Origin of the sequence: Ewingella sp. CoE-038-23 (assembly GCF_040419245.1) — a bacterium.
GTDB lineage: Bacteria > Pseudomonadota > Gammaproteobacteria > Enterobacterales > Enterobacteriaceae > Ewingella > Ewingella allii.
Genome location: NZ_JAZHOH010000001.1, coordinates 745,655 through 801,254 on the forward strand (window position 1 = coordinate 745,655; position 55,600 = coordinate 801,254).

Genomic DNA, 55,600 nt, shown 5'->3' on the forward strand with positions numbered 1-55,600 from the left:
ATCTCTACGAGGGTTTGATCTTTGATATGGATGGAACCATATTGGATACAGAACCTACGCACCGTCAGGCTTGGCATCAGGTATTGTCGAAATACGCCATGCGTTATGACTTCGAGCAGATGATTGCTCTGAATGGCTCTCCGACGTGGCGAATCGCGAAATTCATCATTGATGACAATCAGGTCGATATGGATCCACATCACTTAGCTGCCGAGAAAACCGTAGCAGTGCGAGAGATGTTGCTCGATACCGTCCAGCCTCTGCCTCTGATCGAGGTGGTGAAGTCTTATCATGGCCGACGCCCTATGGCGGTAGGAACCGGCAGTGAGCACGACATGGCGGACGCTCTCCTGCGCCACCTTGGCCTGCGCCACTGCTTTGATGCCATCGTCGGTGCTAACGATGTTCAGAACCATAAGCCTGCCCCAGACACCTTCTTGTTGTGTGCCCAATTGATTGGCGTGCCGCCAGAGAAGTGTGTGGTGTTCGAAGATGCAGATTTTGGTATTGAGGCGGCGAAACGCGCCAACATGGCCGTCGTGGATGTCCGCAAACTTTGAGCAGTACGCTAGCACTGATTTCGTTATTCAGTAGCAGCTTCCTCAGCGCAACGCTGTTGCCGGGGAACTCAGAGATTTTGTTAGTTGGCCTGCTGACAGCAGGCAGTGCGTCACCACTTTTATTAGTGCTCGCTGCATCTTTTGGCAATACCTTAGGGGGTATTACCAATATCATAATCGGCCGATTACTGCCTAAACTTAAACCTCAGCGAGGTTTAGACACTGCGCTGGGGTGGTTGAACCGTTTTGGCCCAGCCGCGCTGCTGCTCAGTTGGTTGCCGGTGGTGGGCGATGTTTTATGTGTGTTAGCTGGCTGGTTGCGTATGCCTTGGGGACCCGTGGTGTTTTTCCTGTTGATAGGGAAAACAGTGCGTTATGTGGTGTTAACTGCCATAACGTTACAGGGGCTCTCTTGGTGGAATTAGATTGAGATCGCTTATCATAATGGTTACATCTATGCAGATTCAGTATGCTTGCAAATTAATGTCTTCAAATAGCGGGAGGTCAATTTGATCCCGGATGTATCTCAGGCGCTTTCCTGGTTGGAAGCCCATCCTCACGCAGTAAAAGGAATTCGCCGCGGCGTTGAGCGCGAAACACTTCGCGTCAATGCCGATGGCTCGCTGGCGACCACTGGACACCCGGAATCTTTAGGCTCTGCGCTGAAGCATGATTGGATCACCACTGACTTCGCTGAATCTTTGCTGGAGTTCATTACTCCGGTTGATGGTGATATCGATCACCTGCTGACTTTCCTGCGCGACATTCATCGCCACGTGGCTCGTGAGCTGGGTGAAGAGAGAATGTGGCCATTCAGTATGCCTTGTTTCGTGGAAGCGGAGCAGGACATCGAGCTGGCGCAATATGGCTCCTCGAACATCGGCCGCTTGAAAACGCTCTATCGCGAAGGTTTGAAGAATCGTTATGGTGCCTTGATGCAGATTATTTCTGGCATCCACTATAATTTTTCTTTGCCGATTGAGTTCTGGCAGGCGCGCTTAGGGATTGCTGACGCGGAAAGCGGTAAAAACGAAATTTCTGCGGCTTACTTTAAGTTGATCCGTAACTACTATCGCTTTGGTTGGGTGATCCCTTATCTGTTTGGTGCTTCACCGGCTATCTGTTCTTCGTTCATCAAAGGACGTGAGACGGATTTACCGTTCGAGTACACCGAATCAGGGATGTGCTACTTGCCGTACGCCACGTCGCTGCGATTGAGCGATTTGGGCTACACCAATAAAAACCAGAGCAATTTAGGTATCACCTTTAACGATCTTGAGACTTATGTACAAGGCGTTAAAAAGGCCATTCGTACGCCATCGGCTGAATATGCCGCTATGGGCGTGAAAAAGGATGGCAAATATCTGCAGCTCAATACCAATGTGTTACAGATTGAGAACGAGCTTTATGCTCCGATTCGCCCAAAACGCGTTACGCGCTCAGGGGAAACGCCTTCAGATGCTCTGATGCGCAGTGGGATTGAGTACATTGAGGTGCGTTCGCTGGACGTCAATCCATTCTCGCCGATCGGCATCGACGCCTCTCAGGCGCGTTTCCTCGATCTGTTTTTGATATGGTGTGCTTTGGCCGATGCGCCAGAGATGGACAGTGACGAGCTGTTTTGTACTCGTCAAAACTGGAATCGCGTCATTCTGGAAGGACGCAAGCCGGGGCAAACTATTGGTATGGGTTGTCACGATGAGCGTAAACCGCTCGCCGAAGTAGGCAAGGCCCTGTTTGCTGACCTGCGTCGCGTGGCCGAAGTTTTGGATAGCCAGAATGGCAACCAAGAGTACCAGGACGTGTGCAGTGAATTGGTGGTAGGGTTTGATGACCCGGATCAGACTTACTCGGCGCGCATACTGCGCGAGATTAAGGCCGCTGGAAAAAGCAGTCTTGGTCTGGAGTGGGCGGATAAGTATCGCCAAATGCTGCTGCAGGAACCTTTAGAAATTCTAACACCTGAAGCGCTCGCGGCTGAATGTGCTGCATCTTGGCAGAGACAGCGTGACCTTGAGGCAAATGATAAACTAAGCTTTGAAGAGTATCTGGCTGCGTTAGCGGCTGGCTAAAAAAGAAAAGGCCACAATCAATGTGGCCAAACAAACATCTCTGTTTACAGGGATGATGATAACAAATGCGCGTCTTTCAAATATTCAGACCCGCATTATGGGAAAAGGTTTCCTGAGTTCGATAAAAAACATTTTTTTCTTTAGGAGAGGTGACGATATGCCACTGTTGGATAGCTTTACCGTAGACCATACCCGTATGGCAGCACCTGCCGTTCGCGTCGCGAAAACCATGAAAACTCCACACGGAGACACCATTACAGTATTCGACCTGCGCTTCTGCCGTCCGAATATCGAAGTGATGCCTGAGCGTGGTATCCACACACTGGAACACCTGTTCGCAGGCTTCATGCGTAACCATCTCAATGGTAACGGTGTTGAAATCATTGATATTTCACCAATGGGCTGCCGCACAGGGTTCTATATGAGCCTGATTGGCGTACCGAGTGAGCAGTTGGTTGCTGATTCATGGAAAGCCGCGATGAAAGATGTGCTGAAAGTCACTGATCAGCGCAAAATCCCTGAGCTGAACGAGTATCAGTGCGGGACTTACGAGATGCATTCTCTGAAAGAAGCGCAAGAAATTGCTCAGCACATTGTGGACAGTGAAGTGGGTGTTAACCACAACGATGATCTGGCTTTGCCGAAAGAGAAGCTGACTGAACTCCACATCTAGTTTGGTGTAGAACTTCAGAGCACAAAAAAAAGACGCGATTTCGCGTCTTTTTTTTGCAGCTGATTCAACGATTTAGTGCCGATTCACCGAGGTTTGCAGTGACTGCATCGGTCGCACCTGAACTTGTTTAATCATATTGTCCTGCACCGCCAGAATCTCCACCTCGTAATTCTCAATGCGTAGGTGAGCGCCCACTTTCGGAATTTCTTCCAGCACTTCAAGCAGCATGCCGTTCATGGTGCGCGGGCCATCTTCCGGCAATGTCCAGTTGAAGGCTTTATTCAATTCACGCACGTTGGCACTGCCTTCAATCACGACTGAGCCATCGCTCTGCGGCGTGACTTCTTCCGCGAGGGTAGGTGACATCGAGGTAGTAAAGTCGCCGACAATCTCTTCAAGGATGTCTTCCACCGTCACCAGGCCCTGAATATCGCCATATTCGTCGACCACGATGCCCACTTTCTTCTTGTTTCGCTGGAATTTCACTAACTGAATGTTGAGCGGCGTACCTTCTGGAATGAAGTAGATTTCATCTGCGGCGCGCAGTAGGTTCTCTTTGGTGAACTCTTTTTTCTCGGTCATCAGACGATAGGCTTCGCGCAGGCGCAGCATGCCAATGGCGTCATCCAGAGAGTTGCGATACAGCACGATGCGCCCGTGCGGGGAGTGCGTCAGCTGGCGAATGATTGACTTCCAGTCGTCATTGATGTCGATACCCACTATCTCATTGCGCGGCACCATGATGTCGTCCACGGTGACTTTTTCCAGATCCAACACCGAAAGCAGCATGTCCTGATTGCGACGAGAAATTTGCGAGCGGGACTCATTCACGATGGTGCGCAGCTCTTCTTTACTCACCGCGTCACTGATCCCCACGTTGGTTTTTACCCCAAACATGCGCATCAGCAGGCGTGACAGGCTGTTGAGGATCCACACCAGCGGCATCATAATGGTTTGCAGCGGGCGCAGCAGCAGGCTGCTTGGGAAGGCGATACGCTCAGGATTCAGCGCGGCAAAAGTCTTCGGCAATACTTCGGCAAACAGCAGAACCACAAAGGTCAGAATACCGGTCGCAATCGCCACGCCGGCGTCGCCATATAGGCGGATACCCACAATTGTTGCCAGTGCAGAAGCAAGGATATTGACCAGGTTGTTGCCGATAAGCACCAGGCTGATCAGTTGGTCCGGGCGCTTAAGAAGTTTTTCCACACGGCGGGCACCGCGATTGCCCTGCTTGGCAAGGTGGCGTAACCGATAGCGGTTGAGAGTCATCATGCCGGTCTCGGAGGCAGAAAAATAAGCCGAAACCACTACCATAATGATCAGCGTGATAATGAGGGTAGTTGTCGAGACGTGCTCCAACGGGAGATTCCTTCTTTATGAGATAGATGGCGATCAATCCGCCAATGTTTATTAGTGAGTCATGAACTGCTGAATCATGCGGCTGCCAAAATAGGCCAGCGTCAGCAATACTGCTCCTACCATGCTAAACCACACCACGCGACGACCGCGCCAACCTTCATGATAGTGCCCCCACAGCAAAACGATATAGACAAACCATGCGAGAATCGACAATACCGCCTTGTCGATATTTTCCCGGCTGAACAAATTGTCCATATAAAGCAGGCCGGTGCATAACGTCAGGGTCAGCAAAATCACCCCAACTTGGGTGATGTGGAACAGCTTACGCTCAATGGTCATCAGCGGCGGCATATCCGCGGTGAATGACAGCCGCTTGTTCTTCAGCTGATAGTCCAGCCACGCCAGTTGCAGGGCATAGAGCGCCGCAATAATTAAAGTGGCGTAAGAGAATAGGGCCAGGCCGATATGCACCAGCAGCCCTTTGCTCTCCTCCAAATGAGTAATGAATTCGCCCGGCAGGAAGGTCACAAAGGCCAGATTGATCAGCGCAAAGCTGTAAACAATGGGTAAAATAAACCAGCCACGGTTGCGCGAAGCGACGATGGTCATTACCGTACAGATGATCAGACTGATGACCGAGCCGATATTGACCAAGCTTAGGTTCTGACCCGTACTGACATCGAAGATGCGTTGCTGGAGCGCCACCGCGTGGCAAACCAGCGCGACGATCACCGAAATCAATGCTAAACGCCGATATGCACTTTTGTTCCTGATAATACTAGGAACGATCAGGGCAAGGCTGAGCAGATAGGCCAACATGGCGACAAGTGCAAAAACTGACATAGCGTTCGTTAGCATCAAAAATGAATGAGACTGACAGTATAACGTTACGCACGTCACGCTCCAACCTATCTGAGACGCCAAAGCAGAGATCGTCAACGCTTCGTGTTATAATCCCGCAATTGTGTCGCTAAGGCGGCCTGTCATTACGTTGAGCAAGAGACGATGTTTGAGAATTTAAGCGATCGATTGTCGCGCACACTGCGCAATATCAGCGGCCGTGGGCGGCTGACCGAAGAGAACATTAAAGAAACGCTGCGTGAAGTTCGCATGGCGCTGCTTGAGGCGGACGTTGCTCTGCCAGTGGTGCGCGACTTCATTAACCGGGTGAAAGAGAGCGCCGTTGGCCATGAAGTCAACAAGAGCCTCACGCCAGGGCAGGAATTCGTCAAGATCGTCCAGAAAGAGCTGGAAACAGCCATGGGCGAGGCTAACGCCGAGCTGAACCTCGCCGCGCAGCCGCCGGCCGTGGTGCTGATGGCGGGTCTGCAAGGTGCGGGTAAAACCACCAGTGTCGGTAAACTGGCGAAATTCCTTAAAGAGAAGAAAAAGAAAAAAGTGCTGGTTGTCTCTGCCGACGTTTACCGTCCGGCGGCGATCAAGCAGTTGGAAACGCTGGCTGAACAAGTCGGTGTGGATTTCTTTGCGTCTGATGCGCAAGAGAAGCCGGTTGATATCGTTAACCGCGCGCTGCAGCAAGCTAAACTCAAATTCTATGATGTCCTGATTGTCGATACCGCCGGCCGTTTACACGTCGATGAAGCGATGATGGAAGAGATCAAACAGGTTCACGCCGCTATTAAGCCGGTTGAAACCCTGTTTGTGGTCGACGCCATGACCGGTCAGGATGCGGCGAACACCGCCAAAGCCTTTAACGAAGCTCTGCCATTAACCGGCGTGATCCTGACGAAAGTCGATGGTGATGCCCGTGGCGGTGCCGCGCTGTCTATTCGCCACATCACCGGCAAGCCGATTAAATTCCTCGGTATGGGTGAGAAAACCGACGCGCTCGAGCCTTTCCACCCGGATCGCGTGGCTTCCCGCATTCTGGGAATGGGCGACGTTCTGTCGCTTATCGAAGATATTGAGAGCAAAGTTGACCGCGCACAGGCTGAGAAGCTGGCGAGCAAGCTGAAGAAGGGCGATGGCTTTGATTTGACCGACTTCCTCGATCAACTCAAGCAAATGCGCAACATGGGCGGCATGGCCAACATGATGAGCAAACTGCCGGGCGTGGGTCAGCTGCCGGACAACGTGAAGTCGCAGATGGACGATAAAGTGCTGGTTCGCATGGAAGCTATCATCAACTCGATGACGCTGAAAGAGCGCGCCAAGCCTGAAATTATCAAAGGTTCCCGTAAGCGCCGTATCGCGCTGGGTTCCGGTATGCAGGTTCAAGACGTAAACCGCTTACTCAAACAATTCGACGACATGCAACGCATGATGAAGAAGATGAAGAAAGGCGGCATGGCCAAAATGATGCGTGGCATGAAGGGTATGATGCCACCGGGTTTCCCAGGCCGTTAATCAACATAACTGGCTAGCTTTTTAGCCAGTTACCTCACTCAAGCAAATAGCGTCGGGGTTAATCTACGCTTTCGATTGCTTTTTGCGCCAAAATGAGTAAAATTTTCGGGCTTTTTATATTGCAACCAGACCCCGTTCCCCGATGGGGTCTGGTTGTTTTATTAACTAAAGAGGATGTTATGGTAACAATTCGTTTAGCACGTGGCGGCGCAAAAAAGCGTCCGTTTTATCAAGTAGTAGTGACCGACAGCCGCAACGCTCGTGATGGTCGTTTCATCGAGCGCGTAGGTTTCTTCAACCCATTGGCTTCTGGCCAGGCTGAAGCACTGCGTCTGGACCTGGATCGTATTGCCCACTGGCAAGAACTGGGTGCAACCGTTTCTGATCGCGTTCACGCGCTGATCAAAGACGCTAAGAAAGCGGCTTAATCTGTCGCGGTGGTAACAATGAGCAAACAACTCAATCCAGTGACGCCCGCTGAGCCGATAGTTCTCGGCAAAATGGGGTCAACGTACGGCATTCGCGGTTGGCTCAGAGTGTTTTCATCCACCGAAGACGCCGAAAGCATCTTCGAATACCAACCGTGGTTTATCCAACGGGGTGGTCAGTGGCAAGTTATCGAGCTGGAAGGCTGGAAACGCCACACTCAGGATCTGATTATCAAAGTCAAAGGCGTTGATGATCGCGATGCCGCGAATCTTCTGACTAATTGCGAAATTATCGTCGATTCAAAGCAACTTCCACCACTGGAAGAGGGTGACTATTACTGGAAAGACCTTTTTGGTTGCCAGGTAGTGACAACTTCCGGTTACGAGCTGGGCAAAGTCATCGATATGATGGAAACCGGTTCTAACGATGTGATGGTTGTAAAAGCAAACCTGAAGGATGCATTCGGAATCAAGGAGCGGTTGATTCCGTTCCTCGATGGGCAGGTTATCAAGAAAGTCGATCTCACTACTCAAAGTATTGAAGTAGATTGGGATCCTGGTTTTTGACCTCCGTAGCTTTTACTGACGTATTTTGTACCGAAGTAGCTAAAGGCAGGTTGGGTGGACAATCGTTTGAAGGGAGTGGGCTATGTGGATCGGTATAATTAGCCTGTTTCCTGAGATGTTCCGCGCAATTACCGATTACGGGGTAACTGGCCGGGCAGTAAAGAATGGCCTGTTGAGCGTAAATTGCTGGAGTCCTCGTGACTTCGCATACGATCGACATCGTACCGTGGATGAGCGGCCTTACGGCGGCGGTCCCGGAATGCTGATGATGGTGCAACCCTTGCGGGAAGCGATCCACGCAGCTAAAGCGGCGGCAGGCGAAGGTGTGAAAGTGATTTATCTTTCACCTCAGGGTCGCAAACTGGATCAAACCGGTGTTTGCGAACTGGCGGCCCACCAGAAAATTATTCTGGTTTGTGGGCGCTATGAAGGGATTGATGAGCGCGTGATCAAAACCGAAATTGACGAAGAATGGTCAATTGGCGATTACGTTCTCAGTGGTGGAGAAATACCGGCAATGACGCTGATTGATTCAGTCTCCCGCTTTATACCGGGCGTCTTGGGTCGTCAGGCCTCAGCAGAGGAAGATTCTTTTGCGGATGGTTTGCTGGATTGCCCTCACTACACCCGCCCTGAAGTGTTAGAAGGTATGGAGGTACCGCCAGTTCTGCTGTCGGGAAATCATGCTGATATACGTCGCTGGCGCCTGAAACAGTCGCTGGGTCGAACCTGGCTTAGAAGACCTGAACTTCTAGAAAACCTAGCTCTGACTGACGAGCAAGAGGTGTTGCTGAGAGAGTTCCAAAAGGAACATCGACTCAGTCAACAAGACTATGAAGGGAACGCTCAAGCTTAGCGCTGAGCCCTCCCGATATATCAGTTTACCTAGGGTAAGAGACATATTATGAGCAATATCATTAAACAAATCGAACAAGAGCAGATGAAGCAAGACGTACCTTCATTCCGTCCGGGTGATTCCGTGGAAGTTAAGGTATGGGTCGTTGAAGGTTCTAAAAAGCGTCTGCAGGCATTCGAGGGCGTGGTTATCGCTATCCGTAACCGCGGTCTGCACTCTGCATTCACTGTTCGCAAAATTTCTAACGGCGAAGGTGTTGAGCGTGTATTCCAAACTCACTCCCCAGTAATCGACAGCATTGCTGTTAAACGTCGTGGTGCCGTTCGTAAAGCTAAACTGTACTACCTGCGTGAGCGTACTGGTAAGTCAGCTCGTATCAAAGAGCGTCTTAACTAAGGTATCGCTAACGCGACATCTAATAGTTAATATAGAACAAGGGGTTAGCCATCGGCTAACCCCTTTTTTTTGTGCTCAGTGACTACAAATTGGCTACACAAAAAAGCCTGCGGGGTAGCAGGCAAAGGGAGGAGCAAAAAATAGAGGGTGTTGTCGATACTGAAGAAGCTTAGACTGCGCGCATTCCAGCTTGCAAATTCACACCCGGCTTGGAAATAACCCGAGCCACGGATTCGTGAGTCGCAAAGGTGCAGCTGCATTCAATATTCTGGCACTGATGATAACGTTCTTTGGTAGATTCACTGAGATAGCGGCTCGAGCGGGTATGAGCGACTTTTCCGCATAGTGGGCAATGCATCATAAAAACCTCCAGCGTTTGGGTAAGCGTTGTAGTGATTATGAAACATGAATCTCGCAAAAGCAAGTTTATATTATATTGAAGTTGCTTGGTAAGTAATATCCTCTACATATACCTTCAATTTCAAGGTGGTGACGAACCCCTGTCCAGCAACATCATGAACCACGGAATCGATGATCCAGCGCTGCTGGTCAATCACGTCTTTAAAACCACTGACAGTCACGGGAGTTTGCGCGAACAGATCAGCCCTGCCTAAGGCCAAAGTTATGTCGAAGGTGGCAGCGTCATATTGGATCTGCTTAAAAATCGCATCAGCCGCGCGAGTAGCAGACTCCTCATCGGGATAAATTTTATTCAGCTCCAGTACTTTCTTATTGGAGCCAGAGATGTAACTCTCCTCCTTGGCGCTTCCCGCAGCACTTGGCGATGCCGGTGTTTTAGCATTAGGATGCGACACCTTAGCACTGCTATTTGCCTTCTCGGTTCGCTGCACGCCGACCTTATTGGATTGCCCCTTTTTCACATCATGCCATTTGGCTTTTACGCCGCTGTAGGCCAGCACGTCGGATAATTTAAATGAATGCGTGTCACCGTCCGAACGTTCAATTGTCATCCATGGGATAGCTTTACCCGAACCCGTGATGCCATACCCCGGCTTGATAAAGATAATTTGGCCGTACTTTACCGTAGCCTGAGCGCCATACATTTGCGCCAGCCGCATAAGGAAGAAGGCATCGGTTTCGCCAGTCTGGTCAATATGGGCAATCTTTATCGCCGCCATTTCCGGCAATAAGTTTGCCGGAGGCAGCTTATTACGGCGAGATATCAGATTAACGATCGCACCCAGAGTGGTGTCATCGTAAGAATAACTTCCCTGAGTGTTCATTGATTCACGCAAGTCGGCACTTCTTGCAGTGACGTCGAGAGTGTCCGGTGCTCCTTTGTGTATCACGGTATCTACCACAAAACGGCCACAGCCAATCAGGTTTTGACCCGCCCAGCCCAGACTTAGGCTCAAAACGGTGCCGCGCTCGGGCATTTGGAATGCGCCATCACTATCATCAAAAGTGATATTTAGCATATCAGCGGCAAAACCGCTGTTGTCGGTCATTTGCAATGACATCACGCGCTCGCTGACGTTTCTTTCTAAAGCTTTATCTTCTACGCTCAGCATAAAGTCAGGCATGATTTTCGCCCCAGCGGGCAATTGTAGTTGGGTTATCATAGGCTTACTCCATTAGGAAAGAGTTGTTTTACGGTGTTACTCGCCTTGTTATACAACCCCTTTGCCTGCTCCTGTAGATCACCGAACATGGCCGCATAGGACTCATCGACGCGTTTAAGCGTCAGTTCAAAGCTGATATTACGCGCCCGGCCATCGGTGTTTAGCTGTGAGTTGGTGTGATTAAAGCTTTGAACCACAAACATGCCATAGATGGTGCCGCTACCTTCAATTAGCGGCCAAGCTCGCCCCGAGTCCGCCATACTTTCAAACACTTGCAGGTAGGTTTGGCCTCCGGTGACTTCCGGCAAGAGCTGACCGGTGAGGGTGATAGTTTCGGTACCCAAGCCAAGGTATTGAGTGATCGGGCGTTGTCCAACGCGCTTATTTTCCACCCAGCCGTAGCCGACGTCTCTTTTCAAAGTCTGATAGGGTAAGGTTCTGAGTTTGAAGACAAATAAACCTAGCGTCATCATCATGAGTACATACCTCCATAGCCAAACTGGCCTAGCCGGTCGTTGGTTTTATTCCATTCGCGCTGATTGATGGCGTCGTTGAACCAACCAGTAAATTGGTCTTTATCAGCACCGTTAGTTGTGTTGTAACTTAAGTTAAATGTGGTGGAACGGTTGTCAGTTAATGAGTTTGAGCTATTCGTTCTCGCGGGTTGATACAGGTTGAGGGCACCGCCGCTAGGAGGCGCGCTGTCGCCAAATAACGGTGCATTTGGCTCAGCAGATGCACTGCCTGATGACCCCTTGTCATCGGACTTATTCCAACCAAATAATGAATCTATTCCCTTACGGACCCAGTTAAATACAGCCCCCATCTGTGAGAAGGCCTCGTTTAAATCTAAAAACAATTGTGCAATGGCAGCCCCCACTTTCTTGCCAACATCTCCTACACCATTCAGTGTTTCTTGGGTAAATTCGATGGGCTTAAACAGGTCGGTTATCCAGCCCAAGGCGGTTTTGAAGGGAGCGAAAGCATCACTGACCGGACCCATAGCGGCAGTAAAACCTTCAATAACACCGCCAACAAAGGCTTTGATCGGCTCCCATAGCTGCGCTACCACAATGGCGATACCGGCAATAATGGCGATAAGCGCCACGACCGGGCCGCCAACTGCAGCAAAGGCTCCGGCCATAATGCCGCCCGCGCCGCTAAACACCGTCCCCAGCAACCCGGCACCCGCCATCAGCATATTTACGCCACTCAGCACCGGCGCGATAACGCCGCCTAAGAAGCCCAGTCCGCTAATCAAGCCGGTGACGCCTAAAGCCAGACCGAGCAGGGCGTTCACCATCTGTGGGTTATCGGTTATCCAGGTGTTGAGGGTGTTCAGCCAGCCGGTGGCGGTCTGGGTTAGCTGGCGCAATGCGTCGCTTTGGCCTGCAAACAGGTTGATGCGGATGGTGTCCCAGCTGGCGAACAACTTGGTGATATCGCCATCCAGATTGTCGCCTTTGACCGTGACGGCCATTTGCTCTGCTGGCGTTGCGCCGTTCAGCGCCACCGGAGTCTGAGCCAACACCTGATCGGCACTCATGCCGCCTTTAGCCAGCTCTTTTTGCTTCGCCACGACGTCGGAAGGCGCATGGCCAGAAGCCGCCATCGACAAACTCTGTTGGCGCAGCGCCGCCGTGCGCGAATCGCCATTATTGAGATGCAGCATGGCTTGCACCTCAGAAAGCCCCGCCTCTAAATCGGCACCGGGCTTGAGCAGGTTTTTTACCAGCTCGAGTTTGGGTTGTGCGAAAGCCTTGGCTGAAGCACTCGCGTTTTTAAGTTGAGAAACACTCTGTTGGCGATTTTTATATTTTTGCCCAATCAGATTACCTTTGAGCTCCAGCGATTGCTGACGACTGGCAGCCGTCGTCTGGATCTGATCTTGAACACGCAGTTTCTCCGCCGGAATATCATCGGTGTTAATCCCTTTGGCGCGCAGCGATTCAGTTTGCTTGCTGACCGATTTACTCAAAATCTCATGCTTTTTAAACTGTTTAGCGCTGATACTCCGGGCTTCTTGCAGAATCTGCTGCTGCACGGCAGAGTGGTTTTCTGGCGTAGACAGATGAATATCCGCCTCCAGTGAGACAACGCGAGCCTTAGCGCTGTCTAGCCGTTGGCGGCTCAGCTGCATTTTGTCCTGTGTCGACTCCAGCTTATTGATCGCTTTACTCTGCTGGTTGAACGAAATTAACTCCTTACTTGCCTCGCGAATGTCACTGGTGACCATGCTGAACAAGGTCATTGGAGGCGGGGTCCTAAGGCGCGCCCACACGTCGGCACTGGCCTGCGCTAATGACAACATTTCTTGCCTGATCCGCCCCAGCGTCTCGGGCATTTGCTCAAGATTACTCATCAGTTTTTACTCCGCTGCGTTGCAACGCCTTATATCGCCAGTTCATCAGTTCGGTTAGCGACATGCCGTCCATTTCGGACGGCGGCCAATGAAAAATCACCGCGATATCTGCCATGAGATCATCCACGGTCAGGCGGGGGGATATCTCTACCCGTCCTGTTTCGGCGATAAAAAACCGATCACCTTGCCTGCCAGCGCAATCAGGTCCGGCAACTCCAGGCGTGAGCACTCTTCTTTGGTCAGGTTCGGGTAGGTGATGCGGGGAAGAATGGTGATCAATGCGTCAACGTCGGCGTTCGCCAGCGCCGCCAGGCCGATACCGCGCAGGCTACCCGCATTGGGTTTGGTCACCTGAATTTCACTAATTTCTACGTCGCCGCGCTTTAGCGGGACATCAAGAATGACGGTGTTGTCGTGGTTTTCAACTGTGCTCATGAGATTTCCTCGATACGATATTGGAGACTAATGCAAAAGAAGCCGGCAATTGCTGCCGGCTAGAGAGCAGGGGGGATTACAGGCCGAGCGCCGAGCGATGCTCTGCCAGACGATCAACGCCGTTGACGATTTCAACCATGTTGACGGTGTCGACTTCAATCAGCTCTTTGCCATCAATGGTCAGCTTGAAGTAAGTACACTGGGTCGAAATCTTGGTTTCGGTGTCTTCGCCTTGCTTGTATTCGCCGAAGTCGAACTCTTTGTGGCGGCCGCGCATCACCACTTCGACTGCGGAGATATCGCCAGTGTCGTCACGCTGGAAGGAGCCAGCAAAGCGCAGCGGGATATCCGCCGTGCTGCCCCACTGCTGCAACACCAGTTCGTCCATGCCGCCGATGGTCCATTCCAGCGCCAGCGCGTCGTCGTCCAGGCCGAAGTCCACGGAGACCGAGCCGCTCATGCCGCCGCCACGGTAGTTTTCCAGCTTGCGAGTCAGTTTTGGCAGAGTCAGCGAGGAGACCACGCCGAGGTAGCTGTTCCCGTCATTGAACAGGTTCAGGTATTTCAGTTTCTTAGGGAGTGCCATGAGTCAAATTCTCCTTAGCTGTTCACGGAGGCGGCAAAGTTCACCAGATATTTATCGGTGATGCGTTGGCGCAGGGTCAGATCTTCAAGTGGTGGAACCGGCGTGTAGTCGTAATCGATGTACAGCTTGCCCGCTTTCAGCGTCTCAGGCGTGTTGGCCGATTCGTCATACCAGCAGTTGCCATCAATGATGTAACCCGCGGATTTCATCTCGCGCATTTTGGCTTTGATGCCGTCAATCATGTCGCGGATCAGGGACGGCGTGAGTGGCTTATCGACCGCCCACATGTGCGCTTCGGCCATGGTGTCAGCCAGAACTTGTGCTGTGCGGGTGTAGTTTTCAAAGGCGAAAAGTGGGTCGTCGCTACAGGTGCGGTTGCCCCAAAAACGGAAGCCATCTTTGCGTACCAGCGTGGTGACGCTGGCTTCGTTCAGCAGGTCTGCGTCGGTGCCGGTAGCTTGCAAGTCCCAGAACACGCTGGCGGACAGGCCGGTTACGCCGTTGACGCCGACGTTAGACAGGGTTTTATGCCAGCCAGTTTCCTGGTCGATTTTGGCACGGAGGCCCAGCGCCCGCGCTGAAGCATAGGCAATATCAGACTGGCTGGTTGTGGTGTTCCAGTTAACGAAATCAGGCCAGATCAGCATCAGCTCGCGCTGGCTGAAGTTCTCGCGATACTTAATGGCGTCAGAAATGGTTTTCGCACCATAAACGCTGACATAGCCGAAAGCGCGCAGCTGTTGGCAAACTGCCGCCAGCGCCGTTGCGACGGCTTGGTTGTCATGTCCCGGTACGCCAAGAATGCGCGGTTTAACGCCCAGCTCAGCCTGTGCAGAAAGCAGGGCTTTCATGCCGGTGTAACGACCGTTGGCATCAGAACCGCCGATGATATTGGTGGTCGTCGCTGCCTCATCTTCGCCTTCGGCAACGCGCACAACCACCGTCACCGGCTTACATTGGTCAGCGATTGCCAACAACGCCGGGCCGAGCGTACCGGTTTTACCCGCCTTGCCGCTGGCAGCCAGCACGTCAGTGATCAACACCGGAGTGTTGAGTGGGAACAGGGTTTTGTCCGCGTCTTCGGCAGTACAAACTAAGCCGATAACAGCGGTTGAAACAGTAGAAATAACGCGTGTACCGTCGTTGATTTCAACAACACGTACGCCGTGGTGATAATCAGCCATCGGGTTGACTCTCTCTTTTGTGGGTGGTGAAGCAAGGATGCCGACAAAGAGAGAAGCCTGCACTCGATGGCAGGCGTGGGGGGAATGGCACAACAGGGCGGGGGTTATTTAACTTCGATTGGTTAAAAAGATTTCTTGATTCATATTTATAATGCTTTATATATAGTTCAAAAAAAATAACATCTAGTGGTTATTTTAGGAGGGTGTCAGTGTTGAACGTTTTAATAAGCGTGCTGCTCGGGTTTATTTAGTGATGCGGGGTGTTTTTCTTTTGGTTTACTGAGTTTTTTTATGCGATTTCTTTTAAAGGAAAAGGGGGAGATATTAAATTTTAACATCCATAATATGTCGCCCCTTGAAATTTATTTTTACTCTGGTTTCTTAGGCCATGTGATGTCTGAATCTACGGGAATTTCAATGTTCTCTAATGCATCAAGGTAATCTAACCAAAGGTTGTATTTTTTAAATTCATCGTCCTTCAGTCTACCTAATGCTACTTTCCCAGGCCATTGTTTATTATTAATAAACGAGTTGGCTTCGGAGATTTTAGAGTTTTTTTTCTCTTCATTTATAGAAATTATCTCATTCCTAGTTAGTGGTGGTCGTGGTACCCATATTGGAAAACCATTTTCATCTGCACCAGGTATACTTTTATTTTGGGGTGAATTAATGAATTCATTGTAAATTTCATCCGTTACCCTTACTCCGTCCTCAGGCCATGATCCAGAGCTAACATAATCATCCTTTAAAATAACGGGATAAAAAGCCATTGTTTTTGCGCTAAAAATATATTGCATTTTTAATCTCCAATTGCGATCCAGCTAATAGGTGTTTGTACTCGATATAGAGTTCCTCCGTTGGTTGTTGCCCACGCGGCTACTACGAAATTAATTCTATCCGAAGGCTTCATCATGACGATGTTAGCATTATTTACGTCTACAGCTGAACCAGTGGCTTGGTAAACGTTATTAGGGAAGGGAATCGGAAACGGTAGAGATACTAGGCTGTTTGAACTAGTTGCCGCCTCTCCCCATTGTATAATTAACCCACTAGGAAGTCGTTGGTATCCGTTGGGGAATAAACTTGAGCCAAACAATGGTGAATATTTAAGAGTGCCATTCCCATAGATCTCCCAATTTGGGCTCGTGCTGCCCTCACTGACAATAGTTAATGTTTCTTGTGTTGTTAGAGTTATTGTTGTTGTTCTATTTCCCTCAGGTCCATTAGAAAAATAATTACCCTGTTGAGTCTGAAGAACCACTGGGGAACCATTCCCGCCGAAGCAGTAAATGGTGATTAGTTTACCGGCTGGAAGAGTATTCATAGTTGGCAACTTTATAGTCTGACCATTTGCCTCAATGACGATGACGCTGCCAAAATCACTGGCAGAAATGCTAGTTTTGTTTCCAAATCCACTCACACCCGAATACTCAAAACCTCGCTCCTTTAAACCAAGGTTTGAAAGAACCGCTGAAACGGCATCTGGGCCAAGGGTTTTGATTTCTGCCAGAGATTTACTGATCTGCAAATACTGATTATGCGGATTGGCTGCCGCGACGTGTTTGGCTAATTGATCATCGGTATAGGCTTTAACCTCGATGACCTTATCGTCGACGTATTTGCGGGTAGCCAGCACCACTGACGGATCGATTTTCAGGGTGACCGCGTCGGTGCTGCTGACAACGATGATCATGCGCACGGTTTGGGTTCGCCCGCTGCCTTCTTGCAACTGAGGCTTATATGTCTCTGGGCAATTGGCGATGGCGATCAGCGTATTGTCTTGGTCGAATAAGCCGATTTCGCGGATCCAGAAACCGCCCTGATCCTCAGGGATAATCTGCTCGGCGATGATCTGGTTGGTATTCGCCGGGTCAACGCTTAGCGAATTCAACGACGCTCGGCGCTTTTCGCCAATCAGCTTAGTTTGAGCAGGATAGGGCGTTGGCAATACGCCGCCGCCGTCGCCCACCGCCATTTGGGTAAGGCTCAATTGCGTACCGAGCGCGGTCGCATTAGCCAGTTTGGCTGCGCCCTGATTGGTCAGCAGGGCAAAAAATTTAGCTGTCATAGTTTACTCTCAGGTTGTCGATTAAATGGATTGCTGAACCGGTGATTGCAGCGCCGGACGCGGTAATGGTTTCAGGGAAATAGGGGTAAACCGTCAGCTCTTCGCCGTCGTAACTCGCGGCAGCTATCAGGCAATCGCCGCTGACATCGAGATTGATTGACAACCCAATCAGATGGCGGCTACAAGGCTTGGCGTCGGCAATCAGGCGCTCAAGCTCTTGGTACATCTCTTCGGTGATACCGGTTTCCAGCACGCCAACGTCCAGACGAAACGTGCCAGGTGCGTCTTGGGTTTGCCACCACTCTATGACGCGGATCAGATAGCCCAGCGGCTCGACCACCCGACGCAACGCGCCGGTGGTGCCTTTGTGTTTATGAATAAACCAGGCGGCGCGCACCGCCGCGCGTTTCGCTGATTCAGACCATTTCTCATCCCATCTGTCGACCGAAAACGCCCACGCCAGATAGGGCAGCAGAGGCAGCGGGCAGGTATCCGGGTTCCACAACAGGCGCAGCGGGACCGGCAGACGGGCTATGTGTGAGAGTGCCTCGGCTGCCGCGATTTCAAGTTGCGTTGAGCCGGAAGGCAGCAGGCGATCATTCATCAGACCCTCCGACCGACAGGCTGTAGGCCGTGCACAGCGAGGCCTGAGTTTTATCCAGCACGATATCCGCCAGCGGCGATTGCAGCTCTACACGCTGAACACCTTCAACGTGCAGCGCGGCATAAATAGCCGACAGGCGAATGTCACGACCTAGCCGCCCTTGGGTGTTGATGTACTTTTTGAGCTGTGCTTCAGAGGCCGCGCGCACGGGTTCGATTTCAGGGGCGGGCAGCACGTAGAGCACCGCGTCAATCTGGTAAGGCACAATCTCGGCGGCCTGCACGGTGACCCGGTCTGCGACGGGGCGAACGTCTTCGTCATTCAGCGCTTTATCCACCGCGGCCAATAAATCTGGTGTGGCTTTGCCATCGTTATCACGCGACAAAATGGTGATCGTGACTTCGGCAGGAGATGGACTGATGGCTGACGCGTCTGCCACGCGGCCATCGGCACTGCGAGCATGAAACTCATAAGCACCACTCGGCCCCGCCACGCTCAACCCTTCGAAAGCTTGTGGGATGCGCATGCGCAGGTCACTGTCGCTTTCCATCACGGCGTCAGTGGGGGGAATGGTGCTGCTGTCGGCCGGTTTGAGCACCAGACGCTGCACGCCATTATTGGCCGCCAACTGGTCCAAATCGCTGCCGGTGGCGTAGGCCACCATCACGGCGCGCGCGGCTTCGTTAATCCGCTGGCGCAGGATCACTTCGCGGTAGGCGTTCTCCTGCAACAGCTTGACCAACGGCTCGGATTCCAGCGACAGGGTGCGGCTGATAGCCTCCTGTTGCTCGGGCGGATAGAGCGAAATCAGCGTGGATTTACGTTCTGCAAATAAGCTTTCATAGTCCAGTTGCTCCACCACATTGGGGGCGGGTAACTGGCTTAAATCGATAGTCGCCATAGTCTCAGCTCACAGGAATGCTCAGGGAAAATTCGGTGTCCGTATCGCTACGGCTGCCGGTCATGTCGACCACCATCTTGCCGTTATAGTCGGCATTGAAAGTGATGGAGGTCAGCGAAACTCGCGGCTCCCACTGCAACAGCGCGGTGTAGCAAACTGCCATGATTTGCAGGCGCAGCGCGTCGTTTTGCGGTTGGTCGATGAGTTCGGAAAGCAATGAGCCGTACTCGCGGCGCATCACGCGTGACCCAATCGGGGTCTGTAAAATGTCGCTCACTGACTGGCGAATATGGTCGAGATCTTCGATTGCCAGTCCCGTGTCGCGAGCCATGCCGAGATATTTAGCTTCACTCATTGCGGTCCTCCGGTTTGGCCGCCGCCGGTCTGAACGCCGCCGTGGCGGTGGGTGTGTAAGGCGATGCCGTTGGACGTCAGGCTACCGCCGCTGTGGCTGATATCGCCGGTCATGCTGCCGCCCTGTTGCACCTCGAGTGAGCCGGTGGTGAGCTTGTGGGTGCAGACCACTTCCGGGCTGTCGAGGGTGATGCGGGTGCTGGCGTGGCATTCAATCTGCGGCGCGGTGACTGTCACTTTCTCCGCCGCGCTCAGGGTGGCGGTTTTCACGCCGATCACGGTCAGAGCGCTGGTTGCCGGTTCATACTCGATAACCGCGCCGTCCGGGAAACTGAGGTGAACCGCGTCGGCAGAGGCCGAAGGGGCCGGGTTGGCGTCGGAGAAAATCGCAGGCAGCACGAAAGCCGTGTTCAGCTCGCCGCCCATCGACAGCAGCAGCACCTGCTCCCCCACCGAGGGCGCCCACCAACTGCGGCTCTTGCCCGCGCGGCTGGTCAGCCACGGTAGCCATGCTGTGGTGTTATCGCCGCTGGCGACGCGGCAGCGCGCATTCTCGAGGTCGACCGCGCTGACATTGCCGATGCGAATCAGGTTGTTGATCAGCCGCATCATGTCGTTGATTTGTGTGTATGTGTTCATGGGATTAAGGATGCCGTTTAACGAGGGAAGTCGACAATCGGAGACCGTCCGGCGGGCCGTGGCACAACGAGCGGTAGCCGAAAAGGTTACTCAGCCCATTGGCTGATCAGCTCGCCATTGAGGTAAACCTGGCGCGGTCGCGCGTTGTTTTCCGGCAGCGGCGGCTCGGGCAAGTGGGTGATGGTGCGCACGCCGTCGGCGTCCTTCACCTGCACGCGCTCGGTGAGTTGCAGCGTCAGGGTTAATGTGTCGGCCAGCTGGGTGAAGGTGAAATCCGTCAGCCGCCGCGCGCTGCTGCTCATCACTTCCGGCTGGTTGACGGTCAGCCAGTCCAGCACCTCGACCACGATAGGATCGGCAAGGGATTCGCTGAGGTCCGCCGTGGTGACGGCCAGCGTTAAGGGGTAGTGATATTCAAAGGAGAGGGAGGGCGCCGGCGTGGCCACCACGCTCCCCGGACCTGCGGTCACTTTTAAGATTTCTGGATGGGCGTTCAGCTCGGGGATTTGCTCAATGAGCCGCTGTTGAAGTTGCTTGGGTTTTAACACGATAAGTCTCCTGACACTGTTTAATGGCGTCGACCTGTAGGCCGCATGAGAGCAGCGCGGCTTCAAGTTGACGGACGTCGGCGCTCAAATCGCCGTTATTTTTGGGATGGCTGGCGGGTACCTGGCAGGCGCTGACTGGCGGACAGCCAATGTAAATAATCTGTGGCGGAGCTGAAGGCGGGGCGCTGGTGCAGCTGGCTAACAGCAGCGGGCAGAGCACTATCAGCCCAGGTTTTAACCAAGGGATCATCATTGCGGCTCCTTTGAAAGCGTTGTTCTCGTTGCCAAACCAGGCCGTTGGCCTGCGCTAACGCATCGCGCAGCGTGGCCTCAGCCTGTTCACGGGTTTGCATCTGCTGGTTGAGTTCAGCGATCAGCTGGTCGCGCTGGCTGAGCTGCTGGGCCAGCGCGTCGCGGCTTTGGGTCAGTTCGTGCTTGTCGCGCTGCAATCCGTGGCTGTAAACAATCATCCCCAGCAGCGCCAGACCCAACACGAAAAGGGCGATAAACAGTACGCGCATATCAGGCTCCTTTCAGGCACAAAGCCCGTTCTGCGGCTCTGCGGCGTTCAAGCCCGGCGGTGCGCACGCCATTAACAAACACCCAGCGCGGCAGCTGCTCGCAGGCATCGCGCCACTGATGTTTTTTGATGAAAAACGCCAGCGTCGAGTTGCACGAGGCGCGCACGCCCACATTGAAGGTAAACGCCACCACGGCGTCATACACCGGCTGCGGCATCTCCACCGGCATGCAGGCTTGCAGGCCTTTTTCGACATTTTTGATATCCGCCAGCAGGTTTTCGGCGGCCTGATGCTCGGTTATCTGCCCGGTGGGCGCCACGCCCGCCGTGTGACCAATACCGCTGGTCCAGACCCCGGCGCTGCATTGGTAAGGCGATAACTGGCAGCCTTCGAAATCGGCAATCAGCTTCAGCCCCTCGACCGAGGTAGAGATAGACAAGTAGCCCGGCAGCAGAAACATCAGCCCGAGAACCACGGCGGCGCTGCATTTTTTAAGAATTGAGGCGTTCATATTTCTCCTTACTCAGCCCGCTTCGGGCCAGCAGCAGATAGCTTTTTCGACGGTAGTACCAGTTGACTAAAAAGGTACCGATGCCGACGCCGGAGCCGACCAGAAAGGCGATATCCTCCAGCGACAGCCCACCCAGCCAGGCCATGAACGTCGCGATGAGGTAAGCGCAGGCCGAAGCCACGCGTTCGGCGGTTAGTCCCATAATCTGATGGACTCTTTGACTGACTTCTCCACCTGATCCGGCATCTCGACCGGGGTGCCGTGGGGCAGGATGGGGCCAAAATCCGCAATGCCTTTGTTCAGGCTGTAGACTTTTTCCACCATTGAGGCGGTGCGGCCATAAACGCGCCAGCACATCGAATCAACGGTATCCCCTTGTTGTGCATAAAGTTTCATGATGGTTTTCCGGTTTTGTGTGGATGAGCTGGGAGGAGTAGTTAGTGTCTGGAATGTGGCTTACGGGCGCAACGAGACGCGGTTGTGAACCTAATGGCACAACAGAGAGTGGGGCGAGGGGCAAACGTTTTTTAAGGAGAGTGGAGCAACAGGAGGAGACGCGAAACAACAGGGTGAAAGCAGGCGCGCTTAGCCAACTTTCGGCGAACCGAAACAAGGTGGCGTAAGCGCCTGACTCTTTGCGTTATGGATTTTTGCGACCGAGATCGTCATCCACGTTGCACAGCAAGGTTTCATTATGGTTATCAGGCAGGGCCTGACTCGCCAGTTCTGAAATCAACGACATGACAATAAGGAACTCTTGCGAATTGCATTGCGCCGTCTGCGAGATGTCGGCAATGACCTGAATACGCGAGAGTATTAATTGTTGTTTATTTAGGTTTTCCACCGTGCGGCCCTTCATTCACTGTGTTTATATACAGTATTATTTAATTAAAGGATCACGTCAATACTGTGTGTCTTTGAAATGCACTAATTGATTGATTTAGTGTTATTTCTTTGCGCCGATACTCATTTTTCATCTTAAAAGAATCCCAGCCATTAACCGGCGTTTTTGACGGCTTCCCAGTGGTTTGCTGCTCCTTTAATACATAAGCATTTCCACAGTTAATGACAGAACTCCAAGGCATAGGAATATCTTTATCGGTGGAAACTCTTTCACTATTTGGCTCACGGCGAACCACCCGCCAGCGGCTGAAACGTGTCTGGTAGCAATGATCTTCACCCAGATGCGGAGCATAGATGCCGACCACCTCTTTCTGCTCTTCGGCGTAGCGATTGAAACGCCCGCGGGGTTGGCGGGCAACGCGCACCGTTTGCTGGTGGCGCGGAACATTGGTGCCGCCCTGCGAGTGAATGTAGCCCGCGTAGTCGCCGCAGTCGGCGGCGTGGCGCACCTCTTCCACTCGGCGGTCAAAGCTGTTTTCCAGACTGACGCCGCGAATACGCCGACACTCGCGGTAAGTACCCACCGAGGGCAGGCCGATGGGGTGAAATTGCGGGATGCGCCAAGTGGACGCCCAGGCGGTGACGGCGGCGGCGCTCTCTTTCAGCGGCTTGCCGGAGTCGAAATCCACTTCGCCATCCAGCGCGTAGCCGTCGATATTTTTCGAGATGTATTTAGCGATGTAAGCCGCCGCGCCGCCGCGATTCAGCGGCTTACAGTCGAAACGGTTTTTAGCTGCGCCCGGCTCGTCGCCCTCTTCCTGCAAGGCGTAGCGGCGCATAATGTCGATGGCGGTTTGTTGCTGGCTTGGCGCGGTAAACAGCATCAGGTGCCAGTGCGGCGTGCCGTCGTGGTGCGGCTCTACCACCCGGACGCCGTAGATTTTGATGTTTTTATCTTTGAACGCCGTGCGGACTTTCGCCCACACGGCGACCAGATAGCGTTGAGCATCTTTCGGCGAAAAAGCCTGCTCATCCCAGCGGCCGTTGAAATTCACATGGCCGTTGAACATGCGGGTAGGGTGGTATTTCGACGGCGTGGTCAGGGTGATAAACAGGCCGCGATCGCCCTGATCGCTGGCGACCTGCTCGACTCCGGCAATTAGCGTCATCAGCTCCATCCGGCGAATGGCCGGGTTAGCAATGCTCGACATAACCGTCTCCAGCATATTGATGCGCTCGCCGGTCTGCTCGTTCTGCAAATCGTTTTGCTTGAGATAATTAATCATCGAAAGGCGTCGCGAGCGCACCTCGCGCTGGGCGTTTTTGCTGACATAGGCCGAGACGCGGCGGTTGACATAACCTCCGGCAATCATCAACGCCTCGCGCCAGCGCGCCTGTTGAGCAAGGAGCTGGCTTCGCCACCAGTCGGCATTCACCAGCCGCGACAAGCTGGCGATGGCGGCGTGAGCATCCAGCTTGCCCTCAGTGAAGCGCGACCAGTGCAAAGGCGTGACGTTTAAGGCACGCGCCATACCAGCCACTATCGAGTAGAGCTGGTTTTGCGTGGCATCGCTGAGCAAATCCTCCGGAGAGCTTGTCAGCGCAAGCTGGCGGTCGCACAGGTGTTCATAAGCTTCGTGGCAGTGCGCAGCTACTCGCCATGCCAGACTTTTCAGCTGTTTTTCATTTAAATCGGGCAGGCGGTTATAGGTCTCTTCTTCGGCCAGAAAGCGCAGCGAAACTTGCCGTTTGAGTTGATTCTTCCCCATGACTTTCTGCACCCTTGGCCATAGCCGCTGGGCAAATGTCTGCTTGAGAAAGGCATTTGCCTTCTGCCTGCCTTCATCATCTAACAGGTGCTGGTAGCGCTGTTGCAATGGAAAGCGCAGGCAGGCGGGCAGGGCGAGAAGCTGGCTCAGCGCCGCCTGGGCTTGGCTATCTACCTGATAGATTGGCGCGGAAACTTCGCGCGTTATCGCCTTACGCGGCGCATTCCACCACCACTGGCCGACAAAGGGCGCGGCGGCGGGTGGGGGAAAACGCGGCGGTGGCGTCGGGGCGAAACGCCCGCGATGAAGGTGATGCATAGGGCAGATGTCCAATTAAGGGTGTCGAAAATGCCGGGCATTCTTCTCAGCAATTTCCTGGCAATGTATACAGCGCTGCACGCCGATAATTAATCGTCGTCGCGGCTCAGGTATCTCTTCGGCGCAATCCTCACAAAAGAAGGCAGAAGCTTGGCGTACCGCCGTTTTCGCCTGCGCAATCTGGGCATCGAGCACTTTGGCCTGCCACTCTTGCGCATCGTCTATCCAATCGGGCATGGTGTTTTCCTTATAAATCGTCAGCCGCCAGACTCCGGTTTTAGCTAATGGGAGGCCCGACGGGTTACACGTCATTGTTGAGTTAAGGGTGGAGAGCGAGTTTCTAGGCTTACCTGAAGAGATTATTCAGCCTGCTGCCGAACTGCTTAATCGCCAGCACGGCGTCAATCACGGACTGTTTTTCACCGGGAGAGAGCTCTTCAAAGGTCATGTTGACGTGCCTGACCTTCAATCCCGCGAGGAAACACAGGGTTCTTTTCCACTCTTCCGGCGCGTTATCAAATAGCGTCTGCATCTGATTACCCGTGGTGTGGAAATGCCGTTTTTTAATCATTTCAAGGTGATGTAATCCTTGTTCACGCTGGGTTTTGCTGCCCATAAACATGGTTTCCTCCCAGTTTTCACGGTTTGGAAGTTGAGAATGAATAGATAATGATCGCCTTGGCGCGAAATTTGTTATCATTACGCGTCCAATTTCAGGCTATAGATGAAATTTAAACTTGATTTTGCAAGTCGTCAAGATGGTTTTTTAAGTTTGAGAGGTTTTTGCGAGATGCGGCTGGATGAACTCGAAGGTGGTAAAGCCGTGCTGGGACGGATGCTACAGGCATACGGTTTCAGCATGCAAAAAGAGCTGGGTGACTTGTATGGTCTCTCCTCAGGTACCATAAGTACTTGGGTAAGAAGAGATTACTTCCCCGGCGATGTGGTAGTGGCTTGCGCTATCGATACCGGCGTTTCTTTGCGTTGGCTGGCGACGGGCAAGGGCGATATGCATGACAATCAGCCGAATGCTCAACAGTCGGGCGACGCCATCACTAAACTTGCAAAATTGAGATTGCGCGGCGGCGCGTTGGAAGACGAGGGCCTGTGGGCGGTTGATAGCTCGCTGGTGGACGCTTCCGTGGAAAAGCCGACCTATCTGGTTAAAGGCAATCACTCTTGGATCATCGATTTAGGCAGCGCCAATATCGGCAATGGCCGCTGGCTGCTTGATATCGATGGCGATGTTGACGTGTATGACGTGGCGCGTTTGCCCGGAAACCGTTTAAAAATCACCAGTCAGGCCACCACCTTCGACTGTAATGTCGACGATGTGAAAGCCTTAGGCCAAGTGTTCATCACCCTCGAACGTAACCTTTAAGACGGCTTCCAGCCAACCCGCCTCGCAGTGTTATCGCATTCAGGGTGGGGCATCTCACTCCGTCAGTGTCGCCTTCATGGCGACGATGGCGGGTGGCATCTCGGCCTCATTCCCTCTATTTTCTCCCGCGTTATTTTATTTTCAGAGCCGTGCCTCATGTCCTCCCATGCTTGTGCGAAATTTCTTCAATTTATGTGGCTTTCAGTCTGTTTGCTTATTGTGTGGAAATTAAAACGGACATCAATGACCGCGATAACTGATAAATGGAAACTTATGTTTACGTAATGGTTGGTTGGTGGTTGTATTGGTAATTAAAAGTTTACATCGGTGGTTTGAAAGTTTTTCGCGCTGTGTTATCGTCACTGCATGCTGATATTCAGCAATCTACTTATCTGACCGTGGACAGCCATCATGCAAAAAGACGCACTTAACAACGTACATATCAGCGCAGAACAGATCCTTATTACTCCAGAAGAGCTGAAACTTCGTTTCCCTCTGGGCATTAACGATGAAACCAACATCGCCGAAGCGCGTAAGACCATTGCCGATATCGTGCATGGCCGTGATCCGCGCCTGCTGGTGGTCTGCGGGCCTTGCTCTATTCACGACGTGGATGCCGCGCTGGATTACGCGCGTCATCTGAAAACGTTGGCGGCTGAGCTGAGCGATCGTCTGTACATTGTTATGCGCGTCTATTTTGAAAAACCGCGTACCACCGTGGGCTGGAAAGGTTTGATCAACGATCCACACATGGACGGCACTTTTGATGTTGAAGCCGGTCTGCACATTGCCCGTGACCTGCTGCTGCAACTGGTCGGTATTGGCCTGCCGCTGGCAACCGAAGCATTGGATCCGAACAGCCCGCAGTACCTCGGCGACCTGTTCAGCTGGTCGGCCATCGGCGCGCGTACCACGGAATCTCAGACGCACCGCGAAATGGCGTCCGGCCTTTCCATGCCAGTTGGCTTTAAAAATGGTACTGACGGCAGCTTAGGCACCGCCATCAACGCTATGCGTGCGGCTGAAATGGCGCACCGCTTTGTCGGTATCAACCAGGCTGGTCAGGTTTGCTTGTTGCAGACTCAGGGCAACCCGGATGGTCACGTGATTCTGCGCGGCGGCAAAACCCCGAACTACAGCAGCGAAGATGTAAAAGCCTGTGAAAAACAGATGCAGGACGCGGGACTCCGCCCTTCCTTGATGATAGATTGCAGCCACGGCAACTCGAATAAAGACTACCGTCGCCAGACGATTGTGGCGCAGTCGGTCATTGATCAAATCAAAGCGGGTAATCGCTCTATCACCGGTTTAATGCTGGAAAGTAATCTGCACGAAGGCAACCAGTCTTCCGAGCAGCCGCGTTCAGAGATGAAATACGGTGTGTCCGTGACTGACGCCTGCATTAACTGGGAAACCACTGAAACATTGCTGCGTACTATGCATCAGGAATTGGGCGAGTCGCTGGCGGCACGAATCGCAGGAGAATAATGGTTTTATGGTGGCTGAACTTAACGCATTGCGCGATCAGATTGATGAAGTCGACAAGGCTTTATTAGATTTACTGTCTCGTCGTCTCCATCTGGTGGCTGAAGTTGGCGAAGTGAAAAGCCGCTACGGCTTGCCGATTTATGTTCCCGAGCGTGAAGCGGCGATGCTCGCTTCGCGCCGTCAGGAGGCGCAGAATCTGGGCGTTCCCCCTGATTTGATTGAAGACGTGCTGCGTCGCGTGATGCGTGAATCCTATTCTAGCGAGAATGATAAAGGCTTTAAAACGCTGAATCCCGAGCTGCGCCCAATCGTGATTGTTGGCGGTAAAGGCCAGATGGGGCGCCTGTTCACTCGCATGCTCGAGCTGTCTGGCTACCAGGTGAAAGTGCTGGAGCAGGAAGATTGGCCGCGTGCCGAAAGCCTGTTGGCTGATGCCGGAATGGTGATTGTCAGCGTGCCAATTCATTCGACAGAAGAGGTGATTGGTCGCTTACCAAAACTGCCTGCGGACTGCATTCTGGTTGATTTGGCGTCCGTCAAAAATCGCCCGCTGCAAGCCATGCTGGCGGCGCACGAAGGCCCGGTGTTAGGTCTGCACCCAATGTTCGGCCCTGATGTTGGAAGCCTCGCCAAGCAGGTCGTGGTGTACTGCGACGGCCGTGAGCCGCAGGCTTACCAGTGGCTGCTTGAGCAGTTGCAGGTGTGGGGCGCGCGGTTGCATAAAATCAGCGCCGTCGAGCATGACCAGAACATGGCATTTATTCAGGCGCTGCGCCATTTCGCCACTTTCGCCTACGGCATGCATTTGTCGGAAGAGAATGTGCAGATTGAACAGTTACTGTCGCTCTCTTCGCCAATTTACCGTCTCGAACTGGCGATGGTTGGCCGACTGTTTGCGCAGGACCCGCAACTTTATGCGGACATTATTATGTCTTCAGAAAGCAATCTGGCGCTGATCAAACGCTACTACCAGCGTTTTGGTGACGCCTTAGCTCTGCTGGAGAACGGCGATAAGCAGGCCTTCATCGACAAGTTTAAGCAGGTTGAGAACTGGTTTGGTGACTACGCGCCGCGATTCCTCAAAGAGAGTGGGGCGCTGCTGCGTCAGGCGAACGACATTCGCCGCTAAGCGCTGATTTCTGAGATAAGGAATTGAATTAAAAAGGCCATCCGTGGAAACGAGATGGCCTTTTTGCTTTCTGTTAATCGCTTTCTATTGATAGAGACTTTTCTCGCAACAGAAAGTTAATTTGGATTTACCGCCACCACGTTTTCGCTTGGATAGCAGCCCAGCACTTTCAATGAACGGGTGATCTTGCCCAGCCCGAGCAAGGCTGCCTGCATCTCCGCCGAGCGCAAGTTGGCCTGCACGTCGATATAAAACATCTCTTCCCACGGGTTACCGTAGATTGGGCGCGACTCCAGCTTGGTCATGATAATACCGTGCTCACGCAGCACCAGCAGGGCTTCCACCAAGGCACCGGCCTGCTGGCCTGTCGCCATGATAAAGGTAGTTTTAGCCGGGACCTGCTCCGTCACCTCAATGGCTTTACGCGCCAGCACGATGAAGCGAGTGATGTTCTGCTGCTGGTTGGCCAGATTATGCTCCAACACCTGCAAGCCGTAGAGCGCGCCACCGGCTTCACTGCCTAGAGCCGCCACGTGCGGAGAGTTAGCTGCCGCCACTTTTTCCATCGCCGCCGCGGTGCTTTCGCAATACTCAATCTTCCAGTGCGGGAAACGATTGATGAACTGGCTGCACTGCTGGAACGGCTGCGGGTGGCTGTAAACGGTCTGGATTTGCGACAGGTCGGTATCCGCCGCCACTAACACGCAGTGGTCAATATTGTTGGTCAGCTCGCCAACAATCGACAGGCTGGTGTGCTGCAAAATGTCATACACGTCGTTGATAGATCCGGAGCTGGTGTTCTCAATCGGCAGCACGGCGTAGTCGGCCTGGCCGGTTTCAACCTGAGTGAAGATGTCCTGGAACTTAAGGCAGCCGCATTCGATGAATTGCTCGAAATGGCGGGCGGCGTATTGACGGGCCGCGAGGTGCGAATAAGAGCCTTTCGGGCCGAGGAATGCGACGCGGGCGGAGTCAGAGGTGGTCTGATTCAGGTGCTGTTGCAGCAGAGCTTGCTGGGTTAGCACCGAGTCTTCAATAATTAGCTGATAAACGCGAGTGATGTAATGGCCATCCAGCCCCTGCTTTTTACCTTCCAGAATCAACGCGTTAATCAACTCTTTCTCGCGCTCTTTATCACGGATAGGGCGGTGAGAATGCATTTTGGACTGTGCGACTTCTACCGCGAGATGGCGTCTTTCTGCCAGTAAAGCTAGTAATTTTAGATCCAGCGCGCTGATGCGTTCACGTAGAGCCAGCAATGGATTCTCGGTCATTATTTCACCCTTTTTATGTGCTTTCTTTCTATCGAATTTGCCAAACTATGAGCATAAAAAAAGCCCCCTTTTCAGGAGGCTTCGTTGTTCGTCTTCGCATTCATTCTTTCACGACGAAACGCCTCCCAATCAGGGGAAGGTAAAAAAGAATGCGAAGAAAAACAGTTTGGTGTTCATGCGTAGCGTTTTCTCTTAATGAAGATGGCTCTAAAGTAACCGCTGGCTTTTCACTGTGTCAATACAATTTGTTTTGCAGAGTGATTTGTCTTGAAGAGGGGAAACTGGGTTGAGGCCATAAAAAACGCGCTCCGGGGAGCGCGCTGATTATGTTGCGGGAGCCTGAAGATCACTCTGGTTCTTCTTGCGGCTCGAGGTTTATCTCTTTCACGCAGCTTTCTGCGCGGCGGGCCTCGCCCTTGTGTTGTGCCTTGTTCAGCTGACGTTCAAGTTTGGAAATCAAATCATTGACTGCAGCATACATATCATCGTGGGTGGCACTGGCTACCAGCGGGCCATTGGCCGTGGTAATGGTCGCGTCGGCGACGAATCCCTGAGGTTCTTTTGAAAGAACAATGTGTGGGTTAATTAATTGAGTTTGCCATTTTTCCAGTTTTTTTAGACGGTCTTCGACGTGCTCCCGAATTGCTGGGGTGATGTCCATTTGTTTACTGGTAATGTTCAGTGTCATATAACTTACCTCTCTGTCTTTCCGTCTAGGATAGGTTCAGCATACCTGCCTTTGCGACAAAATACGTGATAAAGATCACACTTTTTTGTCACTTTTTGTCAAGGCGGACAAAACTGTGAGCTGAGGTAATTAACTGCCGGATAGGGGTTGTGACTTTCGATGAGATGACGCATTATCGATAGGATCGATTGAAAAGAAATTCCGCGAATTCCTGCCTTTCTGCTTTAAAAAACATCAAGTTAGCGCGCATAAAAAACGGCAGCCGAAGCTACCGTTTTTTGGGACTGTGATGCCAGTTACGAAATTAAGATGCGCTGTTAGTCGCAATCACTTTCGCCACTTTGTCCGCTTGACCATTCAACTGCAACTGACGATAAGCATTTTCCATTTCTGGAAGTGCGTCGCGCGTTGCTTTGGTATCCGGATAATCCTTCAGCATTTGCTCAACACGATTAACAACGGCGACGTACGCACCGCGTTTAGTGTAGTATTGCACGACTGACAGCTCATATTTGGCTAGACGATCTTTCAGGAACACCAGACGCTTATTAGCATCTGTTGCGTACTGACTGTTCGGGTAGCTATGAATCAGCTGGCTGAAATCACGGAATGCGGCACGAGCATGTTGTGGATCGCGGTCTGAGCGATCAACACCAAAGAAGCCTTGTAACGCACTGTCATCAAGCGCCATATCCGTCAGACCACGCATATACATGACGTAATCAATATTTGGATGGGTCGGGTTCAGACGCATAAAGCGATCAATTGATGCCTGAGCCAATGGTAAATCAGCAGACTTGTAGTAAGCGTAAATCAGATCCAACTGCACTTGCTGCGAATAAGGACCAAATGGATAGCGGTTATCCAACGCTTCTAATTGAGCAATTGCGCCTTTAAAGTTACCGTCCTGCAGTTTTTCTTGGGCAGTAGCATAAAGTACGTTTGGTGGGTTATCGGGAACCGTTTCTTTGGAACCGGAGCAACCGACCAGCGCCAGGCTCAACGTGGCTGCTGCCACCAGATATTTCACACGCGTCATGACGTTTTGATTATCCTCAGGTGTTATTCTGGGAGACTGTCCGTTAAGCTCCCGACAAAGACCAGCTACAATAGCACATTATTTTAAACGGCATCGCCGTGAAAACCCAAGGTTACCCAAGAGCAGCATATGGCACAACAAGTACAACTCACGGCGACCGTGGCCGAATCGCAACTCGGTCAACGTTTAGATCAGGCTTTGGCCGAATTGTTCCCTGATTATTCACGATCTCGCATAAAAGATTGGATTTTGGAAGATCGGGTCCTGGTCAATGGCAAGAAAGTCTCCAAACCAAAAGAAAAAGTGTTGGGTGGCGAGGCTATCGCAATCGACGCGCAAATTGAAGAAGAAGCGCGCTGGTTGCCACAAGATATCGCACTCAACATCGTCTATGAAGATAACGATATTTTGGTTATCAATAAACCCCGAGATCTGGTTGTGCATCCCGGCGCGGGCAATCCAGACGGCACGGTATTGAATGCGTTACTGCATCACTATCCGGAAATCATGGACGTGCCGCGCTGTGGCATCGTGCACCGTCTGGACAAAGACACTACCGGCCTGATGGTGGTGGCGAAAACCGTTCCTGCACAAACTCACTTGGTTGACGCGCTGCAAAGACGTGAAATCACCCGTGAATATGAAGCCGTTGCCATCGGTACGATGACAGCTGGCGGCACGGTAGATGAGCCTATTTCACGCCACTCCACCAAGCGCACGCACATGGCCGTTCACCCTATGGGTAAACCTGCCACCACGCATTACCGCATCATGGAGCATTTCCGTGCTCATACGCGTCTGCGTCTGCGTCTGGAAACGGGCCGTACTCACCAGATCCGTGTGCACATGTCGCATATCAACCACCCGCTGGTGGGCGATCAGCTTTACGGTGGCCGTCCGCGTCCACCGAAAGGTGCGTCAGAAGAGTTTATCTCCATTCTGCGCGGTTTTGATCGTCAGGCTCTGCACGCCACCATGCTGCGCCTGTTCCACCCAGTGACCGGTATCCAGATGGAATGGCATGCGCCACTACCACAAGATATGGTCGATTTGATCAATGCACTCAAGGCTGATACCGAAGAGTTCAAGGATCAGATGAACTGGTAATGCGCGATTTGATTCTGCCCCAATGGCCGCAGCCTGCATCGGTGCGGTCTTGTGTCACAACGCGTCATGGAGGCGTTAGCCTGCCTCCTTACGACTCTTTAAATTTGGGCCTTCACGTCGGTGATGATCCCAAGTCAGTCCTTACTAACCGCCAGCGCCTGATCGAATTTGCCGAACTTCCCACCGCCCCGCACTGGATGGAGCAGGTACATGGCACGCAGGTTATTCGCCTCACCCAAAACACTTCCCAAGAAATCACTTTAGTTGCCGACGCGGTTTATACCCAAGAGCCGGGCGTCGTTTGCTGTGTAATGACGGCGGACTGCCTGCCGGTGCTGTTCACCACCAAGTCGGGTGATGAAGTGGCGGCGGCTCACGCCGGTTGGAGAGGACTGTGTGCGGGAATTCTCGAAAATACCCTGGCTGAGTTTGCTGCCGAGCCAACTGACATTATGGCTTGGCTCGGACCTGCAATTGGGCCGCAGCAGTTTGAAGTTGGGGGAGAAGTTCGCGACGCTTTCATGGCAATCGATCCTCTAGCCGCTCAGGCTTTTGTGCCTAAAGGGCAAAAATTCTTGGCTGATATCTACCAACTGGCCCGTTTGCGTTTACGCGCGAGCGGCGTGACTGACATCTATGGTGGAGAGTTCTGTACTGTAAGCGACAGCACAAAATTTTACTCTTACCGCAGAGAGGTTACGACTGGCCGGCTGGCAAGTTTAATTTGGCTGATATAACCTATTGAATCAAGACGATCCACGGACGCCTAACGTTGTACTCAATTTATACTGGCAAGATAACCTTGAAAACGTGAGGGTTGACCTCATCTAATCTCCAGTAGCAATTTTGTTCAGTATTGGAGGTGTTATGCGTCTGGATCGTCTTACTAGTAAATTCCAGCTTGCCCTCGCCGACGCCCAGTCTCTCGCACTTGGGCGCGACAACCAGTTTATCGAACCTGTTCACCTGATGAGCGCTCTGCTTACTCAGGAAGGCGGGACCGTTCGTCCGTTACTTACCGCTGCCGGGATTGATACCCCGAAATTGCGCACGGACGTCGAACAGGCTCTGGGGCGACTGCCGCAAGTTGAAGGTACCGGTGGTGATGTTCAACCATCCAGTGAACTGGTACGCGTTTTAAATCTTTGTGACAAGTTAGCGCAGCAACGCGCAGATAAATTCATTTCATCCGAACTCTTTGTACTGGCCGTTCTTAAAGATCGCGGTAGCTTGACCGATCTGTTGAAAGCCAGCGGGGCAACGGTTGAAAAAATCAGTACAGCAATAGATCAAATGAGAGGTGGTGACAAAGTGGATGATCAGGGTGCTGAAGACCAGCGTCAGGCTTTGAAAAAATACACTATTGATCTGACCGAGCGCGCGGAGCTTGGCAAACTCGACCCGGTTATTGGGCGTGATGAAGAGATTCGCCGCACCATTCAGGTATTGCAGCGTCGTACCAAAAACAACCCCGTTCTGATTGGTGAGCCGGGTGTAGGTAAGACCGCCATTGCCGAAGGCCTGGCCCAGCGCATCATTAATGGTGAAGTGCCGGAAGGCCTGAAAAACAAACGCGTGCTTTCTTTAGATATGGGCGCGCTGGTGGCCGGTGCGAAATATCGCGGTGAATTCGAAGAGCGTCTGAAAGGCGTGCTGAGCGATTTGGCCAAGCAGGAAGGTAATGTCATCTTATTCATTGATGAATTACACACCATGGTTGGCGCGGGTAAAGCTGACGGCGCGATGGATGCCGGTAATATGCTCAAACCTGCGTTGGCGCGCGGTGAACTTCACTGTGTTGGTGCCACTACGCTCAATGAGTATCGCCAGTTTATTGAGAAAGACGCCGCACTGGAACGTCGTTTCCAGAAAGTGTTTGTGGCCGAGCCATCTGTAGAAGACACCGTCGCCATCTTGCGTGGCTTAAAAGAGCGCTACGAGCTGCACCACCACGTGCAGATCACTGACCCGGCCATTGTGGCGGCCGCGACCCTGTCGCATCGCTACATTTCGGATCGTCAGTTGCCCGATAAAGCCATTGACCTGATTGACGAGGCGGCTTCCAGCATTCGTATGCAGATGGACTCCAAGCCAGAGGCCCTTGACCGTCTGGAGCGCCGTATCATCCAGCTGAAACTGGAACAGCAGGCGCTGAAGAAAGAGTCAGATGACGCCAGCGTTAAGCGTCTGGAGATGCTTAATACCGAGCTTGATCATAAAGAGCGCGAATTCTCCGAGCTTAATGAAGAGTGGAAAGCCGAGAAAGCTTCGCTGACCGGGACTCAGAACATCAAGTCCGAGCTTGAACAAGCCAAGATAACGCTCGAACAAGCGCGCCGCGTCGGCGACTTGGGCCGCATGTCTGAATTGCAGTACGGCAAAATTCCAGAATTGGAAAAACAGCTGGCTGCTGCCACTCAGGCCGAAGGCAAAACCATGAAGCTGCTGCGTAACCGCGTAACGGATGTTGAGATTGCCGATGTGTTGGCGCGCTGGACCGGGATTCCGGTGGCCAGAATGCTGGAAAGCGAGCGTGAAAAACTGCTGCGCATGGAAGATGAGTTGCACCAGCGCGTGATTGGCCAGAATGAAGCTGTAGAAGCTGTTTCCAACGCCATTCGCCGTAGCCGTGCAGGGCTTTCCGACCCGAATCGCCCAATTGGCTCATTCCTGTTCCTTGGGCCAACGGGTGTCGGTAAAACCGAGCTTTGCAAAGCCTTAGCGACTTTCCTGTTCAACAGTGACGACGCTATGGTGCGTATCGACATGTCCGAGTTTATGGAGAAACACTCCGTATCGCGGCTGGTGGGTGCACCTCCAGGCTATGTCGGTTATGAAGAAGGTGGCTATTTAACAGAAGCGGTTCGCCGCCGTCCTTACTCCGTCATTTTATTAGATGAAGTAGAAAAGGCGCATCCGGATGTCTTCAACATTCTGTTGCAGGTTCTGGATGATGGCCGCTTAACCGACGGGCAGGGTAGAACGGTCGATTTCCGTAATACCGTGGTGATCATGACGTCGAACCTAGGTTCGGACTTGATCCAGCAGCATTTCGGGCAGGCAACCTACGCGCAAATGAAAGAATCGGTAATGGAAGTGGTCACACACAACTTCCGCCCTGAATTCATTAACCGTATAGATGAAGTTGTCGTGTTCCATCCGCTGGGCCATGCGCATATCAAGCACATTGCGCAAATCCAGTTGGAGCGTCTTTATAAGCGCCTCGAGGAACATGGCTATACCGCCACCCTGACCGATGCGGCTCTGGAGCTGTTAGGCAACACTGGGTTTGACCCGGTTTACGGTGCTCGTCCACTGAAACGCGCGATTCAGCAGGAAATTGAAAACCCGCTGGCTCAGCAGATTCTGTCCGGCAAGCTGATTCCGGGTAAACCGATCACGATTGATGTGGAAAATGACCATATCCTCGCACGGCAATAATTCGTTTTTTAGCGGTTAGAAGCCTAATTAAGAGGCCCAAAGCTAATTTGGGCCTCTTTTTTGTTTGTTTTTCGCCCAAAATGGGCGGTTTTGTTGAAAAAAAGAACGGTCAGTAATTAATTTGAAATTAGGGGTTGCGGCCTTCTGAGAACTCCCTATAATGCGCCTCCACTGACCGGGAACAACGACTGAGAAGTCGCTCGGTGAGGAAGATAAAGAAGACGATTCGAATGAATAATCTCTTGACTCTTCAGCGGGAAAGCGTATTATCTGCCTCCCGCGTTACCGAGAGTTTTCCGGTAACCAACGCTCTTTAACAATTTATCAGACAATCTGTGTGGGCACTCACAAGACGATATCAGCCACTCCGGTGGCAAAAAATATCAAGTCTTAAAGAGTGACCAAGCAGTAATTCATTTAGTTGAATTATTACGAAAGTTAATTTTTGAGCACCGCTTCACGAGTTGAAGCAAATCGAACTTTTAATTGAAGAGTTTGATCATGGCTCAGATTGAACGCTGGCGGCAGGCCTAACACATGCAAGTCGAGCGGCAGCGGAAAGTAGCTTGCTACTTTGCCGGCGAGCGGCGGACGGGTGAGTAATGTCTGGGAAACTGCCTGATGGAGGGGGATAACTACTGGAAACGGTAGCTAATACCGCATGACCTCGAAAGAGCAAAGTGGGGGACCTTCGGGCCTCACGCCATCGGATGTGCCCAGATGGGATTAGCTAGTAGGTGAGGTAATGGCTCACCTAGGCGACGATCCCTAGCTGGTCTGAGAGGATGACCAGCCACACTGGAACTGAGACACGGTCCAGACTCCTACGGGAGGCAGCAGTGGGGAATATTGCACAATGGGCGCAAGCCTGATGCAGCCATGCCGCGTGTGTGAAGAAGGCCTTCGGGTTGTAAAGCACTTTCAGCGAGGAGGAAGGGTTCAGTGTTAATAGCACTGTGCATTGACGTTACTCGCAGAAGAAGCACCGGCTAACTCCGTGCCAGCAGCCGCGGTAATACGGAGGGTGCAAGCGTTAATCGGAATTACTGGGCGTAAAGCGCACGCAGGCGGTTTGTTAAGTCAGATGTGAAATCCCCGAGCTTAACTTGGGAACTGCATTTGAAACTGGCAAGCTAGAGTCTTGTAGAGGGGGGTAGAATTCCAGGTGTAGCGGTGAAATGCGTAGAGATCTGGAGGAATACCGGTGGCGAAGGCGGCCCCCTGGACAAAGACTGACGCTCAGGTGCGAAAGCGTGGGGAGCAAACAGGATTAGATACCCTGGTAGTCCACGCTGTAAACGATGTCGATTTGGAGGTTGTGGGCTTGACCCGTGGCTTCCGGAGCTAACGCGTTAAATCGACCGCCTGGGGAGTACGGCCGCAAGGTTAAAACTCAAATGAATTGACGGGGGCCCGCACAAGCGGTGGAGCATGTGGTTTAATTCGATGCAACGCGAAGAACCTTACCTACTCTTGACATCCAGAGAATTCGCTAGAGATAGCTTAGTGCCTTCGGGAACTCTGAGACAGGTGCTGCATGGCTGTCGTCAGCTCGTGTTGTGAAATGTTGGGTTAAGTCCCGCAACGAGCGCAACCCTTATCCTTTGTTGCCAGCGCGTCATGGCGGGAACTCAAAGGAGACTGCCGGTGATAAACCGGAGGAAGGTGGGGATGACGTCAAGTCATCATGGCCCTTACGAGTAGGGCTACACACGTGCTACAATGGCATATACAAAGAGAAGCGAACTCGCGAGAGCAAGCGGACCTCATAAAGTATGTCGTAGTCCGGATTGGAGTCTGCAACTCGACTCCATGAAGTCGGAATCGCTAGTAATCGTAGATCAGAATGCTACGGTGAATACGTTCCCGGGCCTTGTACACACCGCCCGTCACACCATGGGAGTGGGTTGCAAAAGAAGTAGGTAGCTTAACCTTCGGGAGGGCGCTTACCACTTTGTGATTCATGACTGGGGTGAAGTCGTAACAAGGTAACCGTAGGGGAACCTGCGGTTGGATCACCTCCTTACCTAAAGATACGCATTGTGCAGTGTCCACACAGATTGTCTGATGAAATTAATGAGCAAGAGCACCTGTTGATGCAGTAAGGGCAACCTTACGCTGATGCGAAAAGTGCCAGGGCACGAAAGTGGGCTGGTACGGAATTTTCGTGTCCCCATCGTCTAGAGGCCTAGGACACTGCCCTTTCACGGCTGTAACAGGGGTTCGAATCCCCTTGGGGACGCCATTCCGATAATGTGTGAAAGACATTATCACCGGTTCTGACGAACCAGAATACCTTAAAGATGACTCTCACGAGTCGTGTTTAAGATATTGCTCTTTAACAATCTGGAACAAGCTGAAAATTGAAACGACACAGCTGAAACTTATCTCTCCGTAGATGTACTGAGATAAGGAGTACCCTGTGTTGAGTCTCTCAAGACTCGCAAACCGAAGTGAAACACCTTCGGGTTGTGAGGTTAAGCGACTAAGCGTACACGGTGGATGCCTAGGCAGTCAGAGGCGATGAAGGGCGTGCTAATCTGCGAAAAGCGTCGGTAAGGTGATATGAACCGTTATACCCGACGATACCCGAATGGGGAAACCCAGTGTGATACGTCACACTATTGCATGGTGAATACATAGCCATGCAAGGCGAACCGGGGGAACTGAAACATCTAAGTACCCCGAGGAAAAGAAATCAACCGAGATTCCCCCAGTAGCGGCGAGCGAACGGGGAAGAGCCCAGAACCTGAATCAGTTTGTGCATTAGTGGAAGCGTCTGGAAGGTCGCACAGTATAGGGTGATAGTCCCGTACACAAAAATGCACTTGTTGTGAGTTCGATGAGTAGGGCGGGACACGTGACATCCTGTCTGAATATGGGGGGACCATCCTCCAAGGCTAAATACTCCTGACTGACCGATAGTGAACCAGTACCGTGAGGGAAAGGCGAAAAGAACCCCGGCGAGGGGAGTGAAATAGAACCTGAAACCGTGTACGTACAAGCAGTGGGAGCCTACTTGTTAGGTGACTGCGTACCTTTTGTATAATGGGTCAGCGACTTATATTTTGTAGCAAGGTTAACCGAATAGGGGAGCCGTAGGGAAACCGAGTCTTAACTGGGCGTCAAGTTGCAAGGTATAGACCCGAAACCCGGTGATCTAGCCATGGGCAGGTTGAAGGTTGGGTAACACTAACTGGAGGACCGAACCGACTAATGTTGAAAAATTAGCGGATGACTTGTGGCTGGGGGTGAAAGGCCAATCAAACCGGGAGATAGCTGGTTCTCCCCGAAAGCTATTTAGGTAGCGCCTCGTGAACTCATCTTCGGGGGTAGAGCACTGTTTCGACTAGGGGGCCATCCCGGCTTACCAACTCGATGCAAACTACGAATACCGAAGAATGTTATCACGGGAGACACACGGCGGGTGCTAACGTCCGTCGTGAAGAGGGAAACAACCCAGACCGCCAGCTAAGGTCCCAAAGTCATGGTTAAGTGGGAAACGATGTGGGAAGGCATAGACAGCCAGGATGTTGGCTTAGAAGCAGCCATCATTTAAAGAAAGCGTAATAGCTCACTGGTCGAGTCGGCCTGCGCGGAAGATGTAACGGGGCTAAACCATGCACCGAAGCTGCGGCAGCGACGCTTAGGCGTTGTTGGGTAGGGGAGCGTTCTGTAAGCCGTTGAAGGTGGCCTGTGAGGGCTGCTGGAGGTATCAGAAGTGCGAATGCTGACATAAGTAACGATAATGCGGGTGAAAAACCCGCACGCCGGAAGACCAAGGGTTCCTGTCCAACGTTAATCGGGGCAGGGTGAGTCGACCCCTAAGGCGAGGCTGAAAAGCGTAGTCGATGGGAAACAGGTTAATATTCCTGTACTTGGTGTTACTGCGAAGGGGGGACGGAGAAGGCTAGGCTGGCCGGGCGACGGTTGTCCCGGTTCAAGCGTGTAGGGGTGTGGTCCTGGTAAATCCGGACCGCTTTAACCCTGAGGCGTGATAACGAGCCACTACGGTGGTGAAGTAGCTGATGCCCTGCTTCCAGGAAAAGCCTCTAAGCTCCAGGTAACACGAAATCGTACCCCAAACCGACACAGGTGGTCAGGTAGAGAATACTCAGGCGCTTGAGAGAACTCGGGTGAAGGAACTAGGCAAAATGGTGCCGTAACTTCGGGAGAAGGCACGCTGGCGCGTAGGTGAAGAGACTTGCTCTCGGAGCCGAAGCCAGTCGCAGATACCAGCTGGCTGCAACTGTTTAATAAAAACACAGCACTGTGCAAACACGAAAGTGGACGTATACGGTGTGACGCCTGCCCGGTGCCGGAAGGTTAATTGATGGGGTTATCCGCAAGGAGAAGCTCTTGATCGAAGCCCCGGTAAACGGCGGCCGTAACTATAACGGTCCTAAGGTAGCGAAATTCCTTGTCGGGTAAGTTCCGACCTGCACGAATGGCGTAATGATGGCCAGGCTGTCTCCACCCGAGACTCAGTGAAATTGAACTCGCTGTGAAGATGCAGTGTACCCGCGGCAAGACGGAAAGACCCCGTGAACCTTTACTATAGCTTGACACTGAACATTGAGCCTTGATGTGTAGGATAGGTGGGAGGCTTTGAAGCGTGGACGCCAGTCTGCGTGGAGCCAACCTTGAAATACCACCCTTTAATGTTTGATGTTCTAACTCGGCCCCGTGATCCGGGGTGAGGACAGTGTCTGGTGGGTAGTTTGACTGGGGCGGTCTCCTCCTAAAGAGTAACGGAGGAGCACGAAGGTTAGCTAATCACGGTCGGACATCGTGAGGTTAGTGCAATGGCATAAGCTAGCTTGACTGCGAGAGTGACGGCTCGAGCAGGTACGAAAGTAGGTCATAGTGATCCGGTGGTTCTGAATGGAAGGGCCATCGCTCAACGGATAAAAGGTACTCCGGGGATAACAGGCTGATACCGCCCAAGAGTTCATATCGACGGCGGTGTTTGGCACCTCGATGTCGGCTCATCACATCCTGGGGCTGAAGTAGGTCCCAAGGGTATGGCTGTTCGCCATTTAAAGTGGTACGCGAGCTGGGTTTAGAACGTCGTGAGACAGTTCGGTCCCTATCTGCCGTGGGCGTTGGAAGATTGAGAGGGGCTGCTCCTAGTACGAGAGGACCGGAGTGGACGCATCACTGGTGTTCGGGTTGTCATGCCAATGGCATTGCCCGGTAGCTAAATGCGGAAAAGATAAGCGCTGAAAGCATCTAAGCGCGAAACTTGCCTCGAGATGAGTCTTCCCTGTGGCTTTAAGCCACCTGAAGGGACGTTTAAGACTAAGACGTTGATAGGCTGGGTGTGTAAGTGCAGCGATGCATTGAGCTAACCAGTACTAATGACCCGAGAGGCTTAACCTTACAACACCGAAGGTGTTTTGGTCTGAGAGACGAGACGAGATTTTCAGCGAAGTTCCGAGATTGGTTCGTATGGCGAAGGAGGGTGAAAGCCTGATAACGCGGTGCGGATAACAGAATTTGCCTGGCGGCACTAGCGCGGTGGTCCCACCTGACCCCATGCCGAACTCAGAAGTGAAACGCCGTAGCGCCGATGGTAGTGTGGGGTCTCCCCATGCGAGAGTAGGGAACTGCCAGGCATCAAATTAGTAAATCTGCTGAATAAGCGGATAATTAAAAAGAACGTGTTCCTTTTCCCCTGACAAGGAAAGATAACAGGAACAAGCTTATACCAGACGATTTCTGGCGTAGGTGAAAGAACCGGTGGAGCGGTAGTTCAGTTGGTTAGAATACCTGCCTGTCACGCAGGGGGTCGCGGGTTCGAGCCCCGTCCGTTCCGCCACTTATTGCATAACCCTGAATCGAAAGATTCAGGGTTTTTTGCATTTAGATTCTTACAACTATCCATGTTTAATTAATCTAATTCTCCAAATTCCGCATTAAATATCGCTTCAGGTTACCTTCAAACAATAAAAAGTAGATACCCTATATAGAATATCTACTTATGAATACTTTAGGTTTATTGATTTTATTGAACCGCTAACTGGATCTTGATGTCTTTATCGAGATTGGCAATCCAGCGATTATAATTATTGTGGATCATGCCATTTTTAGCATTTAAGTTAGTGCTATCCACATATTGAATACTATATTGCGTTGATGAGTAATTGATTTTTATATGAGTGCTGAAATCACGTTTAGCCAATTTTGGGTAATGACTCCAACTTACTGATAGTGTTTTATGTTCAGATAATGCCCGATGACTTTGTCATGCAGCTCCACCGATTTTGAGAACGACAGTGACTTCCTGCCCAGCCTTGACAGATGCTGCCTCAGATTCAGGTTATGCCGCTCAATGCGCTGCGTATATCGCTTGCTGATAACGTGCAGTTCTCCCTTCAGGCGTGATTCATACAGCGGCCAGCCATCCGTCATCCATACCACGACCTCAAAGGCCGACAGCAGGCTCAGAAGACGCTCCAGCGTGGCCAACGTGCGTTCACCGAATACGTGCGCCACAACCGTCCTCCGTATCCTGTCATACGCGTAAAACAACCAGCGCTGGCGTGATTTAGCGCCGACGTAACCCCACTGTTCGTCCATTTCCGCGCAGACAATCACATCACTGCCCGGTTGTATGCGCGAGGTTACCGACTGCGGCCTGAGTTTTTTAAGTGTCGTAAAACCGTGTTGAGGCCAACGCCCATAATGCGTGCACTGGCGCGACATCCGACGCCATTCATGGCCATATCAATGATTTTCTGATGCGTACCGGGTTGAGAAGCGGTGTAAGTGAACTGTAGCTGCCATGTTTTACGGCAGTGAGAGCAGAGATAGCGCTGATGTCCGGCAGTACTTTTACCGTTACGCACCACGCCTTCAGTAGCTGAACAGGAGGGACAGCTGATAGAAACAGAAGCCACTGGAGCACCTCAAAAACACCATCATACACTAAATCAGTAAGTTGGCACCATTACCCAATTTTGCATCAATAACGCCATCCTGCACTGGGGTCATTGACCAGCCGCGCTGTGCGCCTGCGATGAGAATCGCCTTGCGCACCTGCTCCAGAGAGTGTTGCAGAGCAATAGTTTCTCTTACGTTATGAATTGGCGTAAGGGTTGAGCAGCCGCTGAGCAAACACGCGACGACAACCGACGCTAAAATTGTATTAGAATATTTCATAATTTATTCTCATTAAATTATTAGAAACTCTCTTGAGAGTTAATTTTTTTTGCTGTGTTGGCCGATACCTACTAATACTAAATAGTTAATGAGAATAATTAAAACAGCTCATTACCATTTTCGTTTGGCTAAAGTTAACAACCTTAAACAATCATTCAACCTTTTCGGCTTATTCCGGTATTTCAGCTGTTTTGACCTATTGTGCTAATTTACAGATGAAACTTGTCAGGTTATATAATAAAGTTCCGACCTCCGAAATGTTGAGATGCAGAAGTGTATGAAATACTCATTAGATATCCTGGACTGGCAGGCAGTTGCGTCTGGTCTACGCTCTAAACAGCAGTGGAATCAATGGGCATCGCATGAGTCTGCACCAGGTTTTACTCAAACTTTAGAGAAAAGCCCGCTGATCCCCATGATGTCTGAGCGACGGATGAGTCCACCGAGCCGCGCAGCCGTTGAGGCGGGTCTAACACTACTCGAAACTCATCAGGTAGATGCTGCAATTTTTACCAGCCAGCACGGTGAATTGGAGAAAACATTTAAAATTCTGCAAACCCTGTCGCGAGAAGGGGAGGTATCGCCAACCGATTTCTCCACCTCGGTTCATAATACGGCGGCAGGTTGGTTGACCATTATTAGTAAAAACGCCTTACCTATCACTTCTCTGGCTGCGGGGCTAGATAGCTTCCAACAGGGGATGTTAGAAGCACAGGCCATGCTACTTACCGGTATGGAGCGCGTGCTGCTTATTGATTTTGACGGTCTGGTTCCTGACCTCTACTCACCGCCAAGTGGAGAGCCTTTCTATCCTTACGCCGTGGCGCTATTGCTGGCAAAGGGGGATGCTTTCAGTTGCCAATGGCAGGGGAGTGACCATGGAGATGAGGCACTGCCGCAAAGTTTGCAGTTTTTACGCTATTGGCTGCGCGCTCAGAACGAATTTTGGGTTAACGCGGGCGCTCATCGCTGGGCTTGGAAGCGCCGCTCGTGAATGAAACTTATCAGAAAGCACATTGGCTAAATCGCGTTTGGCGCTGGACAGCCACCGGCTTCTTTTTTGGCATTTTCGGAATTGGCGGATTAGCACTCTCCCTAATCTGGTTTAGTCTGTTGCGGCTATTTATCCGCCAGCCTGAGAAATTGCATCGCCTGACGCTGCAGAGCATCCGCTACAGCTTCCGCTTCTTCTTGAGCGCGCTGCGTGGCGTTGGCGTGTTGGACTATCGCTTTATCGGCATTGAGAAGTTTGAGCAGGACGCCGGATGCCTAGTGGTTGCTAATCACCCCAGCCTGTTAGATTACGTGTTCCTTGCGTCCTGCATGCCGCGCTGTGATTGCATTGTAAAACAGGCTTTGTTGAGTAATCCGTTTGTTCGCGGCGTGATCCGCGCCGCTGGCTATCTGGTTAATGCCGGTTCGGAGGAGTTGATGTTAGCCTGCGAGGCGCGTTTAAAGATGGGGGGCACGCTGTTAGTGTTCCCGGAAGGGACGCGAACCGTTGTCGGGAAGCCGATGGCGTTGCAGCGAGGCGCCGCCAATATCGCGCTCAGAGCACATTGTGATATCAGGGTGGTGCGTATCTCCTGTACCCCGCCCATGCTGACCAAACAGGGCAAATGGTATAACATTCCGCCGACTAAACCGCAGTTCATTATTTCTGTAGAAAACAAGTTCAGTGCCGATAAGTTCATTGATGAACACGACCTTTCTCCTGCTTTGGCAGCGAGACGTTTGACGCACCATTTACGGTCAGAGTTGACGCGGTAGTCATTAAAATAACGAGAAATAAGTCATGGTTCCTTTAAGTAACGAAATCAAACTCCTCATTATTGAGACATTGAATCTCGAGGGGATGACCCCTGAGGAGATCGACACCGCTTCGCCGCTGTTTGGTGACGGTCTGGGACTGGACTCCATTGATGCTTTAGAACTTGGGTTAGCTTTAAAGAATAAGTATGGATTGGTTCTCTCTGCAGAGAGTCAGGAAATGCGCGCGCATTTTTATTCGGTAGAGACCCTCGCTAAATTTATTTCTGAACAGCGTGGTTGAGAGAGACGTATGCAGAAGCAAGAGATTTATCAAGAAATTAGAGTACTGCTGGTGAAACTGTTCGAGCTTGATGAAGATGATATCAAGCCAGAATCAAGACTGTATGAAGATCTGGATTTGGACAGCATCGATGCGGTCGATCTCATCGTGCATTTGCAGAAAACCACGGGTCGAAAAATCAAACCTGAGATGTTTAAGTCGGTGCGCACCGTCCAGGATGTGGTTGACGCCATCGGCCAACTGCTCGAATCAGAACCGCAGTAAGAGAGTGTCGCGACTGATTCGAGCCAGCCAGTGGCTGTTGCCGCTAGTCATTTTGGCTTATCCCTTTGCCGTTTGGTTGGGAATTAAGCACGCAGGCATAGCAGTTCTGGCCCCTATTTTAATCGTGGTTTTTATTCTGCGGCTGATCACTTTTCGCGGAAAACTGAGCCAGCTGGCGTTTTTGGGCAAAGCGATTGCGGCGGTGGGCATCCTGCTGGCGCTTTCGAGCTGGGTGCTGAATAAGAGTCAGATGCTGCTCTACTACCCGGTCGCGGTGAATGCATTACTGTTTATATTGTTTTTCTCCTCTCTGTTTTATACGCCAACAATTATCGAACGACTTGCTCGTTTGAGTGAGCCGGATTTACCGCCAAGGGGCATCGCTTATACGCGAAAAGTCACCCAGACTTGGTGTGTGTTTTTTATTTTTAACGGTGCATTCGCGCTTTATACCTGTTTGCGCGGGGACCTTGCGCTATGGACGTTTTACAACGGCGGGTTAAGTTATCTGCTGATTGGCTTATTGATGAGTGTTGAATGGATAGTCAGAAAAAGGGTGCGGCGCGACTAACTTTGCCAATATCAGGCTGGCTGTCAGCAGAGCGGCCAGATGACCAACGGGTGGCCTGGTCCAAAAGCCGCGAATGGCAGGTAAAAGATTTGCGGCTTGATGTGCTTCATCTCGTCAATCAAATCAGCGCCACGACGGCGGCAAGATGGGCGCTCTGCTTTGATAGCCCTTACGCCTTTACCGCCGCTCTGCTGGCTGTGCTCTACTGCGGGCGAACGCCGATTTTACCCGGCCATTGTCGTCAGGCGGTGCTGCGCGAGATGCAGCCTGAGTTCGACGCACTGCTTACTGACCAGCCCCTCGAACTGAATTGCCCGACGCTGTACTTTCCTTTCGACTCTCAACCGCCACCATCGCCTGAATCACTCGCTCTGCCGCCGTGGCAGGAGGGGCTGTCGGTGGTGCTTTTCACCTCAGGCTCGACGGGAACGCCGCAAAAAGTGGTGAAAACCCTTGCCAGCCTTGAGCAAGAAGCTGAGTGGCTGGCTCAGTGCTGGCAAGAATTCCCGGCTAACGCTCGACTGGCCGCCACGGTGGCGCATCACCATATGTACGGGCTGACATTCAGTCTGATTCTGCCTCTGTCGCTGGGGTTGCCGATTTACGCTAGCCGAATCGAATACCACGAGCAGCTGATTGAGTTGGCCCATGGCGGCGATCTGGTGCTGATTGCCAGCCCGGCCTTCTTGCAAAGGCTTGACCCCGCGCTGCCTGCTACCCACTGCCGGCAGGTATTCTCTGCGGGTGGCCCACTGAGTTATGACGCCGCCCAGCGCGCTCTGAGCCAATGCGGCGTGCTGCCGACAGAGATTTACGGCACCACGGAAACCGGCATTCTCGCCCAGCGCCAGCAACAGGTGCCCAATTCGCCGTGGGAGCTATTTGCCGGCGTCACTCTGGTTGGCCATGATGAGGGCGGCCATTCGGCACTATCGGCATTGATCCCGCAGCCCAAAGGCGTGCGGCTGAACGATAATATTAAGCTGCTGGCCGATCCGCGCCAGTTTCACCTTGGCGATCGTCAGGATCGGGTGATTAAGATTGCCGAGCAGCGTATTTCGCTGACTGAAGTAGAGCTACGTTTGCAGGGGCTGGAGTGGCTGTCAGATGCCAGCGTGCTGGTGTTCCAGAAGCGCGGGCGGGATCACGTCGCGGCGCTGATTGTGCTGAGTTCAGCCGGGCAGCAGCAATTAGGCAGCTTGGGGCTGGCCGCATTTCAGGCTGCGCTGCGTCAGCAACTGCGCGCTTGGCTTTCCCCGGTCGCCATTCCACGGCTTTGGCGAATCGCGCCTTCCATCCCGCTCAATGCCCAAGGAAAACGGGCCTATGCGGAAATACAGGAAATGTTTTTATGATGATGCCAGAGGTGCTTCACTCTCAACGCGAGGCAGATGTCCTGACCCTCACTCTGCGCCTACAGCCTGAGCTGCTGTGGTTCGAAGGTCATTTTCCCGAGTTGTCGATTCTGCCCGGCGTCGCGCAGGTGAACTGGGTGATGGCATTTGCCCGCCAAGATTTCCCGCAGATGGGAACCTTTGGCGGCATGGAAGTACTCAAATTCCAGAAGCCGCTATTTCCTAACGAACAGGTTGAGCTGCGCATCGAATGGCTGAAAGAGAAGCAGCGTCTGGCGTTTAGCTATCAGGCTGCACAGCAGGCGGCGAGCAGCGGGAAAGTAATTTTATGTCCTTAACCGCCGCCGATTTCCGCCCCTGCATCATTATTCCCTGTTTCAATCATGGCCCGATGATGGCGGGCGTGTTGGCGCGTCTGGATAAATTCAACCTGCCTTGTCTTATCATTGATGACGGTAGCGAACCCGCCACGGCGCTGGAGTTACGGCGTTTATCCGCCGAGCTGCCTCAGGTTTCACTGACGCGCCTGACTGAGAATCAGGGCAAGGGGGCTGCGGTCATCGCGGCGTTAAAACAGGCTTCAGCCTTGAATTACACCCACGCGGTGCAGGTGGATGCCGACGGGCAGCACCAGTTGGAGGATCTTCCGGCGATGCTCGCTGAGGCGCAAAAATACCCGGATGACCTGATCTCCGGCCAGCCAATCTATGATGAGTCGGTGCCGAAATCCCGTCTATACGGCCGCTATGTCACCCATGTTTGGGTATGGATTGAAACGCTGTCGCTGTCGCTGAAAGACAGCATGTGCGGCTTTCGCGTTTACCCGCTGGCCCCTTGTCTTGAGCTAATGCAGCGCCATCGGCTGGGTGAGCGAATGGATTTCGACACCGAAATCATGGTTCGTCTCTATTGGCAGGGGACGCGCAGCCGTTTCCTCCCCACCCGCGTGACTTATCCGCAGGACGGCCTCTCGCACTTTGACGCCCTGAAAGACAACCTGCGCATTTCGTGGATGCACACCCGCCTGTTCTTCGGCATGTTGCCGCGCATCCCCCGGCTACTGCGAATGCGGCGCAAAGTGACTGCTAACTCACACTGGTCGCAAACCCCCGAGCGGCAAGGGCTGTGGGGCATCCGGCTGATGCTCAAGGTCTATCAGCTGCTGGGGCGCAGAGCCTTTGAGCTGCTGCTCTATCCGGTGATTGGCTATTTCTGGCTGACCGGGCGAACCCAGCGTCAGGCCTCGCAGCACTATTTACGCCGCGTGGCGCGCTATGCCGAGCTGCATCAGCACCGCTTGCCTTATCGGCTGAGCAGCTTCCGCCATTTTCTGCGTTTCGGCGACGCCATGCTGAATAAACTCGCCAGCTGGCGCGGCGATACCGTGCTCGGCCACAACGCCGTGATGGTTAATCGTGAACTTTGCGAAGCGCAGATCGCCTCCGGTCGCGGGACGCTGATCCTTGCTTCCCATCTTGGCGATATTGAATCCTGCCGCGCGCTGGGCGAGCTCAATCACAATGTGAAGGTCAACGCGCTGGTGTTTACTCAGCACGCCGAGCGTTTTAATCAGATCATGAAAGAGGTCAATCCGCAGGCCAATATCAATCTGATCCAAGTCTCGACCCTTGGCCCGGATACCGCCGTGATGCTGAAAAGCAAGCTGGAAGCCGGGGAGTGGGTGGCCATCGTCGGCGACCGAACTTCCGCCGGGCAGCATGCTCGCGGAGAAGCGCCTCGGGTAGTGCGCAGCCGTTTTCTTGGCGAACTCGCCACTTTCCCGCAGGGGCCGTTTATTCTGGCTTCCGCCCTGAAAGTGCCGGTGTTCCTGATGTTCGGCCTGAAGCAGAACCAGCAGCTACATATCTATTTTGAAGCCTTTGCCGACCCTCTCTTACTGCCGCGCAATGAGCGCCAGCAGAGTCTTCAGGCGGCGGTCGATCACTACGCGCAGCGGCTGGAGCACTATTGCCTGCTGGCGCCGCACGACTGGTTTAACTTTTTTGATTTTTGGCAGCCGCCGCAGGTGGATGCTGCACAACGGGACCCAGACTGATATGCCTTCGAAACTCGATCCGCGCTTTGACGACCCGCGTTTTAGCACCCGCGTAGAGATATCCATTCCTTTCCATGATGCTGATGCCATGGGCGTAGTGTGGCACGGCAACTATTTTCGCTATCTCGAAATCGCTCGCGAGCAGCTGCTGAAGCAGTTTGATTATGGCTACCGGCAGATGCAGGCTTCGGGCTATGTGTGGCCGATTGTCGACACGCGGGTGAAGTACATTGCGCCGCTGCTGTTTGAACAGCGCGTTGAGGTGCATGCTCAGCTGGAAGAGATTGAAAACCGCCTGCGCATTGGCTACCAGATTTTTGACTGCGCCACCGGCAAACGCACCACCACCGGCTACACCATTCAGGTGGCGGTAGATGCCGAAACCAACGAGATGTGTTTCGTCTCGCCACAGGTTCTGTTCGACAAAACGGGGATCGCGCTGTGAAAACTATACTGCTTTTTTGCCTGAGCTTGTTCAGTCTGGCCTGCCACGCCGTGACCCTCGACGAGTTGCAGCAGCGTTTTAGCCAGCAGCCGGTGCTGCGCGCCCAGTTTGAGCAGCAGCGCAGCATCAGCGGCATGAGCCAACCGCTAAAGTCCAGCGGCAACCTATTGATTGCGCAGAAAAATGGCCTGTGGTGGCAGCAGGAGAAGCCTTTCAGCCTGACGCTGCTGTTAACCGAAAGCCGCATGGTGCAGACCATGCAGGGCCAGCCGCCGCAGGTGGTGACGGCGGACAACAACCCGCAGATGTTCCAGTTTAACTCGCTGCTGACCGCGCTGTTCCACGCTGACCGGCAGGCTTTGCAGCAGAACTTTAAACTTGATTTTAGCGATAAAGGGCAGGGCGCGTGGCAGTTGACCCTGACGCCAACCACCACGCCGCTCAATCGGCTGTTCCGCAACCTGCATCTGGAGGGCAGCGCCTTTCTGGATAATATAGAAATCAATGACATGCAGGGCGATGTCACCCGCATTCGCTTCTTCAATCAGCAAACCCAACCGGCGACGCTGACCCCGGCGGAGCAGGCCCACTTTGGCGCCTAACCTTCACCGCAGGCTGGCGCAGGGCTGGCTGCTGATTTGCCTGCTGCTGGTGGCCGCGCTGGTGGTTATTCTGCCGCGCAGCCAGATTAACAGCAGCGTACTGGCACTGCTGCCCAAGCAGCAGCTGGCGGGCGTGCCGGATGCGTTATCTCGCGGCTTTAGCCAGCGGCTGGACCGGCAGCTGGTGTGGCTGGTCAGCCCGCCGCAGACGGCCGGAACCGCGCCGCTGGATGACTGGCTGGCGCGCCTTCGCCAGCTTCCCGCGCTGGGCGAGGTGCAGGGGCCGATGAGTGCCGAACAGCAGCAAGCCTGGGGGGCGTTTTTCTACGCCCATCGCAACGCCATGATGGACGATGCCACGCGCCAGCGGCTGACGTCGGGGGCGCAGGCCCAAAGCCAGTGGATCTTGGGGCAGGTCTATTCCGCTTTCGCCGGGGTCAGTGGTAAAGAGTTGAATCACGACCCCTTGCTGTTGGTGCGCGCTTCGCAAATGGCGCAGCAGCAGAACAGCGCGGGCATGAGCCTCGACGACGGCTGGCTGGTGGCCACCGACAAGCAGGGCCGCCGCTGGTATCTATTGCACGGCGAGCTGAAAGCTTCTTCCTATGACATCACCAGCGGCAGGCGGGTAGTCGCCGCGCTACAGGCGCAAAAGCAGGCGTTCGAGCAGCAGTGGCCGGGAGCCAAAGTGCTGGAGCGCGGCACGGTGTTCTATAGCGATTACGCCAGCCATCAGGCCGAGCGTGATATTTCCACCATTGGGCTGGCCTCGGTGATTGGCGTCTTCGCGCTGATCCTGCTGATGTTTCGCTCGATCCTGCCGATGCTGCTCAGCCTGCTGTCGATCGCCATTGGCGCGCTAAGCGGCACGGTGGTGACCCTGTGGGTGTTCGGCGAAATCCATATCATGACGCTGGTGCTGAGTGCCAGCATTGTCGGCATCTCGGCCGACTACACGCTCTATTTCCTCACCGAGCGGCGAGTGCACGGCGCGGAGAATTCGCCGCTGGAGAGCCTGAAAAAACTCTTTCCGGCGCTCTCTGTCGCCTTGCTCACCACGGTGGCGGCCTATCTGATGCTGCTGATCGCGCCATTCCCCGGTTTGCAGCAGTTGGCAGTGTTTGCCGCCGCTGGCCTGAGCGCCGCCTGCATTACCGTCATGTGCTGGTACCCCTATTTATCGCGCAATCTGCCGGTCGGCACCACGCCGGGGCTGGGGGTGATCCTGCGCTGGCTGCACGCCTGGCGCAGCCGTAAAGCTATTCGCGTTGGGCTACCGCTGCTGTGTGCCGCGCTGGCGCTGGGTGGATTAGCGCGTCTGCATATCAATGATGACATTGCCGACCTGCAAGCCTTGCCCGCCGACCTGCAACAGCAGGAGCAGCAGATGGCGGCGCTGACTGGGCAAACTAACGATCAGAAATGGCTGGTGGTTTACGGTGAAAACGCCGAGCAGGCCCTACAGCGGCTGGAGAAGCTGCGCCCGGCATTGGCAAAAGCCAAAGCGCAGGGCTGGATCGACGGCTATCGCGCCATTGGTCTGCCTTCGCTGCATCAGCAACAGCAGGATTTGGATCTGCTGCGCCGTCAGGCTCCGCAGGTAGTAACTCAGTTACAACAAGCGGGGATCGCCTTACCGGCGGCGGATCTCAGCGATCGGTTTGTCACGCCGCAGGCGTGGCTGGACAGCGTGGTCAGCCAGGGCTGGCGGCTGTTGTGGCTGTCACTGCCCGACGGGCGCAGCGCCACGCTGGTGCCGGTCAACGGCGTGCATAACGGCGCGGCCATGGCTCAGTTGGCGAAAGAGTTTGCCGGAACCGGCTGGGTGGATCGCAAAACCGAGTTCAGCCAGCTGTTCTCCGAGTATCGCGTCTACCTCTCTTATCTGCTGGGGCTGGCGGTGCTGTTCATCGCCGCCATCTATCTGTGGCGCTATCGCCTGCCGCACGGCCTGATCTGCCTGGTGCCGACTTTGCTGTCTCTGGCGATGGGCGTCGCGGCGCTGGGCTACAGCGGCCATAACCTCAACCTGTTTTCACTGCTGGCCTTGGTGTTGGTGCTCGGCATTGGCATCAACTACACGCTGTTCTTTACCAATCCGCGCGGCACGCCGACCACCTCCATGTTCGCCATCTTTATGGCGGTGGTTACTACGCTGCTGACGTTCGGCATGCTGGTGTTCAGCTCGACTCAGGCGATCAGCAGTTTTGGCATTGTGTTGAGCTGCGGCATTTTGACCGCCTTTCTGCTGTCGCCGCTCACCCTGCCGGTCAAAAAAAGAGGAAGAAAAAAATGAGCCGAATGCTAACGGCCTTGATGGTGCTGTTGCTCAGTGCCTGTGCCTCACAGCCCAGACCGGATGAAACCGCGCAGGCGTGGCTGAAACCCGGCGTGCGGGTAGCTCTGCCGACGCCGGAGTTTGCCAAGCCCTTCAATCAGCAGCAGTTATTGACCGCCACGGTTGACGGCAAGCAGCAATCTTTGCTGGTGCTGGTGAGCGCCGACGGCAAGTCGCTACAGATTGCCGGGCTTTCTCCTTTGGGCATCCGCCTATTTAAAGCCACCTACGACGCGCAGGGGATCCACACCGAGCAGGCAATGAAAATCGCCCAACTCCCTCCTGCTAATCAAGTTCTGGCCGATATCATGTTCTGCTACTGGCCGGTGAGTCGCTGGCAGCCGTTGCTACCGGCGGGTTGGACGCTGAAAGATCAGGGCGCGCGGCGGATTTTGGCAGACAATAAGGGTAACGAAATTACCCGCATCGACTATTTGCAGCGCGGCGCAGAGCGCCAGCCGGTGTCCATCACCCAGCGCGCTTTCCATTACCAGATAACCATTCAGAACGTGGATGACTAACATGATTTACTTCTCTGCCGTCGGGATGGTGAACGCGCTGGGTAATAATTTGCATGAGATTGCCGATAACCTCGCCCATGGCCGCGCGCCGGGCATGTTGCCTGACAGCCAGTATTTGACCAGCAAACGGCAGATTTGGCTGGGGCAGGTCACCGCCGACTTGCCGCCGGTGCCCGATGAGCTGGTCGAACACCGCAGCCGCAATAATCAGCTGCTGCTGGCCGCGCTGGCGCAGATTGAGCAGCCGATTCATCAGGCGATTGCCAAGTATGGCCACCAGCGCATTGCGGTGATCATGGGCACCAGCACCTCGGGCATTGCCGAAGGGGAAGTGGCAGTCAGCCATCATCAACAGACCGGCGAACTGCCGGCGGATTATCACTATCAGCAGCAGGCGTTGGGCGATCCGGCGCAGTTTTTGGCGAAGTATTTAGGCACAGAAGGCCCGGCTTATACGCTGTCGACCGCCTGCTCCTCCAGCGCGCGGGCGATCATTAGCGGCCAGCGGCTGATTGCCGCCGGTCTGGCGGATGTCGCGCTGGTGGGCGGCGCGGACAGCCTGTGCCGCATGCCGATTAACGGCTTTAATAGCCTTGAGTCCTTGTCCCACGGTCGCTGTACGCCCTTTGCCGAGGGGCGCGACGGTATTAACATTGGCGAGGCGGCGGCGCTTATTCTGCTGACCCGTGAACCGGCAGATATCGCCCTGCTGGGCTTTGGCGAGTCTTCCGACGCCTGGCACATGTCCGCGCCGCACCCGGAGGGGGAGGGCGCAGAGCGGGCAATGCGCATGGCCTTGCAGCAGGCCGGAATGACGCCGGACGACGTGGGTTACATCAATTTGCACGGCACGGCGACGCCGCTGAACGATCGGGCCGAAGCCGCCGTGACCCATCGCCTGTTCGGCGACCGCGTGCCTTGCAGCTCCAGCAAGCATCTGACCGGGCATACATTGGGTGCCGCTGGGGCGACCGAGGCGGCGCTGAGCTGGCTGATCCTCAATCAAGATTTGCCCTTGCCGGCGCAGGATTTCTCCATGGCGGCCCGCGATGCGTCACTGCCGGAAATCGACTTAGTGCTGGCAGAACGGCGGCCTGCCCGCCCGGTTATCTTATCCAACTCATTTGCCTTTGGTGGCAACAATGCCTGCATTCTGATTGGGAGAGCGCCATGAGCCGTCACTACTTGCCCGCCAAGGATTATCTGCCCCACGCCGCGCCGATGGTGCTGATTGAAGAGGTGATCGACGTGGGCGAGGTCAGCGCGCATTGCCGCGTTAGGGTGTCGAAAACCGGCATTCTGGCGCCGTTTCTCACCCCAACGGGAACATTACCCGCGTGGTTTGCCATAGAGCTGATGGCGCAGACGGTGGGGGTGTGGAGCGGCTGGCACGGCAAGCAGCAAGGCACTGAGCCGAAGCTTGGCCTGTTGCTCGGCGGGCGCGGTTTGAAGTGCGCCGTGGCGGAGTTCGCCGCTGAGACTCTGTTAGATATTCGAGTAGAAATGATGTTGCGAGATGAAAAGCTCGCCAATTTTGAATGCGCCATTACGCTGGCAGGCGGCGAAAACGGACAGCAAGAGATCGCGCACGCGAGGCTGAACACTTATCAGCCCGACGCGGATGAAATAATAAAATTAACCCAGGGGATGCAGCAATGAGTCGTTCAGTATTGATTACTGGGGCGAGCAAGGGGATTGGCAAAGCGATTGCTGGCCAGTTAGCGCGGGACGGTTTTCAGGTGGTGATCCACTACCATCGCGACCGGGCCGGGGCGGAAGATACGCTGCAACAGGCGCTGGCGGCGGGCGGCGCAGGGCGAATTGTTAGCTTTGACGTCAGCAACCGCCAGCAGTGTCGGGAAGTGATTGAAGCCGATATCGCCGCACACGGTGCCTATTACGGCGTGGTCAATAATGCCGGTATTACCCGCGATGGCGCTTTCCCCGCGCTGACTGACGAAGATTGGGACGGCGTAATTCATACCAATCTCGACAGCTTCTACAACGTGCTGCATCCGTGCGTGATGCCGATGATTGGCCTGCGGCAGGGCGGGCGCATTATTGCGCTCTCCTCGGTTTCCGGCGTGATTGGCAACCGTGGGCAGGTGAACTATAGCGCCGCCAAGGCGGGAATTATCGGCGCGTGCAAGGCGCTCTCCCTCGAACTGGCAAAACGC

General features: G+C 53.3%; 61 protein-coding genes, 2 tRNA genes, 3 rRNA genes and 1 other annotated feature (2 of these 67 cut by a window edge). Of the genes, 35 read left to right on the forward strand and 31 right to left on the reverse strand.

Annotation, left to right across the window (positions count from 1 at the left end; genetic code table 11):
- The 4 genes from yqaB to luxS all read left to right on the forward strand — a co-directional run.
- A protein-coding gene (gene yqaB / locus V2154_RS03505) for a fructose-1-phosphate/6-phosphogluconate phosphatase (RefSeq protein ID WP_185688492.1) crosses the window boundary here: on the forward strand, positions 1–560 show its 3' portion. 7 nt of this gene lie to the left of the window's left edge; only the last 560 of its 567 coding nucleotides appear in the window; the start codon falls outside the window, past its left edge; it ends in the stop codon at positions 558–560.
- Positions 557–985, forward strand: coding sequence for a YqaA family protein (locus V2154_RS03510; protein ID WP_353501078.1), 429 nt, complete (start codon positions 557–559; stop codon positions 983–985). Before yqaB ends, V2154_RS03510 begins: the two co-directional genes overlap by 4 nt.
- A gap of 84 nt (positions 986–1,069) precedes the next feature.
- Positions 1,070–2,632 (forward strand): glutamate--cysteine ligase, encoded by a 1,563-nt coding sequence (gene gshA, locus V2154_RS03515; protein ID WP_353501079.1) that lies wholly within the window; start codon positions 1,070–1,072, stop codon positions 2,630–2,632.
- Positions 2,633–2,789: 157 nt separating this feature from the next.
- A complete protein-coding gene (gene luxS / locus V2154_RS03520; protein ID WP_353501080.1) occupies positions 2,790–3,305 on the forward strand; it encodes an S-ribosylhomocysteine lyase in 516 nt (171 codons plus the stop codon).
- 72 nt (positions 3,306–3,377) lie between these two features.
- Here luxS and V2154_RS03525 read toward each other — a convergent pair whose 3' ends face one another.
- The gene (locus V2154_RS03525; protein ID WP_353501081.1) at positions 3,378–4,667 is read right to left on the reverse strand and encodes an HlyC/CorC family transporter; all 1,290 of its coding nucleotides are present in this window, start codon (positions 4,665–4,667) and stop codon (positions 3,378–3,380) included.
- Positions 4,668–4,718: 51 nt separating this feature from the next.
- Positions 4,719–5,510 (reverse strand): cytochrome C assembly family protein, encoded by a 792-nt coding sequence (locus V2154_RS03530; protein ID WP_353501082.1) that lies wholly within the window; start codon positions 5,508–5,510, stop codon positions 4,719–4,721.
- 162 nt (positions 5,511–5,672) lie between these two features.
- On the opposite strand from V2154_RS03530, the gene ffh reads away from it, so the two are divergent.
- The 5 genes from ffh (at position 5,673) to rplS (ending at position 9,281) form a co-directional block, all read left to right on the forward strand.
- On the forward strand, positions 5,673–7,034 hold the full coding sequence (gene ffh, locus V2154_RS03535; RefSeq protein ID WP_353501083.1) for a signal recognition particle protein: 1,362 nt from the start codon (positions 5,673–5,675) through the stop codon (positions 7,032–7,034).
- A gap of 179 nt (positions 7,035–7,213) precedes the next feature.
- Positions 7,214–7,462 carry a 30S ribosomal protein S16 gene (rpsP, locus tag V2154_RS03540; RefSeq protein ID WP_034787667.1) on the forward strand — a complete coding sequence of 83 codons (249 nt, stop codon included), beginning with the start codon at positions 7,214–7,216 and terminating at the stop codon, positions 7,460–7,462.
- Between the two features lie 18 nt (positions 7,463–7,480).
- Complete coding sequence (rimM, locus tag V2154_RS03545; protein WP_034787669.1) at positions 7,481–8,029, forward strand: ribosome maturation factor RimM; 549 nt, start codon at positions 7,481–7,483, stop codon at positions 8,027–8,029.
- Between the two features lie 82 nt (positions 8,030–8,111).
- The gene (gene trmD / locus V2154_RS03550; protein WP_034787671.1) at positions 8,112–8,885 is read left to right on the forward strand and encodes a tRNA (guanosine(37)-N1)-methyltransferase TrmD; all 774 of its coding nucleotides are present in this window, start codon (positions 8,112–8,114) and stop codon (positions 8,883–8,885) included.
- A gap of 48 nt (positions 8,886–8,933) precedes the next feature.
- The gene (gene rplS / locus V2154_RS03555) at positions 8,934–9,281 is read left to right on the forward strand and encodes a 50S ribosomal protein L19 (RefSeq protein WP_003849035.1); all 348 of its coding nucleotides are present in this window, start codon (positions 8,934–8,936) and stop codon (positions 9,279–9,281) included.
- 169 nt (positions 9,282–9,450) lie between these two features.
- On the opposite strand, the gene V2154_RS03560 is transcribed toward rplS, so the two are convergent.
- The 24 genes from V2154_RS03560 to V2154_RS03675 form a co-directional block, all read right to left on the reverse strand.
- On the reverse strand, positions 9,451–9,642 hold the full coding sequence (locus V2154_RS03560) for an ogr/Delta-like zinc finger family protein (RefSeq protein ID WP_072009850.1): 192 nt from the start codon (positions 9,640–9,642) through the stop codon (positions 9,451–9,453).
- A 70-nt stretch (positions 9,643–9,712) separates the two neighbouring features.
- Positions 9,713–10,864, reverse strand: coding sequence for a contractile injection system protein, VgrG/Pvc8 family (locus V2154_RS03565; protein WP_353501084.1), 1,152 nt, complete (start codon positions 10,862–10,864; stop codon positions 9,713–9,715).
- A complete protein-coding gene (locus tag V2154_RS03570) occupies positions 10,861–11,340 on the reverse strand; it encodes a phage tail protein (RefSeq protein WP_034787692.1) in 480 nt (159 codons plus the stop codon). The genes V2154_RS03565 and V2154_RS03570 overlap by 4 nt, the downstream gene beginning before the upstream one ends.
- Positions 11,337–13,226 (reverse strand): phage tail tape measure protein, encoded by a 1,890-nt coding sequence (locus V2154_RS03575; protein WP_353501085.1) that lies wholly within the window; start codon positions 13,224–13,226, stop codon positions 11,337–11,339. The genes V2154_RS03570 and V2154_RS03575 overlap by 4 nt, the downstream gene beginning before the upstream one ends.
- Positions 13,219–13,341 (reverse strand): GpE family phage tail protein, encoded by a 123-nt coding sequence (locus V2154_RS03580; RefSeq protein ID WP_034787693.1) that lies wholly within the window; start codon positions 13,339–13,341, stop codon positions 13,219–13,221. Before V2154_RS03580 ends, V2154_RS03575 begins: the two co-directional genes overlap by 8 nt.
- A gap of 32 nt (positions 13,342–13,373) precedes the next feature.
- Positions 13,374–13,661, reverse strand: coding sequence for a phage tail assembly protein (locus V2154_RS03585; RefSeq protein ID WP_353501086.1), 288 nt, complete (start codon positions 13,659–13,661; stop codon positions 13,374–13,376).
- Between the two features lie 76 nt (positions 13,662–13,737).
- Positions 13,738–14,247, reverse strand: a complete 510-nt coding sequence (locus tag V2154_RS03590; protein ID WP_034787699.1) for a phage major tail tube protein — start codon at positions 14,245–14,247, stop codon at positions 13,738–13,740.
- Between the two features lie 14 nt (positions 14,248–14,261).
- Positions 14,262–15,431, reverse strand: a complete 1,170-nt coding sequence (locus V2154_RS03595) for a phage tail sheath protein (RefSeq protein ID WP_100937975.1) — start codon at positions 15,429–15,431, stop codon at positions 14,262–14,264.
- A 368-nt stretch (positions 15,432–15,799) separates the two neighbouring features.
- Positions 15,800–16,228, reverse strand: coding sequence for a tail fiber assembly protein (locus tag V2154_RS03600; protein ID WP_353501087.1), 429 nt, complete (start codon positions 16,226–16,228; stop codon positions 15,800–15,802).
- 2 nt (positions 16,229–16,230) lie between these two features.
- Positions 16,231–17,499, reverse strand: coding sequence for a phage tail protein (locus V2154_RS03605; protein WP_353501088.1), 1,269 nt, complete (start codon positions 17,497–17,499; stop codon positions 16,231–16,233).
- The gene (locus tag V2154_RS03610) at positions 17,489–18,103 is read right to left on the reverse strand and encodes a phage tail protein I (protein WP_353501089.1); all 615 of its coding nucleotides are present in this window, start codon (positions 18,101–18,103) and stop codon (positions 17,489–17,491) included. The genes V2154_RS03605 and V2154_RS03610 overlap by 11 nt, the downstream gene beginning before the upstream one ends.
- Positions 18,096–19,004: a baseplate assembly protein gene (locus V2154_RS03615; protein WP_353501090.1), complete on the reverse strand. Its 909-nt coding sequence runs from the start codon at positions 19,002–19,004 to the stop codon at positions 18,096–18,098. The genes V2154_RS03610 and V2154_RS03615 overlap by 8 nt, the downstream gene beginning before the upstream one ends.
- Before the next feature lie 4 nt (positions 19,005–19,008).
- Positions 19,009–19,359 carry a GPW/gp25 family protein gene (locus V2154_RS03620; protein WP_034787717.1) on the reverse strand — a complete coding sequence of 117 codons (351 nt, stop codon included), beginning with the start codon at positions 19,357–19,359 and terminating at the stop codon, positions 19,009–19,011.
- Positions 19,356–19,997 carry a phage baseplate assembly protein V gene (locus V2154_RS03625; protein ID WP_353501091.1) on the reverse strand — a complete coding sequence of 214 codons (642 nt, stop codon included), beginning with the start codon at positions 19,995–19,997 and terminating at the stop codon, positions 19,356–19,358. Before V2154_RS03625 ends, V2154_RS03620 begins: the two co-directional genes overlap by 4 nt.
- An 86-nt stretch (positions 19,998–20,083) precedes the next feature.
- Complete coding sequence (locus V2154_RS03630; protein WP_353501092.1) at positions 20,084–20,545, reverse strand: phage tail protein; 462 nt, start codon at positions 20,543–20,545, stop codon at positions 20,084–20,086.
- Positions 20,508–20,753 carry an Rz1-like lysis system protein LysC gene (gene lysC / locus V2154_RS03635; protein WP_353503907.1) on the reverse strand — a complete coding sequence of 82 codons (246 nt, stop codon included), beginning with the start codon at positions 20,751–20,753 and terminating at the stop codon, positions 20,508–20,510. Before lysC ends, V2154_RS03630 begins: the two co-directional genes overlap by 38 nt.
- Complete coding sequence (gene lysB, locus V2154_RS03640; protein WP_353501093.1) at positions 20,641–21,066, reverse strand: Rz-like lysis system protein LysB; 426 nt, start codon at positions 21,064–21,066, stop codon at positions 20,641–20,643. The genes lysC and lysB overlap by 113 nt, the downstream gene beginning before the upstream one ends.
- Before the next feature lies 1 nt (position 21,067).
- Positions 21,068–21,577 (reverse strand): lysozyme, encoded by a 510-nt coding sequence (locus V2154_RS03645; RefSeq protein WP_353501094.1) that lies wholly within the window; start codon positions 21,575–21,577, stop codon positions 21,068–21,070.
- Positions 21,558–21,779 (reverse strand): HP1 family phage holin, encoded by a 222-nt coding sequence (locus V2154_RS03650; protein ID WP_353501095.1) that lies wholly within the window; start codon positions 21,777–21,779, stop codon positions 21,558–21,560. The genes V2154_RS03645 and V2154_RS03650 overlap by 20 nt, the downstream gene beginning before the upstream one ends.
- Positions 21,770–21,973, reverse strand: a complete 204-nt coding sequence (locus V2154_RS03655) for a tail protein X (RefSeq protein ID WP_353501096.1) — start codon at positions 21,971–21,973, stop codon at positions 21,770–21,772. The genes V2154_RS03650 and V2154_RS03655 overlap by 10 nt, the downstream gene beginning before the upstream one ends.
- A gap of 244 nt (positions 21,974–22,217) precedes the next feature.
- Entirely contained in the window at positions 22,218–22,421 is a 204-nt protein-coding gene (locus V2154_RS03660) for a hypothetical protein (RefSeq protein WP_353501097.1), read from the reverse strand.
- A gap of 52 nt (positions 22,422–22,473) precedes the next feature.
- Positions 22,474–24,507 (reverse strand): replication endonuclease, encoded by a 2,034-nt coding sequence (locus V2154_RS03665; protein ID WP_353501098.1) that lies wholly within the window; start codon positions 24,505–24,507, stop codon positions 22,474–22,476.
- A 15-nt stretch (positions 24,508–24,522) separates the two neighbouring features.
- Positions 24,523–24,744: a TraR/DksA C4-type zinc finger protein gene (locus V2154_RS03670; protein WP_353501099.1), complete on the reverse strand. Its 222-nt coding sequence runs from the start codon at positions 24,742–24,744 to the stop codon at positions 24,523–24,525.
- 109 nt (positions 24,745–24,853) lie between these two features.
- Positions 24,854–25,123 (reverse strand): hypothetical protein, encoded by a 270-nt coding sequence (locus tag V2154_RS03675; protein WP_353501100.1) that lies wholly within the window; start codon positions 25,121–25,123, stop codon positions 24,854–24,856.
- A gap of 174 nt (positions 25,124–25,297) precedes the next feature.
- Between V2154_RS03675 and V2154_RS03680 the strand changes: the two genes are divergently transcribed.
- The 3 genes from V2154_RS03680 (at position 25,298) to tyrA (ending at position 28,505) form a co-directional block, all read left to right on the forward strand.
- A complete protein-coding gene (locus V2154_RS03680; RefSeq protein ID WP_100938270.1) occupies positions 25,298–25,888 on the forward strand; it encodes a phage repressor protein CI in 591 nt (196 codons plus the stop codon).
- Between the two features lie 411 nt (positions 25,889–26,299).
- Positions 26,300–27,376 carry a 3-deoxy-7-phosphoheptulonate synthase gene (locus V2154_RS03685; RefSeq protein WP_034787741.1) on the forward strand — a complete coding sequence of 359 codons (1,077 nt, stop codon included), beginning with the start codon at positions 26,300–26,302 and terminating at the stop codon, positions 27,374–27,376.
- Positions 27,377–27,383: 7 nt separating this feature from the next.
- Positions 27,384–28,505, forward strand: coding sequence for a bifunctional chorismate mutase/prephenate dehydrogenase (gene tyrA, locus V2154_RS03690; protein ID WP_034787743.1), 1,122 nt, complete (start codon positions 27,384–27,386; stop codon positions 28,503–28,505).
- Between the two features lie 116 nt (positions 28,506–28,621).
- On the opposite strand, the gene pheA is transcribed toward tyrA, so the two are convergent.
- The 3 genes from pheA to bamD all read right to left on the reverse strand — a co-directional run bounded on the left by pheA (position 28,622) and on the right by bamD (position 31,506).
- Positions 28,622–29,779, reverse strand: a complete 1,158-nt coding sequence (gene pheA, locus V2154_RS03695; RefSeq protein ID WP_353501101.1) for a bifunctional chorismate mutase/prephenate dehydratase — start codon at positions 29,777–29,779, stop codon at positions 28,622–28,624.
- Between the two features lie 53 nt (positions 29,780–29,832).
- Positions 29,833–29,957, reverse strand: a sequence feature (Phe leader region).
- Between the two features lie 168 nt (positions 29,958–30,125).
- Positions 30,126–30,467 (reverse strand): ribosome-associated translation inhibitor RaiA, encoded by a 342-nt coding sequence (gene raiA, locus V2154_RS03700; protein ID WP_353501102.1) that lies wholly within the window; start codon positions 30,465–30,467, stop codon positions 30,126–30,128.
- 304 nt (positions 30,468–30,771) lie between these two features.
- On the reverse strand, positions 30,772–31,506 hold the full coding sequence (gene bamD, locus V2154_RS03705; RefSeq protein ID WP_353501103.1) for an outer membrane protein assembly factor BamD: 735 nt from the start codon (positions 31,504–31,506) through the stop codon (positions 30,772–30,774).
- 129 nt (positions 31,507–31,635) lie between these two features.
- On the opposite strand from bamD, the gene rluD reads away from it, so the two are divergent.
- The 8 genes from rluD (at position 31,636) to V2154_RS03745 (ending at position 41,875) form a co-directional block, all read left to right on the forward strand.
- Positions 31,636–32,613 carry a 23S rRNA pseudouridine(1911/1915/1917) synthase RluD gene (gene rluD, locus V2154_RS03710; RefSeq protein WP_353501104.1) on the forward strand — a complete coding sequence of 326 codons (978 nt, stop codon included), beginning with the start codon at positions 31,636–31,638 and terminating at the stop codon, positions 32,611–32,613.
- A complete protein-coding gene (gene yfiH / locus V2154_RS03715) occupies positions 32,613–33,350 on the forward strand; it encodes a purine nucleoside phosphorylase YfiH (protein WP_353501105.1) in 738 nt (245 codons plus the stop codon). Before rluD ends, yfiH begins: the two co-directional genes overlap by 1 nt.
- 130 nt (positions 33,351–33,480) lie before the next feature.
- Positions 33,481–36,054: an ATP-dependent chaperone ClpB gene (gene clpB, locus V2154_RS03720; protein WP_353501106.1), complete on the forward strand. Its 2,574-nt coding sequence runs from the start codon at positions 33,481–33,483 to the stop codon at positions 36,052–36,054.
- A gap of 483 nt (positions 36,055–36,537) precedes the next feature.
- Positions 36,538–38,080: ribosomal RNA gene (locus tag V2154_RS03725) — 16S ribosomal RNA — on the forward strand.
- A gap of 143 nt (positions 38,081–38,223) precedes the next feature.
- Positions 38,224–38,299, forward strand: a tRNA-Glu gene (locus V2154_RS03730).
- Positions 38,300–38,529: 230 nt separating this feature from the next.
- Positions 38,530–41,436: ribosomal RNA gene (locus V2154_RS03735) — 23S ribosomal RNA — on the forward strand.
- A gap of 120 nt (positions 41,437–41,556) precedes the next feature.
- Positions 41,557–41,672 (forward strand): 5S ribosomal RNA (gene rrf, locus V2154_RS03740).
- Together the 16S, 23S and 5S rRNA genes with 2 tRNA genes alongside form the textbook arrangement of a ribosomal RNA operon.
- A gap of 126 nt (positions 41,673–41,798) precedes the next feature.
- Positions 41,799–41,875 (forward strand) — tRNA-Asp (locus tag V2154_RS03745).
- A 383-nt stretch (positions 41,876–42,258) separates the two neighbouring features.
- On the opposite strand, the gene V2154_RS03750 is transcribed toward V2154_RS03745, so the two are convergent.
- A protein-coding gene (locus tag V2154_RS03750; RefSeq protein ID WP_225865976.1) for an IS1 family transposase occupies positions 42,259–42,956 on the reverse strand; the annotation gives its coding sequence in 2 pieces (ribosomal slippage) (positions 42,259–42,707 and positions 42,707–42,956; 699 coding nt in all).
- Between the two features lie 28 nt (positions 42,957–42,984).
- Positions 42,985–43,218 (reverse strand): hypothetical protein, encoded by a 234-nt coding sequence (locus V2154_RS03755; RefSeq protein ID WP_353501107.1) that lies wholly within the window; start codon positions 43,216–43,218, stop codon positions 42,985–42,987.
- A gap of 277 nt (positions 43,219–43,495) precedes the next feature.
- On the opposite strand from V2154_RS03755, the gene V2154_RS03760 reads away from it, so the two are divergent.
- The 15 genes in view from V2154_RS03760 to V2154_RS03830 are tightly spaced (at most 25 nt apart) and all read left to right on the forward strand, a layout consistent with a single transcriptional unit that may run on beyond the window.
- The gene (locus V2154_RS03760) at positions 43,496–44,212 is read left to right on the forward strand and encodes a beta-ketoacyl synthase chain length factor (protein ID WP_353501108.1); all 717 of its coding nucleotides are present in this window, start codon (positions 43,496–43,498) and stop codon (positions 44,210–44,212) included.
- The gene (locus V2154_RS03765; RefSeq protein ID WP_353501109.1) at positions 44,209–44,988 is read left to right on the forward strand and encodes a lysophospholipid acyltransferase family protein; all 780 of its coding nucleotides are present in this window, start codon (positions 44,209–44,211) and stop codon (positions 44,986–44,988) included. The genes V2154_RS03760 and V2154_RS03765 overlap by 4 nt, the downstream gene beginning before the upstream one ends.
- A 25-nt stretch (positions 44,989–45,013) precedes the next feature.
- A complete protein-coding gene (locus tag V2154_RS03770; protein WP_353501110.1) occupies positions 45,014–45,271 on the forward strand; it encodes a phosphopantetheine-binding protein in 258 nt (85 codons plus the stop codon).
- Between the two features lie 9 nt (positions 45,272–45,280).
- On the forward strand, positions 45,281–45,535 hold the full coding sequence (locus V2154_RS03775; RefSeq protein ID WP_353501111.1) for an acyl carrier protein: 255 nt from the start codon (positions 45,281–45,283) through the stop codon (positions 45,533–45,535).
- A complete protein-coding gene (locus V2154_RS03780; RefSeq protein WP_353501112.1) occupies positions 45,489–46,106 on the forward strand; it encodes a COG4648 family protein in 618 nt (205 codons plus the stop codon). The genes V2154_RS03775 and V2154_RS03780 overlap by 47 nt, the downstream gene beginning before the upstream one ends.
- Complete coding sequence (locus V2154_RS03785; protein WP_353501113.1) at positions 46,073–47,461, forward strand: AMP-binding protein; 1,389 nt, start codon at positions 46,073–46,075, stop codon at positions 47,459–47,461. The genes V2154_RS03780 and V2154_RS03785 overlap by 34 nt, the downstream gene beginning before the upstream one ends.
- Positions 47,458–47,799 (forward strand): ApeI family dehydratase, encoded by a 342-nt coding sequence (locus V2154_RS03790; RefSeq protein ID WP_353501114.1) that lies wholly within the window; start codon positions 47,458–47,460, stop codon positions 47,797–47,799. Before V2154_RS03785 ends, V2154_RS03790 begins: the two co-directional genes overlap by 4 nt.
- Entirely contained in the window at positions 47,790–49,517 is a 1,728-nt protein-coding gene (locus V2154_RS03795; protein ID WP_353501115.1) for a glycosyltransferase family 2 protein, read from the forward strand. The genes V2154_RS03790 and V2154_RS03795 overlap by 10 nt, the downstream gene beginning before the upstream one ends.
- A gap of 1 nt (position 49,518) precedes the next feature.
- Entirely contained in the window at positions 49,519–49,962 is a 444-nt protein-coding gene (locus V2154_RS03800) for an acyl-CoA thioesterase (RefSeq protein WP_353501116.1), read from the forward strand.
- Positions 49,959–50,564, forward strand: a complete 606-nt coding sequence (locus tag V2154_RS03805; RefSeq protein WP_353501117.1) for an outer membrane lipoprotein carrier protein LolA — start codon at positions 49,959–49,961, stop codon at positions 50,562–50,564. The genes V2154_RS03800 and V2154_RS03805 overlap by 4 nt, the downstream gene beginning before the upstream one ends.
- Positions 50,554–52,860, forward strand: a complete 2,307-nt coding sequence (locus tag V2154_RS03810) for an MMPL family transporter (RefSeq protein WP_353501118.1) — start codon at positions 50,554–50,556, stop codon at positions 52,858–52,860. Before V2154_RS03805 ends, V2154_RS03810 begins: the two co-directional genes overlap by 11 nt.
- On the forward strand, positions 52,857–53,423 hold the full coding sequence (locus V2154_RS03815; RefSeq protein WP_353501119.1) for a DUF3261 domain-containing protein: 567 nt from the start codon (positions 52,857–52,859) through the stop codon (positions 53,421–53,423). Before V2154_RS03810 ends, V2154_RS03815 begins: the two co-directional genes overlap by 4 nt.
- Position 53,424: 1 nt before the next feature.
- Positions 53,425–54,597, forward strand: coding sequence for a beta-ketoacyl-[acyl-carrier-protein] synthase family protein (locus tag V2154_RS03820; protein ID WP_353503908.1), 1,173 nt, complete (start codon positions 53,425–53,427; stop codon positions 54,595–54,597).
- Positions 54,594–55,082 carry a hotdog family protein gene (locus V2154_RS03825; protein ID WP_353501120.1) on the forward strand — a complete coding sequence of 163 codons (489 nt, stop codon included), beginning with the start codon at positions 54,594–54,596 and terminating at the stop codon, positions 55,080–55,082. The genes V2154_RS03820 and V2154_RS03825 overlap by 4 nt, the downstream gene beginning before the upstream one ends.
- Positions 55,079–55,600, forward strand: the 5' portion of a protein-coding gene (locus V2154_RS03830) for a 3-ketoacyl-ACP reductase FabG2 (RefSeq protein WP_353501121.1). 210 nt of this gene lie beyond the right edge of the window; only the first 522 of its 732 coding nucleotides appear in the window; its start codon is at positions 55,079–55,081; its stop codon lies off the right edge, out of view. Before V2154_RS03825 ends, V2154_RS03830 begins: the two co-directional genes overlap by 4 nt.

Excerpts from the sequence above, each read along its gene's own strand:
- V2154_RS03685 (WP_034787741.1), top strand. The coding sequence starts at position 26,300 with ATGCAAAAAGACGCACTTAACAACGTACATATCAGCGCAGAACAGATC.
- yfiH (WP_353501105.1), top strand. The coding sequence starts at position 32,613 with ATGCGCGATTTGATTCTGCCCCAATGGCCGCAGCCTGCATCGGTGCGG.
- V2154_RS03610 (WP_353501089.1), bottom strand. The coding sequence starts at position 18,103 with ATGAATGATCGCCTGCTGCCTTCCGGCTCAACGCAACTTGAAATCGCG.
- V2154_RS03755 (WP_353501107.1), bottom strand. The coding sequence starts at position 43,218 with ATGAAATATTCTAATACAATTTTAGCGTCGGTTGTCGTCGCGTGTTTG.
- V2154_RS03565 (WP_353501084.1), bottom strand. The coding sequence starts at position 10,864 with ATGATAACCCAACTACAATTGCCCGCTGGGGCGAAAATCATGCCTGAC.
- V2154_RS03570 (WP_034787692.1), bottom strand. The coding sequence starts at position 11,340 with ATGATGATGACGCTAGGTTTATTTGTCTTCAAACTCAGAACCTTACCC.
- V2154_RS03770 (WP_353501110.1), top strand. The coding sequence starts at position 45,014 with ATGGTTCCTTTAAGTAACGAAATCAAACTCCTCATTATTGAGACATTG.
- V2154_RS03625 (WP_353501091.1), bottom strand. The coding sequence starts at position 19,997 with ATGAACACATACACACAAATCAACGACATGATGCGGCTGATCAACAAC.
- rplS (WP_003849035.1), top strand. The coding sequence starts at position 8,934 with ATGAGCAATATCATTAAACAAATCGAACAAGAGCAGATGAAGCAAGAC.
- clpB (WP_353501106.1), top strand. The coding sequence starts at position 33,481 with ATGCGTCTGGATCGTCTTACTAGTAAATTCCAGCTTGCCCTCGCCGAC.
- V2154_RS03605 (WP_353501088.1), bottom strand. The coding sequence starts at position 17,499 with ATGACAGCTAAATTTTTTGCCCTGCTGACCAATCAGGGCGCAGCCAAA.
- V2154_RS03790 (WP_353501114.1), top strand. The coding sequence starts at position 47,458 with ATGATGATGCCAGAGGTGCTTCACTCTCAACGCGAGGCAGATGTCCTG.
- V2154_RS03760 (WP_353501108.1), top strand. The coding sequence starts at position 43,496 with ATGAAATACTCATTAGATATCCTGGACTGGCAGGCAGTTGCGTCTGGT.
- V2154_RS03575 (WP_353501085.1), bottom strand. The coding sequence starts at position 13,226 with ATGAGTAATCTTGAGCAAATGCCCGAGACGCTGGGGCGGATCAGGCAA.
- V2154_RS03680 (WP_100938270.1), top strand. The coding sequence starts at position 25,298 with ATGCGGCTGGATGAACTCGAAGGTGGTAAAGCCGTGCTGGGACGGATG.
- ffh (WP_353501083.1), top strand. The coding sequence starts at position 5,673 with ATGTTTGAGAATTTAAGCGATCGATTGTCGCGCACACTGCGCAATATC.
- V2154_RS03645 (WP_353501094.1), bottom strand. The coding sequence starts at position 21,577 with ATGAACGCCTCAATTCTTAAAAAATGCAGCGCCGCCGTGGTTCTCGGG.
- V2154_RS03665 (WP_353501098.1), bottom strand. The coding sequence starts at position 24,507 with ATGCATCACCTTCATCGCGGGCGTTTCGCCCCGACGCCACCGCCGCGT.
- luxS (WP_353501080.1), top strand. The coding sequence starts at position 2,790 with ATGCCACTGTTGGATAGCTTTACCGTAGACCATACCCGTATGGCAGCA.
- V2154_RS03820 (WP_353503908.1), top strand. The coding sequence starts at position 53,425 with ATGATTTACTTCTCTGCCGTCGGGATGGTGAACGCGCTGGGTAATAAT.
- V2154_RS03600 (WP_353501087.1), bottom strand. The coding sequence starts at position 16,228 with ATGCAATATATTTTTAGCGCAAAAACAATGGCTTTTTATCCCGTTATT.
- V2154_RS03590 (WP_034787699.1), bottom strand. The coding sequence starts at position 14,247 with ATGGCACTCCCTAAGAAACTGAAATACCTGAACCTGTTCAATGACGGG.
- V2154_RS03775 (WP_353501111.1), top strand. The coding sequence starts at position 45,281 with ATGCAGAAGCAAGAGATTTATCAAGAAATTAGAGTACTGCTGGTGAAA.
- V2154_RS03800 (WP_353501116.1), top strand. The coding sequence starts at position 49,519 with ATGCCTTCGAAACTCGATCCGCGCTTTGACGACCCGCGTTTTAGCACC.
- V2154_RS03785 (WP_353501113.1), top strand. The coding sequence starts at position 46,073 with ATGGATAGTCAGAAAAAGGGTGCGGCGCGACTAACTTTGCCAATATCA.
- V2154_RS03795 (WP_353501115.1), top strand. The coding sequence starts at position 47,790 with ATGTCCTTAACCGCCGCCGATTTCCGCCCCTGCATCATTATTCCCTGT.
- rpsP (WP_034787667.1), top strand. The coding sequence starts at position 7,214 with ATGGTAACAATTCGTTTAGCACGTGGCGGCGCAAAAAAGCGTCCGTTT.
- trmD (WP_034787671.1), top strand. The coding sequence starts at position 8,112 with ATGTGGATCGGTATAATTAGCCTGTTTCCTGAGATGTTCCGCGCAATT.
- V2154_RS03780 (WP_353501112.1), top strand. The coding sequence starts at position 45,489 with ATGTGGTTGACGCCATCGGCCAACTGCTCGAATCAGAACCGCAGTAAG.
- V2154_RS03825 (WP_353501120.1), top strand. The coding sequence starts at position 54,594 with ATGAGCCGTCACTACTTGCCCGCCAAGGATTATCTGCCCCACGCCGCG.
- bamD (WP_353501103.1), bottom strand. The coding sequence starts at position 31,506 with ATGACGCGTGTGAAATATCTGGTGGCAGCAGCCACGTTGAGCCTGGCG.
- V2154_RS03580 (WP_034787693.1), bottom strand. The coding sequence starts at position 13,341 with ATGGCAGATATCGCGGTGATTTTTCATTGGCCGCCGTCCGAAATGGAC.
- V2154_RS03815 (WP_353501119.1), top strand. The coding sequence starts at position 52,857 with ATGAGCCGAATGCTAACGGCCTTGATGGTGCTGTTGCTCAGTGCCTGT.
- V2154_RS03530 (WP_353501082.1), bottom strand. The coding sequence starts at position 5,510 with ATGTCAGTTTTTGCACTTGTCGCCATGTTGGCCTATCTGCTCAGCCTT.
- V2154_RS03585 (WP_353501086.1), bottom strand. The coding sequence starts at position 13,661 with ATGAGCACAGTTGAAAACCACGACAACACCGTCATTCTTGATGTCCCG.
- rimM (WP_034787669.1), top strand. The coding sequence starts at position 7,481 with ATGAGCAAACAACTCAATCCAGTGACGCCCGCTGAGCCGATAGTTCTC.
- tyrA (WP_034787743.1), top strand. The coding sequence starts at position 27,384 with ATGGTGGCTGAACTTAACGCATTGCGCGATCAGATTGATGAAGTCGAC.
- V2154_RS03670 (WP_353501099.1), bottom strand. The coding sequence starts at position 24,744 with ATGCCCGATTGGATAGACGATGCGCAAGAGTGGCAGGCCAAAGTGCTC.
- V2154_RS03595 (WP_100937975.1), bottom strand. The coding sequence starts at position 15,431 with ATGGCTGATTATCACCACGGCGTACGTGTTGTTGAAATCAACGACGGT.
- raiA (WP_353501102.1), bottom strand. The coding sequence starts at position 30,467 with ATGACACTGAACATTACCAGTAAACAAATGGACATCACCCCAGCAATT.
- V2154_RS03615 (WP_353501090.1), bottom strand. The coding sequence starts at position 19,004 with ATGGCGACTATCGATTTAAGCCAGTTACCCGCCCCCAATGTGGTGGAG.
- V2154_RS03675 (WP_353501100.1), bottom strand. The coding sequence starts at position 25,123 with ATGGGCAGCAAAACCCAGCGTGAACAAGGATTACATCACCTTGAAATG.
- V2154_RS03650 (WP_353501095.1), bottom strand. The coding sequence starts at position 21,779 with ATGGGACTAACCGCCGAACGCGTGGCTTCGGCCTGCGCTTACCTCATC.
- V2154_RS03620 (WP_034787717.1), bottom strand. The coding sequence starts at position 19,359 with ATGAGTGAAGCTAAATATCTCGGCATGGCTCGCGACACGGGACTGGCA.
- V2154_RS03560 (WP_072009850.1), bottom strand. The coding sequence starts at position 9,642 with ATGATGCATTGCCCACTATGCGGAAAAGTCGCTCATACCCGCTCGAGC.
- lysB (WP_353501093.1), bottom strand. The coding sequence starts at position 21,066 with ATGCGCGTACTGTTTATCGCCCTTTTCGTGTTGGGTCTGGCGCTGCTG.
- V2154_RS03655 (WP_353501096.1), bottom strand. The coding sequence starts at position 21,973 with ATGAAACTTTATGCACAACAAGGGGATACCGTTGATTCGATGTGCTGG.
- rluD (WP_353501104.1), top strand. The coding sequence starts at position 31,636 with ATGGCACAACAAGTACAACTCACGGCGACCGTGGCCGAATCGCAACTC.
- pheA (WP_353501101.1), bottom strand. The coding sequence starts at position 29,779 with ATGACCGAGAATCCATTGCTGGCTCTACGTGAACGCATCAGCGCGCTG.